Origin of the sequence: Candidatus Poriferisodalis sp. (genome assembly GCF_965204195.1) — a bacterium.
GTDB lineage: Bacteria > Actinomycetota > Acidimicrobiia > Acidimicrobiales > Poriferisodalaceae > Poriferisodalis.
Genome location: NZ_OZ241975.1, coordinates 1,971,701 through 2,029,186, shown reverse-complemented (window position 1 = coordinate 2,029,186; position 57,486 = coordinate 1,971,701). Strand labels below are relative to the sequence as shown.

55 protein-coding genes (2 of these 55 only partly in view) are annotated in these 57,486 nt (G+C 65.6%); 17 read left to right on the top strand and 38 right to left on the bottom strand.

The window, feature by feature from the left end:
• The 3 genes from ACOGI8_RS08965 to ACOGI8_RS08955 form a co-directional block, all read left to right on the top strand.
• A protein-coding gene (locus ACOGI8_RS08965) for a hypothetical protein (protein ID WP_419853458.1) crosses the window boundary here: on the top strand, window positions 1-535 show its 3' portion. The gene continues 239 nt to the left of window position 1, outside the view; the window shows 535 of its 774 coding nt (coding positions 240-774); its start codon lies off the left edge, out of view; its stop codon occupies window positions 533-535.
• A gap of 371 nt (window positions 536-906) precedes the next feature.
• Window positions 907-2,001 (top strand): hypothetical protein, encoded by a 1,095-nt coding sequence (locus ACOGI8_RS08960; protein ID WP_419853457.1) that lies wholly within the window; start codon window positions 907-909, stop codon window positions 1,999-2,001.
• Between the two features lie 9 nt (window positions 2,002-2,010).
• Entirely contained in the window at window positions 2,011-2,310 is a 300-nt protein-coding gene (locus ACOGI8_RS08955; protein WP_419853456.1) for a hypothetical protein, read from the top strand.
• A gap of 852 nt (window positions 2,311-3,162) precedes the next feature.
• Here ACOGI8_RS08955 and ACOGI8_RS08950 read toward each other — a convergent pair.
• Entirely contained in the window at window positions 3,163-3,897 is a 735-nt protein-coding gene (locus ACOGI8_RS08950) for an HAD family hydrolase (protein ID WP_419853455.1), read from the bottom strand.
• 799 nt (window positions 3,898-4,696) lie between these two features.
• Between ACOGI8_RS08950 and ACOGI8_RS08945 the strand changes: the two genes are divergently transcribed.
• Entirely contained in the window at window positions 4,697-5,890 is a 1,194-nt protein-coding gene (locus tag ACOGI8_RS08945) for a DNA cytosine methyltransferase (RefSeq protein WP_419853454.1), read from the top strand.
• Here the strand turns inward: ACOGI8_RS08945 and ACOGI8_RS08940 are convergent.
• Both ACOGI8_RS08940 and ACOGI8_RS08935 read right to left on the bottom strand, forming a co-directional pair.
• The gene (locus ACOGI8_RS08940) at window positions 5,887-6,837 is read right to left on the bottom strand and encodes a hypothetical protein (RefSeq protein WP_419853453.1); all 951 of its coding nucleotides are present in this window, start codon (window positions 6,835-6,837) and stop codon (window positions 5,887-5,889) included. The two genes, ACOGI8_RS08945 and ACOGI8_RS08940, sit on opposite strands and share 4 nt — an antisense overlap.
• A gap of 3 nt (window positions 6,838-6,840) precedes the next feature.
• Window positions 6,841-7,947, bottom strand: a complete 1,107-nt coding sequence (locus ACOGI8_RS08935; RefSeq protein WP_419853452.1) for a hypothetical protein — start codon at window positions 7,945-7,947, stop codon at window positions 6,841-6,843.
• Window positions 7,948-8,091: 144 nt separating this feature from the next.
• Here ACOGI8_RS08935 and ACOGI8_RS08930 point away from each other — a divergent pair, with 144 nt between their 5' ends.
• The 4 genes from ACOGI8_RS08930 (at window position 8,092) to ACOGI8_RS08915 (ending at window position 10,224) form a co-directional block, all read left to right on the top strand.
• On the top strand, window positions 8,092-8,391 hold the full coding sequence (locus tag ACOGI8_RS08930) for a transposase (RefSeq protein ID WP_419853451.1): 300 nt from the start codon (window positions 8,092-8,094) through the stop codon (window positions 8,389-8,391).
• Window positions 8,388-9,044 carry an IS3 family transposase gene (locus ACOGI8_RS08925; RefSeq protein WP_419853450.1) on the top strand — a complete coding sequence of 219 codons (657 nt, stop codon included), beginning with the start codon at window positions 8,388-8,390 and terminating at the stop codon, window positions 9,042-9,044. Before ACOGI8_RS08930 ends, ACOGI8_RS08925 begins: the two co-directional genes overlap by 4 nt.
• A gap of 290 nt (window positions 9,045-9,334) precedes the next feature.
• Complete coding sequence (locus ACOGI8_RS08920) at window positions 9,335-9,481, top strand: hypothetical protein (RefSeq protein ID WP_419853449.1); 147 nt, start codon at window positions 9,335-9,337, stop codon at window positions 9,479-9,481.
• On the top strand, window positions 9,478-10,224 hold the full coding sequence (locus ACOGI8_RS08915; protein ID WP_419853448.1) for a hypothetical protein: 747 nt from the start codon (window positions 9,478-9,480) through the stop codon (window positions 10,222-10,224). Before ACOGI8_RS08920 ends, ACOGI8_RS08915 begins: the two co-directional genes overlap by 4 nt.
• Window positions 10,225-10,430: 206 nt before the next feature.
• Here the strand turns inward: ACOGI8_RS08915 and ACOGI8_RS08910 are convergent, their stop codons facing one another.
• The 4 genes from ACOGI8_RS08910 to ACOGI8_RS08895 all read right to left on the bottom strand — a co-directional run bounded on the left by ACOGI8_RS08910 (window position 10,431) and on the right by ACOGI8_RS08895 (window position 17,473).
• The gene (locus ACOGI8_RS08910; protein ID WP_419853447.1) at window positions 10,431-11,363 is read right to left on the bottom strand and encodes a hypothetical protein; all 933 of its coding nucleotides are present in this window, start codon (window positions 11,361-11,363) and stop codon (window positions 10,431-10,433) included.
• A gap of 61 nt (window positions 11,364-11,424) precedes the next feature.
• On the bottom strand, window positions 11,425-15,438 hold the full coding sequence (locus ACOGI8_RS08905) for a helicase-related protein (protein WP_419856388.1): 4,014 nt from the start codon (window positions 15,436-15,438) through the stop codon (window positions 11,425-11,427).
• Window positions 15,439-15,479: 41 nt separating this feature from the next.
• The gene (locus tag ACOGI8_RS08900) at window positions 15,480-16,517 is read right to left on the bottom strand and encodes a DEAD/DEAH box helicase family protein (RefSeq protein ID WP_419853446.1); all 1,038 of its coding nucleotides are present in this window, start codon (window positions 16,515-16,517) and stop codon (window positions 15,480-15,482) included.
• A 164-nt stretch (window positions 16,518-16,681) separates the two neighbouring features.
• Window positions 16,682-17,473, bottom strand: coding sequence for a hypothetical protein (locus ACOGI8_RS08895; RefSeq protein WP_419853445.1), 792 nt, complete (start codon window positions 17,471-17,473; stop codon window positions 16,682-16,684).
• Between the two features lie 316 nt (window positions 17,474-17,789).
• On the opposite strand from ACOGI8_RS08895, the gene ACOGI8_RS08890 reads away from it, so the two are divergent.
• The 3 genes from ACOGI8_RS08890 to ACOGI8_RS08880 all read left to right on the top strand — a co-directional run bounded on the left by ACOGI8_RS08890 (window position 17,790) and on the right by ACOGI8_RS08880 (window position 20,113).
• The gene (locus ACOGI8_RS08890; protein ID WP_419853444.1) at window positions 17,790-18,131 is read left to right on the top strand and encodes a hypothetical protein; all 342 of its coding nucleotides are present in this window, start codon (window positions 17,790-17,792) and stop codon (window positions 18,129-18,131) included.
• Window positions 18,132-18,528: 397 nt separating this feature from the next.
• Window positions 18,529-18,819, top strand: a complete 291-nt coding sequence (locus ACOGI8_RS08885) for a helix-turn-helix transcriptional regulator (protein ID WP_419853443.1) — start codon at window positions 18,529-18,531, stop codon at window positions 18,817-18,819.
• Entirely contained in the window at window positions 18,812-20,113 is a 1,302-nt protein-coding gene (locus tag ACOGI8_RS08880) for a HipA domain-containing protein (RefSeq protein ID WP_419853442.1), read from the top strand. The genes ACOGI8_RS08885 and ACOGI8_RS08880 overlap by 8 nt, the downstream gene beginning before the upstream one ends.
• A gap of 72 nt (window positions 20,114-20,185) precedes the next feature.
• On the opposite strand, the gene ACOGI8_RS08875 is transcribed toward ACOGI8_RS08880, so the two are convergent.
• Together ACOGI8_RS08875 and ACOGI8_RS08870 are read right to left on the bottom strand one after the other, a co-directional pair.
• Entirely contained in the window at window positions 20,186-22,222 is a 2,037-nt protein-coding gene (locus ACOGI8_RS08875) for a DNA gyrase/topoisomerase IV subunit B (RefSeq protein WP_419853441.1), read from the bottom strand.
• A 47-nt stretch (window positions 22,223-22,269) separates the two neighbouring features.
• Window positions 22,270-24,717: a DNA gyrase/topoisomerase IV subunit A gene (locus ACOGI8_RS08870; RefSeq protein WP_419853440.1), complete on the bottom strand. Its 2,448-nt coding sequence runs from the start codon at window positions 24,715-24,717 to the stop codon at window positions 22,270-22,272.
• Between the two features lie 299 nt (window positions 24,718-25,016).
• Between ACOGI8_RS08870 and ACOGI8_RS08865 the strand changes: the two genes are divergently transcribed.
• Complete coding sequence (locus ACOGI8_RS08865; RefSeq protein ID WP_419853439.1) at window positions 25,017-26,612, top strand: hypothetical protein; 1,596 nt, start codon at window positions 25,017-25,019, stop codon at window positions 26,610-26,612.
• Here the strand turns inward: ACOGI8_RS08865 and ACOGI8_RS08860 are convergent.
• The 8 genes from ACOGI8_RS08860 to ACOGI8_RS08825 form a co-directional block, all read right to left on the bottom strand.
• A complete protein-coding gene (locus tag ACOGI8_RS08860) occupies window positions 26,565-26,972 on the bottom strand; it encodes an NUDIX hydrolase (protein WP_419853438.1) in 408 nt (135 codons plus the stop codon). The genes ACOGI8_RS08865 and ACOGI8_RS08860 overlap by 48 nt on opposite strands.
• Window positions 26,969-27,481 (bottom strand): N-acetyltransferase family protein, encoded by a 513-nt coding sequence (locus ACOGI8_RS08855; protein WP_419853437.1) that lies wholly within the window; start codon window positions 27,479-27,481, stop codon window positions 26,969-26,971. Before ACOGI8_RS08855 ends, ACOGI8_RS08860 begins: the two co-directional genes overlap by 4 nt.
• A 40-nt stretch (window positions 27,482-27,521) precedes the next feature.
• Window positions 27,522-29,174, bottom strand: coding sequence for an FAD-dependent thymidylate synthase (locus ACOGI8_RS08850; RefSeq protein ID WP_419853436.1), 1,653 nt, complete (start codon window positions 29,172-29,174; stop codon window positions 27,522-27,524).
• Between the two features lie 83 nt (window positions 29,175-29,257).
• On the bottom strand, window positions 29,258-29,887 hold the full coding sequence (locus ACOGI8_RS08845) for a hypothetical protein (protein WP_419853435.1): 630 nt from the start codon (window positions 29,885-29,887) through the stop codon (window positions 29,258-29,260).
• Window positions 29,884-32,259, bottom strand: a complete 2,376-nt coding sequence (locus ACOGI8_RS08840) for a DEAD/DEAH box helicase (protein WP_419853434.1) — start codon at window positions 32,257-32,259, stop codon at window positions 29,884-29,886. The genes ACOGI8_RS08845 and ACOGI8_RS08840 overlap by 4 nt, the downstream gene beginning before the upstream one ends.
• 17 nt (window positions 32,260-32,276) lie before the next feature.
• A complete protein-coding gene (gene tatC / locus ACOGI8_RS08835) occupies window positions 32,277-33,122 on the bottom strand; it encodes a twin-arginine translocase subunit TatC (protein ID WP_419853433.1) in 846 nt (281 codons plus the stop codon).
• Complete coding sequence (locus tag ACOGI8_RS08830) at window positions 33,119-33,481, bottom strand: twin-arginine translocase TatA/TatE family subunit (protein ID WP_419853432.1); 363 nt, start codon at window positions 33,479-33,481, stop codon at window positions 33,119-33,121. The genes tatC and ACOGI8_RS08830 overlap by 4 nt, the downstream gene beginning before the upstream one ends.
• Before the next feature lie 85 nt (window positions 33,482-33,566).
• Window positions 33,567-33,836 carry a hypothetical protein gene (locus ACOGI8_RS08825; RefSeq protein WP_419853431.1) on the bottom strand — a complete coding sequence of 90 codons (270 nt, stop codon included), beginning with the start codon at window positions 33,834-33,836 and terminating at the stop codon, window positions 33,567-33,569.
• Window positions 33,837-33,854: 18 nt separating this feature from the next.
• On the opposite strand from ACOGI8_RS08825, the gene ACOGI8_RS08820 reads away from it, so the two are divergent.
• A complete protein-coding gene (locus ACOGI8_RS08820) occupies window positions 33,855-34,616 on the top strand; it encodes a glycerophosphodiester phosphodiesterase (RefSeq protein ID WP_419853430.1) in 762 nt (253 codons plus the stop codon).
• Between the two features lie 32 nt (window positions 34,617-34,648).
• Here the strand turns inward: ACOGI8_RS08820 and lepB are convergent, their stop codons facing one another.
• The 8 genes from lepB to arc all read right to left on the bottom strand — a co-directional run bounded on the left by lepB (window position 34,649) and on the right by arc (window position 43,213).
• Entirely contained in the window at window positions 34,649-35,176 is a 528-nt protein-coding gene (gene lepB, locus ACOGI8_RS08815; protein ID WP_419853429.1) for a signal peptidase I, read from the bottom strand.
• 179 nt (window positions 35,177-35,355) lie between these two features.
• Window positions 35,356-36,453, bottom strand: a complete 1,098-nt coding sequence (locus tag ACOGI8_RS08810) for a DUF3866 family protein (RefSeq protein WP_419853428.1) — start codon at window positions 36,451-36,453, stop codon at window positions 35,356-35,358.
• Window positions 36,454-36,502: 49 nt separating this feature from the next.
• The gene (pafA, locus tag ACOGI8_RS08805; RefSeq protein WP_419853427.1) at window positions 36,503-37,861 is read right to left on the bottom strand and encodes a Pup--protein ligase; all 1,359 of its coding nucleotides are present in this window, start codon (window positions 37,859-37,861) and stop codon (window positions 36,503-36,505) included.
• A 122-nt stretch (window positions 37,862-37,983) separates the two neighbouring features.
• Window positions 37,984-38,706, bottom strand: a complete 723-nt coding sequence (prcA, locus tag ACOGI8_RS08800; protein WP_419853426.1) for a proteasome subunit alpha — start codon at window positions 38,704-38,706, stop codon at window positions 37,984-37,986.
• Complete coding sequence (prcB, locus tag ACOGI8_RS08795) at window positions 38,703-39,584, bottom strand: proteasome subunit beta (RefSeq protein ID WP_419856387.1); 882 nt, start codon at window positions 39,582-39,584, stop codon at window positions 38,703-38,705. Before prcB ends, prcA begins: the two co-directional genes overlap by 4 nt.
• A 5-nt stretch (window positions 39,585-39,589) precedes the next feature.
• Window positions 39,590-39,781, bottom strand: a complete 192-nt coding sequence (locus ACOGI8_RS08790) for a ubiquitin-like protein Pup (protein WP_419853425.1) — start codon at window positions 39,779-39,781, stop codon at window positions 39,590-39,592.
• 86 nt (window positions 39,782-39,867) lie between these two features.
• A complete protein-coding gene (dop, locus tag ACOGI8_RS08785) occupies window positions 39,868-41,376 on the bottom strand; it encodes a depupylase/deamidase Dop (protein WP_419853424.1) in 1,509 nt (502 codons plus the stop codon).
• Between the two features lie 73 nt (window positions 41,377-41,449).
• Complete coding sequence (arc, locus tag ACOGI8_RS08780) at window positions 41,450-43,213, bottom strand: proteasome ATPase (RefSeq protein ID WP_419853423.1); 1,764 nt, start codon at window positions 43,211-43,213, stop codon at window positions 41,450-41,452.
• A 174-nt stretch (window positions 43,214-43,387) separates the two neighbouring features.
• Here arc and ACOGI8_RS08775 point away from each other — a divergent pair, with 174 nt between their 5' ends.
• Window positions 43,388-43,621: a ferredoxin gene (locus tag ACOGI8_RS08775; protein WP_419853422.1), complete on the top strand. Its 234-nt coding sequence runs from the start codon at window positions 43,388-43,390 to the stop codon at window positions 43,619-43,621.
• Between the two features lie 159 nt (window positions 43,622-43,780).
• Here ACOGI8_RS08775 and ACOGI8_RS08770 read toward each other — a convergent pair whose 3' ends face one another.
• The 10 genes from ACOGI8_RS08770 to thrH form a co-directional block, all read right to left on the bottom strand.
• Window positions 43,781-44,440, bottom strand: a complete 660-nt coding sequence (locus ACOGI8_RS08770) for a S1 family peptidase (RefSeq protein ID WP_419853421.1) — start codon at window positions 44,438-44,440, stop codon at window positions 43,781-43,783.
• A 230-nt stretch (window positions 44,441-44,670) separates the two neighbouring features.
• Entirely contained in the window at window positions 44,671-45,531 is an 861-nt protein-coding gene (locus ACOGI8_RS08765; RefSeq protein WP_419853420.1) for a tRNA (adenine-N1)-methyltransferase, read from the bottom strand.
• The gene (locus tag ACOGI8_RS08760) at window positions 45,528-45,773 is read right to left on the bottom strand and encodes a hypothetical protein (protein WP_419853419.1); all 246 of its coding nucleotides are present in this window, start codon (window positions 45,771-45,773) and stop codon (window positions 45,528-45,530) included. The genes ACOGI8_RS08765 and ACOGI8_RS08760 overlap by 4 nt, the downstream gene beginning before the upstream one ends.
• Window positions 45,774-45,901: 128 nt before the next feature.
• Window positions 45,902-46,147 (bottom strand): hypothetical protein, encoded by a 246-nt coding sequence (locus tag ACOGI8_RS08755; protein ID WP_419853418.1) that lies wholly within the window; start codon window positions 46,145-46,147, stop codon window positions 45,902-45,904.
• The gene (locus ACOGI8_RS08750) at window positions 46,140-46,520 is read right to left on the bottom strand and encodes a hypothetical protein (RefSeq protein ID WP_419853417.1); all 381 of its coding nucleotides are present in this window, start codon (window positions 46,518-46,520) and stop codon (window positions 46,140-46,142) included. Before ACOGI8_RS08750 ends, ACOGI8_RS08755 begins: the two co-directional genes overlap by 8 nt.
• Before the next feature lie 7 nt (window positions 46,521-46,527).
• The gene (locus ACOGI8_RS08745; RefSeq protein ID WP_419853416.1) at window positions 46,528-47,211 is read right to left on the bottom strand and encodes an LON peptidase substrate-binding domain-containing protein; all 684 of its coding nucleotides are present in this window, start codon (window positions 47,209-47,211) and stop codon (window positions 46,528-46,530) included.
• Window positions 47,198-48,670 (bottom strand): D-alanyl-D-alanine carboxypeptidase/D-alanyl-D-alanine-endopeptidase, encoded by a 1,473-nt coding sequence (dacB, locus tag ACOGI8_RS08740; protein WP_419853415.1) that lies wholly within the window; start codon window positions 48,668-48,670, stop codon window positions 47,198-47,200. The genes ACOGI8_RS08745 and dacB overlap by 14 nt, the downstream gene beginning before the upstream one ends.
• Window positions 48,667-49,674 (bottom strand): ROK family protein, encoded by a 1,008-nt coding sequence (locus ACOGI8_RS08735; RefSeq protein WP_419853414.1) that lies wholly within the window; start codon window positions 49,672-49,674, stop codon window positions 48,667-48,669. The genes dacB and ACOGI8_RS08735 overlap by 4 nt, the downstream gene beginning before the upstream one ends.
• 122 nt (window positions 49,675-49,796) lie before the next feature.
• Window positions 49,797-50,279, bottom strand: coding sequence for a peroxiredoxin (locus ACOGI8_RS08730; protein ID WP_419853413.1), 483 nt, complete (start codon window positions 50,277-50,279; stop codon window positions 49,797-49,799).
• A 74-nt stretch (window positions 50,280-50,353) separates the two neighbouring features.
• Window positions 50,354-50,986, bottom strand: coding sequence for a bifunctional phosphoserine phosphatase/homoserine phosphotransferase ThrH (thrH, locus tag ACOGI8_RS08725; protein WP_419853412.1), 633 nt, complete (start codon window positions 50,984-50,986; stop codon window positions 50,354-50,356).
• A gap of 155 nt (window positions 50,987-51,141) precedes the next feature.
• Here thrH and ACOGI8_RS08720 point away from each other — a divergent pair, with 155 nt between their 5' ends.
• From ACOGI8_RS08720 to ACOGI8_RS08710, 3 genes are all read left to right on the top strand, one after another.
• Window positions 51,142-51,699, top strand: coding sequence for a VOC family protein (locus tag ACOGI8_RS08720; RefSeq protein WP_419853411.1), 558 nt, complete (start codon window positions 51,142-51,144; stop codon window positions 51,697-51,699).
• Window positions 51,700-51,730: 31 nt separating this feature from the next.
• On the top strand, window positions 51,731-52,894 hold the full coding sequence (locus tag ACOGI8_RS08715) for an acyl-CoA dehydrogenase family protein (RefSeq protein ID WP_419853410.1): 1,164 nt from the start codon (window positions 51,731-51,733) through the stop codon (window positions 52,892-52,894).
• Between the two features lie 505 nt (window positions 52,895-53,399).
• Complete coding sequence (locus tag ACOGI8_RS08710; RefSeq protein WP_419853409.1) at window positions 53,400-54,389, top strand: hypothetical protein; 990 nt, start codon at window positions 53,400-53,402, stop codon at window positions 54,387-54,389.
• Between the two features lie 17 nt (window positions 54,390-54,406).
• Here ACOGI8_RS08710 and ACOGI8_RS08705 read toward each other — a convergent pair whose 3' ends face one another.
• The 3 genes in view from ACOGI8_RS08705 to ACOGI8_RS08695 are tightly spaced (at most 52 nt apart) and all read right to left on the bottom strand, a layout consistent with a single transcriptional unit that may run on beyond the window.
• Window positions 54,407-56,014 carry a 2-oxo acid dehydrogenase subunit E2 gene (locus tag ACOGI8_RS08705; protein ID WP_419853408.1) on the bottom strand — a complete coding sequence of 536 codons (1,608 nt, stop codon included), beginning with the start codon at window positions 56,012-56,014 and terminating at the stop codon, window positions 54,407-54,409.
• Between the two features lie 14 nt (window positions 56,015-56,028).
• Entirely contained in the window at window positions 56,029-57,084 is a 1,056-nt protein-coding gene (locus ACOGI8_RS08700) for an NAD(+)/NADH kinase (RefSeq protein ID WP_419853407.1), read from the bottom strand.
• Window positions 57,085-57,136: 52 nt separating this feature from the next.
• Window positions 57,137-57,486: the 3' portion of an alpha-ketoacid dehydrogenase subunit beta gene (locus tag ACOGI8_RS08695; protein ID WP_419853406.1), read on the bottom strand. The gene runs 652 nt beyond the window's last position; 350 of the gene's 1,002 nt are visible here — the last part of the coding sequence; the start codon falls outside the window, past its right edge; the stop codon is at window positions 57,137-57,139.

Genomic DNA, 57,486 nt, shown 5'->3' with positions numbered 1-57,486 from the left:
TGAACTCGTCGAACCGAGTCAGCAGTTCCGCCGCACGGTCGCGCCAGGAGTGTCGTTGGCATGTGACCGCTACCGATCTCAGGTTCAAGAGATGGGGGATTGGGACCCCGACGTAGTCCTCGCCTTGATGTGGCGAGAATCGCGCTGCACCGAACGTTTGGTCTCCGTCACCAACGACTGGGGCCTCCTCCAGCTCAACGCAACGTGCTGGGCCGGCAAAGGCATCGATCGACTTCCCAACGTTGCGCACCTGCCCGACGACATCACCGCACCAGAACTGCGCTGTGACGGCATCACCACGGCTACACCGGCCGCGCAGTGGTGCTTCCATGCCAAGGAGGAAGGGCGACGTACAGGTCGTCGACCATCTTCTCCATGCGATCCATGGCTACAACCGGAGATCAACCTGCAGGTTGCGTACGACATGTGGGTTATCCGGGGATGGCAACCCTGGTGCTTTGACGACAGCAGCCGGGCCTCACCAGCCTGCGAAGCCGCCGCAGACTCACCGGGCCCGCCGCAAACCAGGGGCTAGCAGCCGCTGCCGCGCAACACGTTCGAGCCAAGCCCTTGCCACAGAGGGTTCGAGACCGAATTCGGGGCTGGCGCGAATAGGCAAAACCCCTGGTCAGAAGGGTGCCTCACAGCAGTGTGGAACGCGTTCTCGCCGAATCTGGAACGCGCTTGATCCGGATCTGGAAGGCGCCTCCATGAGGCTGCCGGATGTACCGCAGCGAATCCACAGATCAGAGGCTGTTTCCGAAGCCTGTGTCTGGGCGTCATGTGCGACGTAACGGCCACGTGAAACAGCGGCTTCAGGTGCGTCGTTCCGACTGGTAACGGTGCATCCGGCCATCGACTACGTGACGCCGTTACCCTCCCGCGCCCCAGGGAAGGCAGAACTGCATGAGCGGTCAGGATCAGCACTACATCAGTCGGTGCCTGATCAAGCAGTGGGCCGACCACGTCGGCGACGTCGGCGTGATCTGCTTGCACCACCGCGGCAGTGCCACGGTGCCCTACAAGGGTTTGCACAAGGTGAAGTCAGGGTGGTCGTTGGACCAGGAGGAGCGCTGGAACAGGATTGAGAATCCAGCAAGCTCTTTAGTCGAGGCGCTGGTGGCGGAGCTCCAAGCCCACACCGACGACGCGGAGGCCGCTCAACAGGCCGCCGAGCGACTCCTCGGCGAAGGAACGAACTTCACGGCACTGATTGATTTTGCGGCACTCCATCACGCTCGTTCGCTGTGGGTACCTCTGCAGCAGTATCGGGCAGGGCGAACGACGCTCGACACGGCCGAAGCCGAAGCCACGATCGAAGCAAGATGGGAGTACGCGCAGGAGACGTACCACAAGTGCGGCATCGACTTTTCCGTGCTGGCTAAACCCACCACGTTGGGTGCTGTGCCTGTGTTCGACGCACAGACGTGGGGTGGCCCGATGCCTGGGGCTCCGATGCAGTACATGATGCCGCTGGCACCAAATGTGATGATGTTCGGCGTACCTGAGCCTGATCGGTCTGTAGGGGAGATCAGAGTTGCCGTCGAGGAAAACGCCTTGGAGACCGCGTTCACGTTGCAGGTGCGAGGGGAGTCCGGATTCTTCAGCTCGCCCTACTTGATCTGTCCACCGGCGGCGTTGGGCGAGACAGCACTCGGAGCGTTGGACTACACCACGGGTTTCGGCGCTCATTGGCACGGGCAGCAGACTCGCATGCAGCGGCACCAGATGACCTACGCCAACCCTCACCGGCGAGCTGACTTCGAAGAGCGCATGCAGAAACGTGACGACCTCCTGAAGCGGTACAAGACGGCGCAGGATGTCGAGATCGAACAGATCGAAGATGAGATGCGCGACATGGCAATCGCGCTGCAGACCGAACTGGACAAGATCGAAATGCCGATCTGTGGGTGTGGGTACTTCCGCAACGATCACGAGGCCGGGGCGATGTGGCGGCTCATCATGCCGCAGATCATCTGCGATGCGATGAACGGCAGGTAGCGAGTCGCCGTGAGCCAAGAATCGTGGTGGGACCGCCACCGCTGGGAATTCGAAGGCCAACGGGCCGCTCAGATCGAGGACTTCGCTAACAGGTACGACAACCCGACCGAACGCAAGCGGCGGGTAGGCCGGTACGTCCTCTGGTGCCTCACCAACGGCCACGAACCCGCCGAACGCAACCCCGAACGCGTCGAGGCGTATCTGCGCGAAGTCAGAACACTCCGTGGACGACGACCGTTCGCGTCACGCACCAAGGAGGAGGTACGGGCCTGCATCCGCGACTGGCATACATGGCTGGCGATTCGCTAGTTGGCTAACTGCCGCTTGGTGAGGTTGTGTGCGTGATGCTGGCGATCTGCCGACGTCGTTCCGGCGCAGCGGGCAAACGAATAGAGCATCCTCTCGACAAGGATCGCCTAGCGGCGCAGCGAACGCCTCGGTGACCCGACCGGGCTACGTTCCCTTGCTGCTTACTGTCGTCTCGAAGATCATGGTTCGCCCGGCGATACCTTTGATCAGAGCGTCGCGAGGCGACTCGCCACAATTGCGCGGGTTTCGCGGTAGCGCTCGTTCATCGTGTCTGATTCGTGAGTGCCTGGCGATGCATCCAAGATGTCCAAGCATCTCTTGAGCCATTCTCGATTCCCTACGTTTCGGACAAGATCGGCGACAGCGCTAGAGGCAGGGTGGTAGTAGTGGACACATCGGATGCATAGCGATGACCAACCCATGTCGGACTCCACTGACAGCATCGTCTCGTTCGTGCACCACCCAGATTCATCGGCCATCGGAGCCAAGACACTCTTCTTGTGCGCCCGTTCGACGCATCGTGCCTCGAAGACGGATGCATTTCGCTGCTGGCAATGAGGAGTGTCCTTTGACTTGACTGCTGGGAGCCTTGCTCCTGGCGAGCCGGTCACGGTGGTTCCCTTCGGCTTCGTTCCCGGGGGTACGTCTCGTGGAAGGCCGCGGGGTATCCGATCCGAGACGCAACCAGCGATGCTTCGGTGGCTTGTTTGCGGGTTAGGGATTCTTGAGCACTGGTCCGGGTTTCCGCGCCTGTCAGAGGACCCCAATCTAGGTGTCGGGTATTGCGTTGCTGCTCTCGGCCCTTCATCAGAACTTTCTCTCGGCACAAACGCCGACTGTCAATAGCATCCGTCAGTGTTGGAACTCGCTGTTCGCAAGTGCGCTGAGGACTTGCGATGCGTCTGTTGCTATGGAATGGGCTCCAGCAGCTACGAGACGATCTGGCAGGGCAGCCGAGCAGTGCCCGCCTGCAACGAAGCCGATGCATTTCATTCCCGCCGCCACGGCGGCTGCTACGCCGTGGGGGCTGTCCTCGACGACGATGCACTGACTCGGATCCGTGCCGAGTTGCTTGGCGGCGTGAAGAAACAGATCCGGTGCTGGTTTTCCATTCGGGACCATCTCGGCGGAGAAGACGTGTTCCGGTTCAAAGTGGTGTGAGAGCCCCGTCACGCTGAGCGAGAATCGGACGCGCGATAGGGCACTGCTCGAAGCGACGCAGCGTGGGCCGCTGAACTCATCGAGGAGTTCAGGAATTCCCTGCACCGGCTTGAGGCGATCGGGAAAGTGCGCCAGCGCCGTCTGTTGGACTTCATCGAAGTACCCGGGAGGCAGGGCCGCGCCGAACTCGGCTTCGACTTTCTGGGCGACATCCTTGTAGCTCAGCCCGACGTAGTTGTCGACGATGTATGCGACCGACACGGGGAACCCAGCACGATTGAGTGCTTCTTCTTCGAATTCGACCAACAGAACCTCGCTGTCCACGAGTACTCCGTCACAGTCGAAGATGGCGAGCATCAGTGCACCTCCCGTTCGCTTGCCGGAGTTGCCGATGGCCGCGCGAAGATCGATCCCGAAGGAGTTCAAGGCTGACGCTATTGCGTTGGTGCTAGACGAGGGCCACAGTATTGCGTCGGAGACTCGGAGCTTAGGGATCGGCGAGTCGAATCTGGAGAACCGGTGCGTCAAGCGCGCATCGACCGTCGCGAGCACGAGGGTCTCACTACCGGTGAGCGGGCCGAACTGGCGCGGCTGCGCGTGGAGCGTGACCTACTCAAACGAGCGACGGCTTTCTGGGTGAAGGAATCGCGACAGTGACCCGCTACAGGCGGACGGGGTCATCCCGACGTCGTGCTCGGCGAGTACAGCGTAGATCGGCTCGACACCGACACCAACCGGCAGCATGAATCCAGCATCACGCCTCCACCAAAGTCAGGGACTCCCAGAGCCTGCGCAATGGCCGGTGAGGTTCAGTGATTCCATAGAGCGGAGCAGTATGGATCGCCCCCATGACAGTTCCTCCCGCCACCCGCCGGCCAGGAGCGGCGGAACATGTGCTGGCCAGCCGAAATGAAATCTCAGAAAACCCGCGGACGCCAGCCGCCAACTGACCTTACAGGTCGCTGCGAGTCGGCCCCGGCGGCGCCGCATCTTCCAAGAAGCGGGCCGGAGCGACCTGATTGCAAGGTTCCCATGGCTGAGGGCTCAGCGGTACCCGTTGCGCTGGTTCGTGCTGTCGGGGTGGCCGAATCGGGCGTTCGGCCGCTGGTTACGTGCGTTTGCCGCCGCCTCTGAGGTCGGGCGTTCCCGCGACGGGCCTCTCAGTCGAAGGCGGCTTCCCGGGGGGAACGGCGAGTCGGGTCGGTCCACATGGCAGACTCCGCTGGTGGCACTCGTGAAGCTGACCGTTTTGTCGAGCTTTTCCGGCATGGGGGGCATGGACCTTGGGCTCGAGCAAGCTGGATTCGAAGCCGTCGGATGCGTTGAGTCAGACCCGGTAGCCCAGCGAACACTAAAGGCGAACCGAAGTTCCTGGCGCATCTTTGAACCCGGATCGATCGAGGAAGTTGCCGCGGAGACAAGCCCACAGGATCTCGGGCTACAGACCGGCGAACTCGACCTCCTCGTCGGAGGGCCTCCTTGCCAGCCCTACTCGAAGGCCGCGATGTGGAACCGGAAGAGCTGGAACGGGTTCGAGGACGAACGGGCGAAACCAATCCTCCCCCTGGTGGAACTCGTCGGACGGTTCCAACCTCGGGCCGTCTTACTCGAGAACGTCGCCGGCTTCATGAGCGGTCCGCACTCGGTACGAGATCTGCTTGAGGAACGCTTCCAAGCGATCAACGCCCGCATGGGCAGCGAGTACACGCTGGAATGGCGCACTCTCGACGCTGCTCACTTCGGAGTCGCCCAGCACCGCAAGCGCGCCATAGTCGTGGCGCTACGCGATGGAGCGGCAATGAGGTGGCCTGAGCCGTCTCATAAGACCGAGCCAACCCGAGCGTGGGATGCACTGGCCGACATCCAGGAGGACGGGCCGCTGCCCACCGCGTCAGGGAAGTGGGCTGCGCTGTTGCCGTCGATTCCTGAAGGTCAGAACTACCTCTTCCACACGGCCCGTGGAGGCGGTGAACCGATGTTCGGCTATCGAACGCGCTACTGGTCGTTCCTTCTGAAGCTCTCGAAGCAACGCCCTTCGTGGACACTTCCAGCGCAGCCCGGACCGTCGACTGGACCCTTCCACTGGGACAGCCGACCCCTCTCGGTCAAGGAGATGCTTCGGCTACAGAGCTTCCCTGCGGATTGGGTGGTTGAGGGTTCGCGCCGGGAACAGGTCCGCCAGATCGGCAACGCCACTCCTCCACTGCTTGCCGAGATTCTTGGCAGGTCGCTGAGGGCGATCTTGTTTGGCGATTCATTCACGGAAGCGCCAGCGCTCGCCATCCCGAGGCTCGCCAGCGTCCCCCCAGCCCGGCCGAGGGCGTCGGTGCCTAGGCAGTACGCCCATCTGATCTCTGAGTGGCCAGATCATCCTGGTGAGGGAATGGGCCCGCGTCCGCGCCAGGGTCCGAGTGACTAAGCCGGCGCTCCCGCGGAGTGGTGCTTACGAAGCCAACCGGCGCGCGTCTTGGTCCAGGCCTCTATGCGAGAGCGGAGGGCGTCGCTGAGCCAGGCCGACTCAGGCTCAGGAGGCAAGAGGCGGAGCCGATCCATCACCAAGCCCTGGTATTGGCTTCGGCGTATTGGGTAGTCGTTTTCATTGAGCCGAAATGGAAAGCTGAAGGCGCGAAGCGGGGTGTGCGTGAAAGTCAGCAGGCGTTTCCATCTGGATGCGTTCGGGGTCTGAAGCTTATTGGGCCAGTTCTCACCGCTTGCGCACTGGCCGAAGATCACGGGGAGCGCCGGCCGCCCGTCTCCGAACGGTCGTGCGGCCGCGATGTCGAGACCGAGATCCTTCTCTTCGGCTCCGACGAACTGCGTGGCCTCGGCCGTCACCGACTCTCGGGTGATCTCTGCGATGTCATCGAGCAAGTCGGTGAGGGGGGTGCCGTGGCCACCGCTCCACCCGGTGCGTATGACCTCCCAGCCGGGGAGTGAGTGGGCCATGGCTTCTTTAGTCAAGAGTTCAAAAAGCTCGCCTTGCTCGGCATAGTTTCCGTTAACCCACGCTGTGTAGCCCGAGTAGTACGGCAGGATCGATAGCAACAAGCAGAAGGAAAGCGCAACCGCATCCCCCCCTTGCAGGCGCCCGTAGTTGTCTATCGAAACCGGGTACCTCCCATCGCCACACCTCATACGGGCCCGGATCTCGGCGAAGATCGACTCAACGAACTCAGCGCAGTGATCTTGATCCTCGTAGATGTGCTGCTCAATGAGGTAGTCGACAACCTCGGGCCGAGTTAGCCCTTCGGTGTGTGGGTCGAAGCTCAAAACACTTGCCTCGAGCCAGTCCGCGGCGAGCATCAGCTCGCAGTTGTGCGCATTGATTGATCGCTGGAATTTCGACGTCGGGTGCGAAATGAGCAACCGTCAATCCTCTTCCGAGTCGCAAAGGGACCGACGATGCTCCGGAAACGAACGGAGCAACGCGCTGAAGCTCCTCGTGAGCCGATCAACTGCCGCCTCCACGGCTGGCACGTCTACGTAGAGGTGCACAGTGCTGAGGGCCTGCTCCAGCTCGTCAGTTGCTGACAGCAGCAGCTCAACCAGCTCGTCGGTCTCGGCGCCGGCGCGTGACGCAGCGGCAGCCAGCGAAGGGTTCCGTGAGGTTTTGAGATACTCGATGGCGTCCGCACTCTCAAGGATCCTTGAGAACTTGCTCACGAACCTTGAGTCGCTGAACAACGGTGGCACTTCTTTCGTGCCGAAGACCCACTTCACGAAGTACTCGAGATTCGCGGTGTATCGGTCGCCAACAACGGGCGTTTTGGCCGCTTCCGGTTCGGCGTCGATGTCAACACCCAGAAACTGCTGGATGCCGTGCTCTCGGAGGGAGAGGAAGAGGACGGAAAACCTCTGTTCGACCGGCTCGACGTCGACCTCTTCTAGATCCTCGATCTGCTTCAGCATGTTGAAGGAGATGTAGTTGCGCCTGACGGTCGGTGTCTTGCTGCCAATCGCTCGCATGACCTCCACGTACGTCATGCCAGAGTCGACGAGTTCCGCGATGTATTGCGCCTTTTCAGCGGGGGCCCACTCCTTGATGCCGGTGACATGTCGAAAGCCCAGGAACTTCCTTACGTCCTCCCGGCTGTCCGCGCGTAGAACCGGGATCCGTTCAAACAGCTCCGTATCCGTGAGAGCCCCTGCAAGTTCTTCCCACTTGCGCGTTCGCGGTTCGCCCTCACTCGCTGCGTGGAGCAGGCGAAGCGCCGCGAGCCGGCGATTGCCCTCGACAACCACCAGCTTGCTCATGTCCACTTCAGGATCTCGGACGACAACGAGAGCCTCCTGGGGCCAAAAGCCGCTCTCAATGAAGGACACCGCTAGCTCCTCCGGCTCCCAGACGCGGATGACGTCTAGGATCTCCGGCTGCGGTAAGCCTCGTTCGAGGTTTCGACGGCCAAGGCGCGGGTTCTTGGGGTCGAGCAGAAGTTCGTCCAAGGACACATACTCGATCTCGTTCGCAACGGCCATCGGTCCTCCCCAGGCCATACTAGGTGGGCTCCTATGTCGATTTTGGGGTGGTTTGGAGGGTGGTGTAGAAGCGGTCTGGAGCTGACCCGGTTTGGTTGACACCTCGATCCTGGGATCCTTGGAGGGTCCAGAGGGGAGTCAGCCGTGGCAGGACGCACTCGTTCGCCGTATCCGTCTGAGTACAAGGCCGAGTTGGTTCGGTTGGTCCGTGAGGAGGGCCGGTCGCCGTCGGAGTTGGCTCGTGAGTTCGAGCCGTCGGCGCAGTCGATCGCGAACTGGATAGCGCAGGCCGAGATCGATGACGGCAAGCGCGGTGGCCTCACGACTGATGAGAAGGCCCAGCTTCGCCGGTGGCGCGCGGAGAATCGAGTGCTGCGCATGGAGAAGGACCTGCTGGAGAAAGTAGCGGCCTTCTTCGCGGCGAAGAGCGTCCCCACGCGGTGAGCGTATTCGGCTTCATCGAGGCGGAGAAGGCCAATTTTTCGATCAAGTTCATGTGCGAGCGGCTCGGCGTGACCCGCCAAGGCTCCTACGCGTGGCGGCGACGGCCGCCGTGTGGGCGCCGCACCGCCGACGCGGCCTATACCGCTGTCATCAGGAAGATCCACGCCGACTCGCGAGGCAACTACGGGGCGCCTCGGATCTGCGGCCAGCTCGCCGATGAATACGGCATCCGCTGCGGCCGCAAACGGGTCGCCAGGCTGATGCGCCAAGCCGGCTTCGTCGGCTGTCTCCGCCGCAAGCGGGCCTGGACCACCAGACGCGGCGACTCGGCCTCGCCGGCACCGCATCGAGTGAACCGCCGCTTCGCCGCAGCGGGCCCCAACGAGCCGTGGGTAGCTGACATCACCTACGTGCCGACCTGGGCCGGGTTCGGCTACCTCGCCACAGTGCTCGACGTGTTCATCCGCCGCATCGTCGGCGGGTCCTACGCCACCCGCATGCGAACCGAGATGATCGTCGACGCCATCGACATGGCCATCGAGACCCGCCGGCCGCCCCGAGGCCTCATCCATCACTCAGATCAGGGATCCCAAGCCGGATTCAAGGGATGGTCGCAACAGTTTGCTGTTGGGGGGATTGTGGGAGCTGGTTGAGAGCTTCAGTTGGTGTCCGCCATCCGAGTGTCTTGCGTGGTCTGGTGTTGAGTGCGAGCGCGACGACGTCGATACGTGCCTGACGGCGCCACGTATAGATCGACTGGCCGCTGATCCCCAGCTCAGCCGCGATCGTCGCCGCCGGCCGGCCGGGACTCGACCAGATCGATCACACGCCGCCGGAACTCCGCCGGATATTCCCTCGGTGCCATAGAGCCTCCTCACAGCTCATGACAGCAGAATCCAACAACACCCCCGCGCGAAACCCAGGGAACACCAACAGACTCTCGATGCAGATTGAGGGCCGACGCGTCGTGACTGCTCTTGGCGATTTCGAGCTGACGATTGGGTCTCCCGAGACCGTGATCTCGGACTGCGGCATCTCGGCGGTTGACGTGTACACAGTGGACGAGCTCGGTTTGGGGGTCCGGTTGTGAGCGATCAGACAGCACCGACGGCGTCCGACTTTGCGGCATTGCCCCCGAAGCGCGTGCGGCACATGTTGACCAAACATCGCAAACAATCGCACAGCCTGATCGGCGAGTACGTGGACGTCTACGGCTGCCTGCTGTTCCGCATCGCGGCCTTGGTGGAGTTACAGCAAAACCCCGGCAAAGAGCGTGTCGATGCGGTTCAAGAGATGGTCAACAGCAAGCCTGACGACTTCCGCAAGGCGTTCCGCCACGCGTGCCGGCACCCAGCGAACAACGCAGGTGAAACGGTGGACGTTGATGCGATCATCAAGATGTTGCGCCACTTCAGCGACTTGCGCAACGCTCTGGCGCACTTGCAAGCCGAGCGTGGGATGGATTGGCTGCCAGAAGTGTCGCCCGATCCGTTCTGGCGGTGCAGGATCGCCAAGTCAGACAAGGAGTGGTTCGTCACCAATGCGCTGATCCGTGATTGCAGCCGCCAGATGCGCGGGATGGGCAAGCCGCTAGCGATGGTGGCTCGCGCATTGGGACTTGAGGCAGATGAGGCGCTGGACAACACGCGGCCGATGACCGAGAAGGAAACCAAGGCCACGAGTCGCGTGGTGGGCGTGGTTCACGGGACATTCATGTGCGTCGCGGACGACATCGAGCCAACGTTTGGGATGGACGGTCTGGTGTACGAGGATCTAGCTGCAGAACTGCAGGCGTTGGCCAAGAAGTTCTTGGATGAGGGACAGACGGGGTGACCGTGGTGCTAGGCAGTCAGCGACTGCCACCGCGCCTATGAGCCGTGCCTGCCGAACCTGCGCGGCGGAGCGCTCAACTGCGGCGGCCTCCCTGCTGCCCAGCAATCCGTTCGCATCAAGCAAATCGGCGTCGACCCGCACAAGCTCGACGGTGACGGAGGCAGCGTGGGCTGTACTAGCTGATCCGCCTCGGCACGATCTGCGACTTACGGCTGGCCCAGCAGTTCTTGCAGGTGCTGGATGTATCCCATGATGTCCTCTCGCGGCCAGGGCAGACGTGCCACATCCCCTAGATGGTCCATCATCAGGCTGTGTGTGATGTGTTCGGACGTTGCGACAGGGTCGGCGGCGGGTTCCCAACCTGCCCATCCACATATGCGGAGGTGCAGCCATCGCCAACACCGCAGTGACGCCTGAATCTTGAGAGCTGCGGAGTAAGTGGACGCCACCGGCGATAAGCCCCCGAGAGCATGTTCGACCGTGAGGGGATCGGAGTGCACGCTGTCGCTGCCGAGCGCGTAGAAGAGGCCTCCAGCTCTCGCGCTGTCCTGCCCGTCGCTCTCCGCTAACTCCTGCATAAGGTGGGTGTAGGAAGGCTTTCCCACATATTCCAATCCCATCTGCTCGCACCACTCGTCCATCTCGCTGACATTCGTGCGCAGCTGGCCGAGAGCCTGTCGGTTGGGGGATGTCTCGAATAGGTCAACCTGCAGTTGCCCCTGCTTCACCCTCCGATGCAACGCATGACGTTGGAGACCACTGCACCGCGCAAGGCGATCACGCCATCCGATCCCGGGATCCGCCAGCCAGAACGCCGTCGCAGACGCTTCACATGAGATCCGTCCGAGCGCAGCGATGGACAGCAGGGGCGGTTCCGCTCTTGACCGGTCGAGCATGATCACAGACGCGCGCAGATGCTCCAAAGCGGCTCGTGCATGGGCATCGAGCATCGCTCGAATTGAGAGCATCGATGTCGGCGAGCCGTCATCGACGCCGTTTGCGACCATGTCGCATTCTTCCTCGTGCGCTACCGTCCCCGACTCGAACGGACGCACGAACAACTGCCCCAAGCCCGAATCAGCCACCACGGCGTGCGCCAACTGCGCCAACTGAGACACGGCTTGATCGTTGTAAGGCACGCTGCAACGGTATGCGAAGGCGGATCGGGAACCTTCGCGTCAAGGCGGTGGGTGATTCAGGTCAGGCTTTCCATTGCCCGTATGCAACGCCTCTGACTCGAGGCTCGCGTGAAAGTAACTCGCCCATCTGCGTGACGTCGTCGCTGGCCCAGCCCAAGGTGTTGCACACGGCAGCGTCCCAGCGGCGGCGCACATCTGTGTAACCGTCGCTGTTCGGCGGGACTGTTTCGCTGCGGGTTTCCTCCCAGCATTCGGCCAGGGATGTTGATATTCCGTCATCTGTGATGTCAGGTACAGGTAGACGGTTTACGGCTTCCACCTTGTAGCTGGGATAGTGGAGGAACTGTCCTCCCATTCGCATCAGCAGCAGCCGTCCGACTGTGGAGTTGATGAACACGGCCAGTGCCTTCGCCTGCTGTCGGGTTGCTCCTGTGACCGGCATCCAACCTCGGCCGACGAGAGCCTCTGCAGTGGCAAGTGCTGTCAAGCGTGCAGATGACATGTATTGCCCGAGAGTGACGAACAAGTGCCCTGACTTGGACAGGATCGGAGGGGTACCGTCGCCTTGCCAAACCCAGTGTTGGTCGGCGCTGCCCGATATCGACTGCTGGACATCTACGCTCTTGCTGTCGAGTATTGGGAACGCTCCAGGAGCCCCGACAGTCGAGCATGCGTAGCCGTTGCTCAACTGTCGGCCTGTCGAGTGCCCCGACAGGCCCATGCCGGCAAGCTGATATAGCGAGTCGTAGCTAGTAATCCGTGCAGCTGTGTCCGCGAGCACCGGAGATCGCCACATCGCTGCGGTCCAGTCGCCCGCGACGATCCGGTGAGCCGGCCATGACGACACCTCGCCCCAGCCGTCAGGCAGAGTCCTTGGCCCGCCTTCGTTCAGACCAGCAAACATCTGGTCGACCTCGGTCTCGTCGGCGGGCAGCCGGTCGAGAGCAACAACACGCGTCGGCGGATCAGGTAGCCCATTTCGACGGCGCAAAACAACGATGCTCTCGCTGATCTCGCTGTGTTGGCTCAGTCCGACGTCGCGGGCTTGGTGGCAGGTGAGGATGGTGTGCACATGGAATCGTCTCGCAAGTTCGAGACGCTTAGGCAGCGACGAAATTGCTGTGAGTGCTGTCGTTGGGATCACAAGTGCGAAAACGCCATCGTCGCGGTTCAAGCACAGGTCACCTAGGGCTGTGAAACGCGGCTCCAGATAGTTGGGGTCCATGATCTCAGCTAGCGGGCGGTCGGCGTCCGCCAGGAACCCGTCCAGGGTGTCCATTCTGCGTCGGAGTGCCTTCTGCGTTTCCTTGTCGAACTTCTCGCCCATCTTCTTGCGGTTCGTGAATGGCGGGTTCATGATCATGATGCGGGCGTCGCGAGCGGCAGATGCGGCGTCATCCATCTCGGGGCCTTCAAGCGTGCCGCCGGGCCGCCCGGCGCCAGTCTTGACAGATGTTGAGGTAGCGGTGTCGTCGAAGAGACGGCCCGCGTTCACGATGTCCTGACGGCCGAACAGTTCCGGCGTCCCGGCTGCCACGGTTCCGTCCGGCTGCGGACCGTACGGCATCAAATGCAAACCCATCCTGCGGTACTTGATATCGATGTTGCCGGACATGAGTTGCGTGGCGGCGAGCTGGAGCGACACGGGGTTGATGTCGAGCCCTTTCAGCGTTTCCTCGACGGCAATCTTCTGCAGCTCCGCGAGCCGAGCGCTGTCCGCGCCGTGGCCGGCGGCGCGGCGTTTCATCTCGGTCATCACAGCGGTGAGCAGCGTGCCCGACCCGCATGCCAGATCGACGGTCTTGTGTCGCCGCCACACGTCAGGATCGGACCAGTCGAGCGAGCTGTCGGGGTCAACGGCATCGAGTGTGAATCGCGCTGTTATGTCTGCTGCGACCGGGCGAGTGAAGAATGCCCCGTCGGACGACTGGTCACCCATCACCTTGTTGAACAGCGCCCCGGCGTGGTCGGTGCCCATGTCGGCATACGTCTCAGCAATCAGCTCGGCCTCAGCGGCGAGATGCCGCAAGGCACGGCGCAGCCCGCCGAGACGGCCGGAGCGTCTGGCTGCGGTGAGCGCTCGGGTGGCCGGCTCGATGACGGGCAGGAAGTCCTGCCGAGCGATGGCACCCCACGAGTCACGGAACAGCTCTTCGGGCTCGGCTGACGCCTTGATGTCCGAGAGCGAATCGAGGTCGGTGCGGCTGAGCCAGCCGCCTGCGTAGATGCGCTGCTGCAGCATGGCGGCATTCATCCACAGCAGCGCCGCGATTGTCGCTCCGTCTGCACGGGGTTTGCCCTGCTTCGGCGGAGCGAGGTTGCCTTGCTCAAAGTGATCGTCGAGTGCTGCTGCGAGGCCTGCTTCGTCGTGGATATGCCGTGACGCTTCACCAACAGCGTCGGCAAGCAGATTCAGATCGCGCTGCACCTTGTTGCCTGTCAGGCCGGACTTTTCCAGCAGGTTCATGGCTATGACGCCACCCATCTGCTCGGACAGGTCCACCAGCACTCCTTGGATGTGAGCTTCGAACTCGGCACTTCTCTGGGCGTCCCGTTCTCGACGTTTCCGTTCTCGCTCAGCTGGGTCGGGCAGCGGTCGGCCGCGTTCGCCGTTCGCGACCTGGCCAGCGCGCCGTTTGGTTTGCCGCTCGTTGACGTCGCCGCTTTCCTGGCTGGCTCTCGGCTTATGGCGGACCACCGTGTCTTCGCGTGTCTCGGTGCTGCCGTCTGGGCGCTCGACATGAACGATCATCCCGGTCGGCTGATCTTTGAGTTCCGACCAGAGGGTCTCGTCGAACTTCTCGGTGTTGCCGAAGTCCAGCAGCGGACGGTCCTGCTTCACGGCAGCGCGGGCGACATCCTCTGCGTCGTCTCGGCTGCCTGTCACCACCGCGTACTCGAGGTTCTTCTGGTCAGGCCTTCCCACCGCGATAACGGTCTTCAACTCGAGCAGCGGCGGCCCAGCAGCAGGTAGCTGGACCGTCAATATGTCGGGCAAAGCGTCCTCGATGCGTTGATCGTGGGCGCGTAAGGCTTGAAGAATGTCGCCGAGTTCCCGCCAACCCTCGTGCTTGTCGCTGACTGCGAGATGCCGTTCGGCGTCCACTCCTGGAGGAATCACGACAGGCACGACGATGTAGCCGAGGCTCTTGCCTTGAGCGCGGCGCATTGCCCGTCCGACTGCTTGCACTACGTCGATCGGCGATTTGCGTGGCTCGAGGAAAGCGACAGCGGACAGCGACGGCGAGTCAGTGCCTTCACCGAAGATGCCGACATTCAGGATGCCGTGCGGCGCGTCGGCGTCTGCGATGGCGAGCCGGCGTTTTGCTTCGTCCCGTTTGGCGACGGACGAGGAGGCATCGAGGTGCTCGAGCTCGTAGTCCGACGCGGTGCTTCCTGTCTGCACAGCGATCCAATCCTTGACTGCCTTGGACTGCAGCACGGCGGTCATCGTCTTGCTTCGAGCGATGGTGTTCAGGAACCCGATGCACGACTTGAGCGGGACGCTGCTGCCGTCGTGAGTGAGTGCCCCGCCGCCCATCGCGAGAGCGAATGCCATGCCTTTGAGGTAGTCGCCTGTCGTGGGCAGTCTCTCGCCGCGTTTGGAGCGAGAACGGCGCTCTTTGCCTTGCTCGGCTGTGTCCGCGTCCTGCGCCGCTTTCTCGTCGGCTTCTCGTACCAGCAGGTTGGCGAGGTCTATAGCGGTCTGGTCGCCCACGCCCATCGCGATGATCCGATAGTCCGATAACCAGCCGTTGCGGACGGCATCTGCGTAAGACCGGCGATACAGCTCGACCCCAAAGACTGCTTGGTCGTCCATCTGTCGGATAACGAAATCGGAGCGGTCGGCACGGCCAGTGGCGTCCGCCAAGGCGTTGTCGCCGTAGATGCGCGGCGTAGCGGTCTGGTAGATGCGATACGTGGCGGGGAACGCTTCGCGGTCGTGGCACAGCGTGAATTCTCGGAGCCTCTCGTCAGCGGCACTGGTGCGCTTGCGGCGGCGCACTCCGGCGGTGCGATGCGCTTCGTCACATATCAGAACCTTGAACGCGTCGGCGGCTTCGGATTTCTTGATGCCTTCAGAGACACGTTGCGCCGACTGGTAGGTGCCGAAGATTACGCTGACCCCCCCCCCCCCCCCTTTTCGAACGCGCCTTCGCGCCGGTGCCGTATCCAGTCGGCGATCTCCTCAGGGTCGGTGCTGACGGGGCATCCCTTGATTTCTTCGGTTGTCACCATGCCGCGGTCGAGGGTCGCGTCGTCGTCGTTAGCGACTTTTTCCTCGTCAGCGGCCACACCCTTGTCGGAACACACTGCCATCGCTCGTATCGGCACATGGGCGTTCTGCAGGAACTCGCGCCGAATCTGTGCCACGAGGGCGATCGACGGGCACAGCACCACCGACAGCTCACCCGGATATGTGAGTTCCTCGATGATCCTTAGAGCGATGCGAGTCTTGCCGGTCCCGCACGGCAGAACGAGCCGCCCGCGAGCTTCCCCGCGAGGGATGCCGTCTTCGTCGGTTTGCTCGTTGGCACGCAAGCGATCTACTGCTTCACGGACCGCTTCACGTTGCATGTGTGAACGAGTCTGAGCTGGAGACTCGCCGTCGCTATGCGGGAGAGGCTCGGAGTCGTCGTCGGTGGCATGTGCGGCCGTCCGCTGCGACTCGACGGCCTGGGCGACGTTCACCACCTTGACCTCGGCACCGGACATCTTGGCTTTCCCTGGGGAATACCCAGCCAGGCGCACCGCACCGTTGACGACCAGCCAGCGTTCGCACCAAATCTCAGCGTTCGCTGCCGCGGACAGAAACTTGTTCAACTCGCCTGACGGCACAGGCTCGCCCTCGCCGAGCTCGTTGAGCTTGCGGGACTTTGCCTGGATCGCGATCCAGCCACCATCGTCACGGCGGCGTGCCACGAGATCTATGCCGACATCGCGCTCCGGTGTGCCGTCGGGCATCACATCAACACGGTCAGGCCACTCTTCCCATCGCCAACAACCGCTCAGATTCCATTCCCGCAGATGCGGCGCCACCCTCTCGGTGAGATCTTCCAGCCACACGCCATCTGTCTGCTGAGGGGCGTTCGCTTCAAGCTCTGCCGCCGCTTCGTCCAGCAGGCCGGTCTGTGGTTCGGCGAATTCGGTCACGGCAGGCAGGTTAGGACGGCGGCACCTGACGGTCTTCTGTCCTCAGTCAGCGGCACGACCGCTTTCCGACACCCGGTGCGCTTGAACGGGCCGCTCAGAAGATTGCATTCCGACCAGATGAAGCTCGCCAGCTCGCCATGTGTCTGCGCGTTCACAACGGCCTCCTAGGCCTGGTCATCTGCGAGGCCACTTCCAGCCCCGAAGCGTCGACCCCAAGGCGGCCTTCTGGCACGTCCCTTGCTGCGCTCCACGAGCGCATCTATCTGTTCAGTGAAGAGCGGCTTTGCAACATCAAGCAAGAACTCTTGTGAGGGATTGGTGCTATCTGGGCTGATTTCACCGACAACTTTCTCGTCGGTCATGTTCTGCGCAAATCGGCCTAATGCTATGAATGCCAATGCTTGGTGCCTGAATATCAGTGCAGCGACCCGGTGTTGTTCCCCCTGATCAGATGCGTACTTGGACATCCAGATGAGAATTGCGACTCCCGCGCCGGCAGGGCTACGGAATGCCCACTCCCATCCCTCAGCGGGCGAGACAACGTTCAGCACCGTTGTGGCTGTCGCGGCTGCGAATGCAGCCCAGCGGTACCTGACCGACCTCTCGTGCCACCGAGCAGCGAGCATGCCCTCGGAGTGCGCGGTGTCGCTATGGGAACCGCCAAGGGCCGTCTCGGTCGATACTCGATGGACCTCTTCCAAGCTCTCGAGGAGCTCCTGTGATCGATTCCGGTCGGCCTCGGATGCTGACAGGGCAGCGTCGATCTCGGAGGCCAGTGAGGAAAGGTCAGAGCGAGTCTCTGTGACCATCGTCTCCAGCGCTTGCTTGGCCTCGAGCCCCATTCCCTTCCTGATATCGCCGGCTTCTCTCTCGACGGATCGAGCAGCTCGATACATGCGTTCTTTGGAGTTGCGCTCGGCTATCCCAAACCTGTCGTCAGGCATCGGTTCCTCCATAGACGAAACCCAATGATCCGTGGGGCTCGGTTCCACAGATCAGCATGCAGATGGCGCGGCATCGGAGGGTGCCGATTGCCAGGTAACGCATCGAAACGACAACCTAACGCTGGGGAATGCGGGGGCGAGGAACCGGGTTGACTTGAGGTACGTGAAACGTCCGGGCATTCTGGCCTTAAGACGGGGGAGGGGGGTGGCCTCAGCACCGAGACCAAAACGGCAGATCCTGACAAGCACCGCCGTCGAAGGCGACCCGCTCAGATGGGAATGCTGGGGACACACATGGCATCTGGGGCTCACTGCGTGAGCTGCCGACATGGCAGATCAAGCCGAAGAGCAGGAGGGCTCCGGAGAACTAGATCTGTGTGATCTGCTCATGAGCTTGGAGCGGCGCATGATCGAATTCATGCTCCACGAGCCGCCGGCCGATTGGCCGCGACGCTTGGACTGGTACGTCCCGATCGCGCATCAGCAGCGCATCCTCCGGTTCTACGAAGGGCTCCATCTACTGCCCTACGTAGTGATCCTCGACGCTTGCGAAATGCTGCGACCATTGGGGTGGGCATTACGCCGTTCCACAGGGATACCGCCGAGCCGACCGAAGGATCCACTGGCGAAGGGCACCCCTGATGCGTACGCGCTACTTGTGCACAGCTGATTCAAGGCGCCGAACTGAACAGCATCAGCATCGGCGGTGTCTTGCTGTTCGACGTGTGCCTCGTCAACTTCGATGAGCCGCCGAAGACTTCGCTGCGAGGTCCATCCCCGTAGGTTCCCGATGATCTGCAGTCCGAAGCCGTCCGGGCATCGCTCTAGGGGACGACTGCGAGCAGGGTCCTTCTGACCGGCATCTGGGCAACTCCGTGTGCGACTTCTGGCCGATTAGGGGGCTGGCACGAATGGGTAGAACGCCTAGTCAGAGAGGTGCGCTTTGGTCGAATCCGGAAGGCGCTTCTCTAAGGTCCCTGCCAGGTTCTCTCGGCAGATTCCGTTCTTGACCCATCTTGATCTGGAGCGTTTTTGACTGATATATTTGTCATTGCTATTCTATGTTCATGAGAGGTGAGCAAGACGTACTGACGCCCGAGGCTCTCGGACTGGCGCTGCGCGACGCCCGGCGCAGCGCGAGCCTGAGCCAAACCGACGCTGCACGGTTAGCCGGCATCACCCGTGCAACGATCAGTTCCGCTGAGAGAGGCCAGGGCGGCCTCACCAGCCGTGCCCTGCTCGAGCTCGCTCGCACCTATAGATGCGCCGTCCGGATAGCGCCCCAGCATCAGGATCCGCTGATCGCTCAAGTCATCGCCGAGTCGGTCGATCACCCTCGGGGGGCCGAGGATGCCTAGCCAAGAGCTTGCAGTGCTGCTGCATGGCGAGCACGTCGCCGATCTGGTGCGCGGCACCGGTCGACTCGGCGCGCGGCTCCGCTATGTGGACACATCGGTGCGTCGAATATCGCTGTCTCTGCCCCCGATACGCCGCCCCTATCCTGCCGAACGAGTCACGCCATGGCTCCAAGGGCTGCTGCCTGACGACGCTCGCGTTCTGCAGCGATGGGGGAGCGAGTTCGACCTGCCGGACTCGACGCCGTTCTCCATACTGTCGTCGCCGGTCGGGCAGGACTGCGCAGGGGCGGTGCAGTTCTGCCGGTACGAAGACATCGACGAACTCAACGATCGTCCCGAAGTTCTCGATCCGCTGAGTACGACCGACGTCGAGTCGGTGATCGCGGCACTGAACAACGACAGCCTGGCATGGCTGGGTGATCCAGCCTCGCTGCAGTTCAGCCTCAGCGGGGGAGAAACGAAGACGGCGTTGAGAGGCATCGGACATCAGTGGTACAAGCCGTCAGGCTCAGCCCCGTCCACTCACATACTCAAGCCGGAAATCAAGGCTCGCCGGTTCGACGACCTTCCCCTGAACGAGCATCTTTGCCAGACAGCGGCGCGCTACCTGGGATTCCCTGCTGCGCGCACCGAAATCGCTCACTTCGGCGGAATCCAGACGGTCATCATCGAACGCTACGACCGAAGGAACACCGGTTCGGGGCTGGTGCGGCTCCATCAGGAGGACGTCTGCCAAACCCTCGGATTACCGCCAAGCAAGAAGTACGAGAAACAGGGAGGACCGACGATCGCAGCCGTGGGTGGTTTGATCCGGATCTACTCGTCGAGCGCCCACGAAGACATCAACAGATATCTCGATGCCCTGATCTTCAACTGGCTGATCGCAGGCTCAGACGCACACGCCAAGAACTACAGCTTCTTCCTGGATGACGACAATGTCCGTCTGACTCCGTTGTACGACTTGGCCAGCGCACTTCTGTACTGCGACGACTACACCGAAATCCAGGACATCAAACTCGCACATAAGATTGGGCGTGGCTACTCGATCAGGCGCGCTGACCGCAGATCTGCATGGGAGAGCCTCGCGGCGGCGCTGAAGCTGTCCGCCGACGCCGTCATAGATAGGGCCGAGGAACTGGCAGACCTCACCTACGGCGCCTTCGAGGCAGCGGTTTCAGCACTCCCGCACGAGCTCCAAGACCGCGCCACCGTCAACACGCTGCTGCGTCACCTCAATCGCAGAACCCGACACTGCCGATCAGTAGGCCAACTCTCCGGACATGCAGCTACTTGACATAATGTCCATTATCGGCGTTCTGGAAACTTCGCAGAGGCAGCCAGCAGCCCCGTAGTGGCTCACGCCGCGTTAGACGTCGAGGGCTTGGCCGTAGTCGCTGCTGTGCTTCACGATGAATTCGCGGCGGGGCTCGACAGCGGCGCCCATCATCACCGAGAACGCTCTTTTGGCCTGTTCCTGGGATGCGCGCGCCTCGCCGAGGGTGATCTTGCGCAGCACTCGTGTCTCGGGGTTGAGCGTGGTCTCGTACAACTCGCCGTCGTCCATTTCGCCCAAGCCCTTGAACCGGGTGAGCCGGTAGCGGCGGCTGGCGGCGTCAAGTTCGGCCACGAGCGCAGCCCGCTCGGCTTCGGAGTACACGAAGCGCTTCTCGGCACCGATCGTGAACGCATGCGTGGGTGGTTGGGCTGCGTACACGCGCCCCGCTTCCAGCAATGGGCGCATGTAGTGGTACATGAGAGTGAGCACCAGGCAGCGAATGTGGCTGCCGTCGACGTCCGCATCGGCCAGCAGCACCACGCGCTCGTAGCGGCAGCCATCGGCGTCGAAATCCGACCCTGAGCCAGCTCCCAGCGCGGTGAACAGCGCCGTCGCTTCTGCGTTGTCGAGCACAGCGCGTAGCGTGCCCTTGCCGGCATTCACTACCTTGCCCCGCAGCGGCAGCACCGCCTGCCAGGCGCTGTCGCGGGCACGCTTCGCCGGTCCGGCCGCGGAGTCGCCCTCCACGATCAGCAGTTCCCCATCGGGATGCAACCGGCAGTCGGCCAGCTTGTCCGGCATGCCGTTGCTGCCCAGCGCGGCTGCCTTGCGCCGCTGGTCGAGCGCTCGCCGCGACTCCACCCGGTTCAGCACGGCATCGGCCAGCTTGTCGACCAGTGCACGCACGTGCACCTTGCGCGAACCGGGTGCGCTGCCATCGAACCAGGCCCGCAAGCCCTCCCGCACCACGTTGGCCACGATCCGCTGCACCTGTGGGGTGCCCAATTCTCGCTTGGTCTGGCCACGGAACTGCGGCTCGGCAAAGGTGGCCCGCACCACCGCGACCAGGCCCTCCTGGGCATCTTCTCGCTGCGCTCGGGCGTCGTCCTTGAGGCGTCGCAGCTTGCGGGGATCGGCCTCGGCGAGCGCCGTGTTCACTGCGCCGGTGAGCGCCCGCTCGAAACCGGCGATGTGCGTGCCGCCCTCGGGGGTCGGGATCGTGTTGACGAAGCCGACGATGCGAGTGTCGTAGGAGCGAGTCCAGCGCATGGCGATCTCGACGTCGCACTGACGTTCGACGTCGCTGAGCTTGCCGTCCACGGGAACCCGCTCGGTGAACGACTCCGAGCCGGTTAGGCGGATCAGCCCGGTCACCGGTTCGTTGTCCCCTGACAGCTTGTCGACGAAGTCGCCCAGACCCCCGCTGGACACAATCTGTTCGACGACGGCTGGGTCTCGGCGGCGATCGGCGATGCTGATCTTGACCTTGGGCACCAAGAAGCAGACCTGTTCGATGCGTTCGCGTACATCTTCGAAGTCCACCGTGGCGGCGGGGTCGAAGATCCCCGTGTCGGGCCAGAACCGCACCCGGGTTCCCGTGCGCCCAGCCGACACCCGGCCGACCCGCTTGAGCTTGTGGCTGGGTCGGAAACGGCCGGCGCTGTCTGTGTGGCCAGCGATGCGGTCTTTGAACTCCAGGCGGTGCGTGGCGCCCTTGCGATTCACATCCACTTCCATGCGGCTGGACAGCGCGTTCACCACCGAGGCGCCCACGCCGTGCAGCCCGCCGGAGGCTCCGTAGGCCCCGTTGCCGAACTTGCCGCCGGCGTGCAGCTCGGTGAACACCACCTCGACGGCGGTGATGTTGTCGTGCTTGACGTCGATCGGGATGCCGCGGCCACGGTCGATGACCTCGTAGGAACCGTCGTCATGCAGCGTGATCTCGATCAGCTTGCCGTGGCCTGCAGCGGCCTCGTCGACGGCGTTGTCGATCATCTCCCACAGCAGGTGTGTCAACCCGCCCGAGCCGGTGCCGCCGATGTACATGCCGGGACGTTTGCGGACGGCTTCGAGTCCTTCGAGCACCTCGATGGCACTCGCGTCGTAGTCGGGCATCTTTTCGGACATCTTCGGTGTGCGGGCCCTGCTGGTGGTCGGTGGAGACGATGGTGCCATCAGAACCGGTACTCCCCCAGCGTCAGAATGCGCTCGGCGATGCGCTGGGCCGGCCCGTTGCGCCGGGTCGGTTCGAGCTCGGGCCTGTGCGGTGCCGGGTCTGGTGACCCGATGTCGTCATGAGGTGCCACGATCGCGGCGACCTGCCGATTGAGGCCCACCCACCCGTAGGCGACCTGCGTCTCGAAGCCAGCCAGCTTCACGGTCGGCGAACCGGCGGTCCCGCGCCCTCGCGAGGGAATGTCGGAGAGCTCGGTGACTTTCACCGATCCTTCATCGGTTACCAGCACCACCAGGGCGCCGAACGAAACCGCTCCAGCCGCCACGACAGCGCTGCCAGGTCGCAGCTTGATGCCGGTGACGCCTGCGGCGCCATGGCCTCGCACGGTGAGCGCATCTGCCCCGAAACGCAGCACATGGCCCGTCGTGGACACCAGCGCTACCTCCGAACCGCCTGGAGCGTCGAAGGCGGCAACTACCCGATCGCCGTCGCCGAGCGAGATCACGGCATTCCCGCTGCGCACCGTCGCAAGCGACCCAGCATCGAGACGCTTCGCAACGCCCGCTCGCGTCACCAGAGCGATGGGGGCGCCAGCGTGGCCGAAGAGGGCCACCGGCTGCTCGCCGCGCGCCAGCGAGAACATCTCCCGCACCGGTGCACCACGACTCCCCCGCAGCATTTCGGGCACCGAGCGCACTTCGGTTCGCAGCACCCGGCCCCGATCGGTCACCAGGTGCACCACATCGAAGTCCGAAGCGGTTGCCGTCGCCAGGAGTACGTCGTGGCGGCCTGGCTTGGCACTCAGTGGATCCTCTTCGTGGCGGCGGCCCAGCAGGCCTGAGGTGGACAGCGTCACGAGGCTGGTTCGCTCGTCACCGGCAATGTCGCTCTTCAGATCGAGGGCTCCTTCCGCGCCCCCCTCCCCCACCGCTGGCGCAGTGCTCACCATCTCATCGCGATCGATCGGTTCAGTGCGGCGCGGCACCGCGAACTGCTCCACCAATTCGTCTAGCTCACGCTCGACGATCGTTCTGCGCCGGGCATCCGATGCCAAGATCTTGCGGTAGCCATCAATGGCCTCGCGGACTTCGGCGAGCTCATCGCGCAGGCGCTGCGTCTCGAGGGCAGTCAACCGCCGCAGTTGCATGTCCAAGATGTGGTTGGCCTGAATCTCGGTGAGGTTCAGGCGCGTCATGAGCTCAGCCCGTGCGGCCGCCACGTCGGCTGCTCCCCGGATAATCGCGATGACCTCATCGATGTTGTCGAGCGCAACCAGCAGGCCCGCCAGGATGTGCTCCCGCTCAGTCGCCCGGTCCAGCCGGTACTGGGTGCGCCGGACGATCACCTCGAGCCGGTGGGCGATGTAGTGCTCGCACAATGCCAGCAGCCCGAGCTGGCGGGGCACCCCGTCCACCAAGGCCACGTTGTTGATGCCGAACGTGTCCTCGAGCGGCGTCAGGTTCCACAGGCGCTCCCGCACGGCGTGGGCATTCACGCCCGGCTTGCACTCGATCACCAGCCGCAGCCCGTGGTTGCGATCTGACAGATCGTTCACAGCGGCCACGCCCTCGAGCCGCCCGTTTGCCACGAGTTCACGGACTTTGGCTTGCACCCGCTCGGGGCCAACCATGTAGGGCAGCTCAGTCACCACGATGCCGTCGCGGCGGGCGGTCAACGGCTCAATGTGGGCCTTGGCGCGGATGCGAACAGTGCCGCGGCCGGTCTCGTAGGCCTCGGCGAGCGCATCGTCGACGATGACGACCCCACCGGAAGGGAAGTCGGGCCCGAGCACGTGGGCCATGAGCTCGGCAATGGTGGGCTTGGGACGCCGCTGGCGCAGCACTAGCCGCAGGGCTGCGCAGATCTCAGACAGATTGTGCGGCGCCATATTGGTGGCCATGCCCACCGCTATGCCGCTCGCTCCGTTGACCAGCAGGTTCGGCAGCAGCGCCGGCAGGCACGCCGGCTCGGTCCGTTCGCCGTCGAAGTTCGGCACGAGGTCCACGGTGTCCTCGTCGATGCCGGTCACCATGGTCATGGCCGCGGGGCTCAGCCGAGCCTCGGTGTACCGGTAAGCAGCAGGCGGGTCGTCAAGGCTGCCGAAGTTGCCCTTCGGCTCCACCAGCGGCACCGACATGGCGAAGTCCTGGCCCATGCGCACCATCGCCTCATAGATCGCGCTGTCACCGTGAGGGTGGTATTTGCCCATCACCTCGCCCACGACCCCAGCCGATTTGCGGAACGGCGTGCCCGGTCGCAGACCCAGGTCGTCCATCACGTAGAGGATCCGGCGCTGCACCGGCTTGAGACCGTCACGGACATCGGGAATCGCCCGGGCCGTCGTGACCGAGAGCGCGTACGGCATGAACGAGTCACGCATCTCGTCGGCGACATCGACTTCGTGGATCTCGCGTGCGATCGTCGTCGGTGCGGTCGGTCCGGCCATCGTCGGAGGCCCTTTCAGGGACTGGTGGTGTTGCAGAACATGAGCGGGCGTGCGCGCCGCGAAGGCCGGATTGCGCCGTTCGGCAGGCGCACTCCGGCGGTTGCTGTCGAGAGTACGGCGCTGGCAGCGCCACGCCGAGTCATTTGCCGGGCAGGCCTGTACCGAGCGAGGCAGCTTCGACGGGAATCGGCAGCCGGATTCACCGCCGGGCCTGCGTCGACCACCAGATCCGGACGGCTGTCCAATGCGGTTGCCCTCGCGCCAAGCACTACCCTGCCGCGAGTGTTGGAGAAGGCGCCGTGAGCCGTCGCCTCGAAGTCGAGTTGACCAGCCGGCGTGACGACGGCTCGTGGACGTGGCGCGCTGCGGGCGCTAAGCAGCCCAAAGGCGTGCTCGATGGCGAACTGCTGCCGAAGGGCGCTGCTGCGGGCGATGTTCTGCGGGTCGACGCCGACTTCGAAGTCGACGGCATCTTCGTCACCGAGGTGCTCCCGCCCAAGTCCCGCAGCGGCAAGCCCCCCGCGGAGCGCATCGAGCTGATCGGCCCGCCGGATCGAGGTGCGGGAACGACCACGGCCAGGGTGAGTCGCGGTCGTGACGGCCGCAGGGGCAGCGGCGGCGGCGAGCGAGGACGCCGCCGAAGCGGCGAACGAGACTCGCGAGGCTCCCAGCGCAAGCGCCAAGGAGAACGCCGGGGCCGCGACGGCGCCGCAGGCTCGAGCGGGGACAAGCCCCAGCAGCGCAAGCGACGCGAGGGCGACGGTCGTCGCAGGCGTGACGGCGACGGCAAGCGGCAGGCGCGAGATGCCGAGGCCCAGAAGAAGCCCGATACCCCCGAACGCCCCCCGCGCCCCAAAGCGCGCAAGCTCCGCCCGGGTCGCAAGCACCGTGATGCCCTCGTCGCCTCGCTGCCGGCCGAACAGCAGGTGGTGGCGGAACAGGTGGTGCGCGGCGGCCTGGCTGCGGTGCGAGCCGAGATCACCGAACAGAATCGCAAGGCGGCTGCCGACGGTGCGCCCGAAGTGCCGGCCGAGGGTGTGCTGCAGCTCGCGGAATCACTAATCGGGCCAGTGCAGATCGCCGAGTGGCGCGACCGAGCCGACGCTGCCATCGCCGGCATCGAACGGGTCGATCTGCGCGACCTTCGCTCCGTGCTGGTGGCTGCCGAGGACTTCGCTCGTGACGCAGAGGCCCGGGAACTGGCCGACAAGATCCGGGAAGGGCTCAACGAACGCGTCGAGCGCAGCCAGCATGAATGGCACGACGAGCTGCGGACCACGCTGACAGAAGGGCGCGTTGTGCGAGCGCTGCGCCTCAGCTCCCGCCCTCCCAAAGCCGGGGCACCGCTTCCCCCCGAGATCGCTCAGGAACTGACGTCACAGGCCAATGCCGCGCTGGGCACCGGAGCTTCCCAGCACCGGATCGCCGTCGTGCTCGAAGCGGTGGCCTACTCGCCGGTGCGGCCCTACGTGGTGCTGCCTGCCATTCCGGCCGAGCCGACCCCCGAGCTGCTCGAAGCGGTGCGCAAGGTGGCATCTCGCTTGCCCGAGGTGGCAACGGCCCTGGGTATCGACCCAACCGAGGCAAGCCAGCGCAAACAGCCGCGGCGCGGCCGCGGGCGCCGACCGAAATCCGAAGCGGCTGATTCGGCCAAACAGATCGAGCCGACAGAGCAGCCCGAGGAATCCGAATCCGCCGTCGACGCTGAAGTGCCTGCGACGGAAGCCGCCAGCGAGAGCGAGACCGAAGCGCCAGCCGAAGCCATCGCCGATGGAGAGTCAGCCGACGATGCCAGCGCCGCAGTCGAGCCGCAGCAAGCAGGTGGGAGCGACGCGGCCGACGGCGACTCAGTCGCCGAAGACGTGGCGGTCGAGGAAGTCACGCATCCCGCGTGAGAGCGGGAGCGCACCCGCCCTGATCTCGTCGAATTCCACGAAGCGGGCGTCGGCAGCGTCGTCGCCGGCGACCGGCGTCGCATCAGCAGGACACTCCACGGCGTAGTCCAGGATCACGAAGTGCAACTGCTCGCTGATGTGCTCGGTGACGCCTACCAGTTCGCCGCACCGCACCACGAGCCCGGTCTCCTCGGCCAGCTCGCGCTCAACAGCGTCGCTCAGACGCTCCCCGGGCTCCACACGCCCCCCTGGGAACGCCCACAGTCCTTCCGCCGGCGGGCGGCCACGACGCACCAGCAGCACGGAGCTGCCGCGTACCGCAACGCCACCGACACAAACTTCAGGAACCGGCTCGCTCACGGCGAGGGGGGAGTCGGCTCGCTTGGAGACTCAGCGTCAGGCGCCAGCTTGCGGTGCAGCACCAGCAAACGTGCAGTGAATCCGAACGTCTCGAAGAAGTTCTTCGTGGCACGGTTGCCCGGCAGCGCCAGCGAATCGATGCCCACGCAGCCCCGCTCAGTGCACCACTGCAGCACCTCGCCAATGAGCGCTTCCCCGACGCTGACCTCGCGGGCGCCGGGAGCGACATACAGGTCGGCCACGCGCCCCAGCATCTCTCCGGTCTGCAACGGCTCGACGGCGGCAACTGCGTAGCCAACCGGCGTGCCGTCGATCTCTCCGATCCACACGGCGCTGTCAGGGTGCTCGAGGGCCTCGGCGAGGCTCTCCTCGAACGGCCTCGTTCGCACCTCCCGGCGCGACCAGACCCAGCCGCCCCGCGCATCCACCTGCTCAGCCACGGCGTCTGCCGCCATCTGCGCGAGCACTCCCACGTGCTCACGGTCGGCAGGGCGGGCCACTACGTCCATGCGGAGCATTCCATCAGGCGAGATCCCCGGGGCTCGACCGTCAGGCAGGTTCGGCAGATTGCCGTCGCGCCGTGGCTTCCTCGGCGCCCAAGCGCCCCAGAATGCCCTCAGACAGATCTACGTGCGTCAACATCGCAGCCACCGCCCGGTGCCCTGCGGTCTCGGCAATCTGGCGATACATCTCGGTCACGACCCGCCGGTAGTCCTCGTGGCCCTGAGGTTGTGATCGCAGCTCGATCATGTGCATGGCCTCACGGACGTTGAACTGCATGCTGTAGCGCACGCGGTAGGCCATCGACACGGCGTAGGACGCCTCGAGAGTTCCGACTGCTTCTGCGAGCGTGTCGTACAACTCGGCTGACAGCTCCATCACCTCGTCGTAGGCCTCTCCCCCGCCGGCCGCATCCACGAGCGTCGGCACGGAGTACCCGTGCTGTGGGCTCAGCGGCTGCCATTCGATAGTGAGCAGGCGGTGGCGCTGCAGGTCGCGGAAGCTGCCGTAGTCGGCGAGCACGTCGAAGCGGTAGTCGATGCGCTCCAGCGCCCGGCCCGGTCGGTGGCGCCGGTTCGTCCGCTCGCCGCAGTATCGCTGCACCAGTTCCATGCGCTCGGCCTCAGTCATCTGGGCCACTCGAGCAGCGATCTGCGGTTCTCCCAGCGACGTGTAGGGGTACAGCATGGCCGCCAGCATCTTGTCCTCGCCGGTGGGATCCCAATCGGTCAGCTGGACCTCGGGCACCGGCTCGGGCTCGTCCTCGGCAAACAGGTCCGCGGCGAATTCGGACATCGCAACCCGGTTGGCCTCGAGGTAGTCCGACCACACGATGCCCCGGTCGGGCTGGTCCACGCGCCGCAGGAACGAGGGGATGACTTTGCGCAACTCGGTCAGCATCATCTGGGCGTAGCTGCGTGCCTCGGGCAGCGGGTGCGCCCGCATCCGCAGCAGGAGCGCTTCATAGGCCTGCCCGCTGCCGAAGATGCCGACATTGGACAGGCTGGCCGCCGGCAACAGCCCCCGGGAGGCGTCGAATGCCTGCGCCCGGATGGCACGCCGCCGGGCCAGGTCACTGCCCTTGGCAGTACTGACCGCCGCATCGGGATGCTCGGTCAGCCACGTCGTCATCCGGCGGACCATGTCACCGTAGGCGTCGAACATGCGGTCCACGTCGCCGACGAATCGCGTCCCCGCTTGCGAGCCCATCACCTCTGGTGGCCGGTGGTACCGGTAGCGGCCCTGAACGCGCTCGTCGTAGGCGAGATAGCGGGTGGACTGCTCGAGGTACGACATCAGCCGCCCTCGTTCAAGAACCTTGGTAAGCAGGTTGGATGCCTGCTCGCAGGCCAAGTGCACGGCCCCGAGCTGCGCCACCGAGTCGTCGCCGTACTCCACGAACACGCGCTGGTAGAGCTGCTCGGCCCGGGCGACGCCGACCGTGGCGTCGATGCTCTCATCGCCGGAGATGTCGAGATCGTCCACGAATTCGTCCAGCAGCAGCCTGCGCAGGCTCTTGTGCGTCCGGGAGTAGCGGGCGAACAGTGCCCCCTTCACCACTTCAGGCAGATTCACGAGCGCGAACACGGGCTGGCGCAGGTTCGTGACATAGCGCCGCAGGATGTCCTGCTCGGCAGGCGTGAACGTTTCGGCGGCGTAGTGGATCACCGGATCACCGGCAGGTCGGGTCGGCGGAGACACTGCGCCGATGGTATGGCCCACACGGCGACATCTTGGGGACCGGCAGCAAGCAGATGTCAGAAGCTGAGCAGAGCACCGGCAGATCAGAACACGATCAGCGCGGCGTCGGGCTGGATGGCGATGATCAGCTCGCGGCATCTGCCGACCCGTTCGCCGTCGAGCCAGAGGCCGAGCGGCCGATCGAACCGATGCTCCCAGCGCTCCACGCGCCGCACGGCGATGGCCGGATGCGGCACATGAGCTCCCGACCGCAGCCGCCGGCGGGCCAGCGCCCGCTGGGTCACGCTGAGCGCCGGCTGATCCAGGCCAGTGCTGAGCACGTGCAGTCGCCCGTCGTTGGGATGGGCTGCGGGCGCCAAGCGCCAGGCCCCGAGCGATTCGGCGCTCATGGCGGCCACAACGGAGCCGCTCCACCACGAGTTGCGCGCGACAGCCCCGACGCAGGCCCAGTGCGTCTCGCCATCAGCCGTCACCTCGATGAGGTCGATCGAGGCTGTTCGCGCGCGCTCGGAACGCAAGCGATCCGCACCGCCTGCTGGCCGGCCCACCACCTCCCACAGGTCGCCGCCGACCACGCCGATCCGCGACGCTGGTGCGTCGCCGGAGCGCTGGCAGGTGATCAACCGGCGCAATTCGGCATTGCTGTCGGCGACGGGTGCCCCATCGGGCAGCATTGCGGCGGTCCCCCACGGCTGGTTGCGCCGAACGGTCACGAGAGCCTGCGGGTACGCGTCACCACCGGCAGCGACACGAAACCGTCTCCCGGCGCCGCGGCGACGGATGCTCCCACCCGGCCGTCGGAGACCCGGGCTGCCGCAGCGACGACGCCGCGGTCAAGTGCCACGCAGGCGTCGGCCGCAGTGCGCCGCGTGCTCTCCAAAGGGGCCACGCCTGCAATCCGGTCGACGAGATCGATGAGCTGGCGCATCTGGCGAACGAAGTCGCCTCCGGAGGGCGTCTGGTCGCCTCCTGCGTCGCCGCGCCACAGGTCGGTGTATGCCGTCCCTCCGGCCCAGGCATAGGCAACCGCGAAGAACGATGCGTCGGGTGGGCGCGACGGCACCACGCTGTGCTGTCGCTCAGCGCTGTTGATCTGCGATGCCAGTTCGAACATGTGCGCTGCCCGCTCATGCGAGTCTTTGTCGGGATAGCGAGGCACCGGCGGCGGCTGGCTGCTGCGATGTTCGTAGGTCAGCACCGACACCAAGCCGGCGAGTTGAGCGGGCGCCACACCGTCGAAAACGCCGTCGCGCAAGCACAGCACCGTCAGCAGGTCGCACTCATGGAACACCGACTTCAGGCAGTCACCGGTCGCGGTCAGTGACCAACCGTCGGCGCAGCCGAAGGTGTTCAGCACCTCGTTGGTGGCGTCGAGCTGGCGGGCCAGCCCTCCCTTGGCGAGCTTGATCCGATCCTTCAGACGGCTCACCCGTGCTCCCACACGCTCGGCGTGACGCTCCGCATCGAGGAGCGCCCGGTCCGTGCGGCGGTCGGCGGGCCGGCCGCGCCGGTGCCGGCCCGAGCGCGATGACCTCCCGCGCGCCGGTGCGTGCGACTGCGAGCGGCCGCGGCCCCCGCCCATCGACCGCAGCCGTGCCCGGGCCTCGCGCAGCGCCTTGCGCTCCGCCTCAAGCTCTCCAGTCCACTGGCCGACGCGGCGATCAGCCCGCCACTGGGCGAACGACCGCTGCAACAGCTCGACTGCCTCGTCGTGCGTGCGGCTGGCGATGAGGTTCGCAACCATGTTGTACGTCGGCCGGAACGAGGACTCCAGCTCGAAGTCGCCGCTCGCGACCAGGCGGGCCGTCTCGTCAAACGCCGTCTGCGGATGCCACAGCGTGTATGCATAGCCCGTCTCGTCGATGCCGCGGCGGCCCGCGCGGCCGGTGAGCTGGGTGTACTCGCCTGGTGTCAGCAACGCGAAGCCCTCCCCACGGAATCGGCTGAGCTGCTCGATCACCACCGAGCGAGCAGGCATGTTCACGCCCACCGCCAGCGTCTCCGTTGCGAACACCACCGCCAGCAGCCCCGCGGAGAAGCACTCTTCGATGGCCTCCTTGAAGGCCGGTATCAGGCCTGCGTGGTGAGCCGCAACACCCGCCGTGAGCTGCTCCAGCCACTCGTCGTAGCCCAGAGCGTCCAGATCACCCTCTTCGAGATCCGCCGTGTGTGCCGCCGCGATCTGCCGTACCCGGTGCTGCTGTGCGGCATCCAGGAACGCCGCCCCCTCAGCGACGAGCGTCCGGGCAGCGTCGTCGCAACCCTGACGGGAGAACACGAACACGATCGCCGGCAGCCTGGCGCTGGCGGCCAGATGCTCGACGATCTCCGAGCGGCGCGGACGAGCCGGTCGCGCACCCGCCCGGCGATGCCGGCGCTGGCCGCCGGATCGGGAACGTGCCCCCTCGACCATCCGTTCGATCTCAGGATTCGGGCGGCCGTCTCGCAGTGTCGGCAGATCCACCAAGCGGCGGCTGTGCCGCTCATAGAGCAGGAAGCGATCCTCCAGGGGCACCGGCCGCTGCGAGCACACCACCGCTGTGCACCCGCCTGCAGTGGCTTCGACCCATGACGCGAGCTCGTGGGTATTGCTGACCGTGGCCGACAAGCACACCAGCCGCATATGCCGCGGCGTGCTGATGATGACTTCTTCCCAAACCGCTCCCCGGTAGGGATCCTGCAGGTAGTGGACCTCATCCAGCACGGCCATGCCGAACTGGGCGATGTGCGGTGAACCGGCGTACATCATGTTGCGCAGCACTTCGGTGGTCATGACCACCACGTCGGCATCAGGGCAGATGACGTTGTCGCCGGTGAGCAGGCCTACCCGTTCGGATCCCAGCCAGGAGCGCAGCTCGCGCAGCTTCTGGTTCGACAGCGCCTTGGTTGGCGCCGTGTAGGCCGCTCGCTTGCCGGCTTCGAGTGTCGCCGCGATCCCGTACCCCGCAACGAGCGTCTTGCCCGACGATGTCGGCGCAGCGACGAGCACCGAGTCGCCCCGATCCAGCGCCGCGAACGCCTCAGCTTGAAAGCCGTCTGGCGAGATGCCCCGCGCAGTCAGGAGATCCGCGAACAGCGGTGGCACTAGGGGCCCGCTCGAGGTCACGACGTGGGTCCGGACGCAGCGGCACCCTGGTCGCTTTCCTCCGGCGACCGGCGGAATCGGCGCCGCAGCGGGAGTTCGCCGCTGCGGCGGCGGAGTATCAGGTAGCCGACCAGGATCGACAGCTCGTAGAACACGTACAGCGGCACCGACAGCGCCGCCAGCGTGATCGGGTCCCCAGACGGCGTGATGATCGCCGCGCCGGCGACGATGCCGACGATGGCATAGCGGCGGGCTCGATTCAGCTGCCGCGGCTCGACGATGCCGGCGAGCTGGGCGAAGATCAGCACGATCGGGAACTCGAACCCGATGCCGAAGGCCAGCATCATGAACGTCACCAGGCCGAGGTAGGCACCGGGTCCGAGCAGCGGGTCGACGGCGTCGCCGCTGACGGCGATCAGGAAGTCCAGCGCCCGTTCGAAGGTGAAGTACGCCAGGAGCGCTCCGGCTGAGAACAGCACGAACCCCGCGATTACGAACGGGATCGCCCACCGCTTCTCCCGGCGATCCAGCGCCGGTGTGATGAACCTCCACAGGTGCCACAGCAGCACCGGCATGGCCAGCACCACGCCCAGGTACGCCGACACCTTGATGCGGGTACGGAAACCCTCCAGCGGTGCGGTGATAACCAAGCTGCACGGGCGATCGATCTCCTGAGCTTCAAGCACATTGCAGTACGGCGGCAGGAACACCTCGCTGAGCAGCCAGTCGTAGACGATCAGGCCGACGACCATGCCGAGCCCGATGGCCACGATGCTCCAGATGAGCCGGTTCCGCAGCTCGGCGACGTGGTCCCAGAACCCCATCACCTCCGGCCGTGGCCGGCGGCGCCATCGGAGTCTCACGCAGCGCCGTCTCGGGTCACGTCATCGCCGGCTGGTCCCGCAGCATCAGGCTGCTTGATCTCGGCTTGGTCACCCTCCGGCTGTTCCGCTGCAACGTTCGGCTGCTTGGTCTGGGTGTCGGCGCCTTCCAGCTCAGCCTCCGAATCAGCTGACGCGGGCGGGCGGGCGGGCGGCGATGCGGGTTCGACTATCGGCGGCGAGATCGTGGCATCCATTTCCTGGCGGACGGTGGTCGAGAAGTCGCGCACCTGCCGGAAGGCGCGGCCGATGCCCCGGATGGCGCCCGGCAGCCGCTTGGGGCCGAGCACGATCAGCGCCACGAGCACGATGATCAGCACCTCGTTGGGCTGCAGGCTCACGGCTCGATGGTAGAACCCCGGCCCCGCGCAGCGGTTCTGCGCCGCGAGCGCACCGGTAAACTTGTGTGCAGCGCTCGCTGGCCTCTCAGAAGGGCAGCACCCGGCGAGCAGCCCACCGGACGGCCAGGCCGAGCGCCCGCTCGGCGGTGGCTTGGCGTAGCGACGGCACGTCCAGGCTGTCGATTGCGGCACGCGCCCGCACCACGTCGGCACGCACCGCCGCTGCTGCTTCCGCGATGGACGCCAGGCTCTGTGCCGTCGCCCGCAGCTCGATCGCGAGCCGTCGGATCATGACGATGCTGACCACGGCGAGCACGCCGAAGGCAACGATGGGCAGCAGCCATATCGCTGGCACAAGTGGCACGATAGAGGTGTGCCCCCGCAGCCATTGCCGTCACTGCGCACGCCTCCGATCGCGTTCGCTCACCGTGGCGGGCGAGCCCACGGCCCCGACAATTCCCTCGACACGTTCACCCTGGCCCTGGATATGGGAGCAACCGGCCTCGAGACCGACGTCTGGCTGAGCCAGGACGGCCATCCCATGCTGGATCATGACGGCGTCGTCTGGCACCGCGGCGTTCGGCGGCCCTTCAGCTCGTTGCAGCGTGAACGAATCGGCGACGGCATTCCCACGCTCGCCGACATGTACCAAGCGTGCGGCACCGACTTCGAGCTGTCAGTCGATCTCAAAGATCCTGCGGCGGCAGACTCCGTGATCTCCGCTGCCCGTGCCGCCGGTGCGGAGGATCGCCTGTGGCTATGCCAAGGCGACTGGGATTTCCTGGTCGACCTGCGCGGCCGCACTTCTGCCCACATCGTCGATTCGACCCGGGTACGACGCATGAAGGAGGGCCCCGAGCGTCGCGCTGCCGCTATGGCCAGCGCCGGCATCGACGCAGTCAACCTCCCCGCCAAGGACTGGACAGGCGGTCTCGCGGCTCTTTTCCACCGATTCGAGCGGCTCTGCTTCGGGTGGGACGTGCAGCACACCCGCCTCACGACGGCATTGCGTGACATGGGCCTCGACGGTCTGTACGGCGATCACGTGGACCGCTTGCTTGCTGGCCTCGCATCATCGAAGACACCGGAGGGATCAGCCCCTGCAGGCGACATCTGCGAAACGCAGCCCGCCTGACCGCGACCGGCACCGATCACGGCGCTGGCGATCTACAAGCCGCCGAGCCGCGTGGGCGGCCAGAAGCGCGCAAACGCCCTTCCGACGATCTCGCTCTCCGGGATGGCACCGAAGACACGGCTGTCCTGGCTCGAGCGGCGGTTGTCGCCCATGACGAATACGTGCCCGGCAGGCACTAGCACTGGGCCAAAGTCACGGGTGTACACCTCGGTCGACAGGTACTCCTCGTCCACCGGCGTCCCATCGATGATGAGCCGGCCGTTCGCCGCTTCAACCTGCTGGCCGCCGACGGCGACGACTCGCTTGATGAGTTCTGCGGTTTGAGCCGGCTGCATCGAGGGCGGGGTTCGGAACACGACGACGTCGCCGGGTTCGGGATCCCCGATGCGGTAGCTGAGCTTGGAGACCAGCAGTCGATCCCCGACCTCGAGCACGGGCTCCATCGACTCGGACGGGATGTAGAAGGCAGCGATGAGAAACGTCCGCATCAGCAGAGCCAGCGTCACTGCGGCCAGCAGCACCCACGCCCACGACAGCAGGCTGCGAGTGCGCCGGCTCATGGCCTGTCGGACACGCGGCGGGCGGCGGCCTAGCGGCCGGTTGTCGGAACGGTTCCCGTCGGCAGGCCCCTGGATGCCCCCGTTCACTGGCTGTTCGCCGCCCGAATCGGTCTCCCCGGCTCCGGCTGGTGAACACTCGAGAGCGGGATCGGATTCGTGCCCGTTGTCTCCGGGAATGGTCATGCCGACGCCGCCAGCCAAGCCGCCGCTGCTCCCAGCCAAGCGCATGCACGCCGGTCTTCTGCCAGCGGACGGCCCATGGACGTAAGGCTCAAGCCGCAGCGCGCGAGTGCATCAGCGACCGCAAGCGGCGTCATGCCGACTGCCTGCTTGCCTAGGGCCTCGATCCAGGCAGCCTCGCCAGTCGCTGGTCCCACCGGGACTGGCACGACCGTTCGGGCGGGGCCCAGCGCTGCCATCGCCCGAGTGTGATGGCTCACGCCGCGGTGCCGTGCGCGCTCGTCGACCGACGATGCGCGTGCAGCCAGCGCTGTCGCTGCTCCAAGCGCGTCCAGCACGGCCGCGTGGCCGACGAGATCCAGTGCTGAGAAGCCCAACGGGCTCGCGGTGCCGACGTGTCCCGGCCCTGGTGCGATGACGACCTGCTCAATGTCCCGCTGGGCCAGTGCGGTCACGCCGGAAGCGACGGTGACCGCCTCGATGGGAGCCCCAAAAGCCTGCCCAGTACTGACCGCCGTCGCGATCACCCCCCGCTCCAAGCACACTGCAGCGAGATCGCTGAGCACGAACGGCAACGCTCCGCCGTCAGTCATGACGTAACCCGGCGCCGTGCCGGTGGCATCGCGGACCGCTGCGGCAAGTGCCAGCGCGTGGCTGTGCAGCACGCACAACACCACCCGCATGCCCGCCAGCGACGGCAGCGCCATTGCGGGGTCCTCCAGCGCGGCCTCATGAAGTTCAGCGTCGCTGGGCGCGGTCTCTGCGAGGGCGGGGCGATCTGCTCCAGCCTCGTCGAGCGCTTCCTCGAACGCATCGACGGGCACCTGCTCAGCGAGATAGCGAGCCTTCATCACGCGCCCTGACCCCCCGATGCCCCCGAATGGCGAAGAGAGGTTCGTGTGCACCACATGTGCCCCGCCGGTGCCAAGGCCGAGTTCCACTGCGGCCGCGTTCACGAGCAGCTCGTCGCCGGCTTTGACCGGGCCGCACAGACCCGTGAGCGCGTACGCCTCGCTGCCGTCGGACAGGGTCATGCGAGCCAGCCCGGGCCGCACATCACGCACCTCGGTGGCTCGCAGGCGCGCAAAGCGCGGCATCTGCCGCCTCAGCCAGCTGAGCGCCGGCGCAAACGGACCGCCGTGCGCATCACAGCGACTCGATCAACTTGTCGACACGCTCGTCGTGAGAGCGGAACGGGTCCTTGCACAGCACCGTTCGCTGAGCTTGGTCGTTGAGCTTCAGATGCACCCAGTCCACGGTGTAGTCGCGGCGCCGTGCCTTGGCCTCGCGAACGAATGCCCCGCGCAGCCGTGCTCTCGTCGTCTGGGGCGCCTCCTCGGTAGCGCGACGCACATCGGCGTCGTCCAAGACGCGCTCGACCAAGCCGCGCCGCTGCATCACATAGAACACACCCCGTGTCGAATGAACGTGGTGGTACTGCAGATCCAGCAGTGCAATGTGAGGGTCGTCGAATCCGACCCCGGCGCGGTCGGCATAGCTTCTGAGCAGCTTGTGCTTGATGACCCAGTCCACTTCGCGGTCGAGCTGCAGAGGGTCGTCACCGATCGCCGTCATGACGTGCTCCCACATCTGCAGAGCGCGCGTCTCCTCATCGGTGAGATCGTTCGTCTCCGCAAATCGCAGGGCTCTTTCCAGGTACTCCGACTGGATGTCGAACGCGCTCACTTCACGCCCGTTGGCCAGGCGCACCTTGCGTCTGCAGGTGATGTCGTGGCTGATCTCGCGGATCGCCCGGATCGGGTTCTCCAGCGTCATGTCCCGCAGCACCACGGCGGGATCCTCGAGCATGCGCAGCATCAGCGCAGCCGCACCGATCTTGAGGAATGACGTGTACTCGCTCATGTTCGAGTCGCCGACGATGACGTGCAGGCGCCGGAAGCGCTCGGCATCGGCGTGCGGCTCGTCGCGGGTGTTGATGATCGGACGGCTGCGGGTGGTTGCACTCGACACGCTCTCCCAGATGTGCTCCGCTCGCTGAGTGATGCAATACCGGGCACCCTTGGCCGTGTTCAGCACCTTGCCCGCGCCGGCGTAGATCTGCCGGGTCACGAGAAACGGGATCAGCACCTCGGCATAGTTCGAGAAGTCGTCGGCGCGGCTGGTCAGGTAGTTCTCGTGGCACCCGTAACTGTTGCCGGCCGAGTCGGTGTTGTTCTTGAACAGGAAGATCGTGCCGTTGAACGCCTCCTCCGCCAGTCGTTCGGTGGCGCTGGCGACGAGCTGTTCGAGGATGCGCTCGCCTGCACGGTCGTGGCACACCACGTCATAGACGGAATCGCACTCAGGCGTGGCGTACTCGGGATGGCTGCCGACATCGAGATACAGGCGCGCCCCGTTTGCCAAGAACACATTGCTGGATCGGCCCCACGAGACCACCCGGCGGAACAGGTAGCGCGCCACCTCGTCGGGGCTGAGGCGCCGTTGTCCCCGCAGCGTGCACGTGACGCCGTACTCGTTCTCGACACCCATGATGCGCCGCTGCACGGCGCTCACCTTATGACGTGCGCCGATGAAGGAACCCTCGCAATGGCGAACCCCTTGTTTCCCGCTCTTGTTCGCTGCGCTCACGGGCCGCTCGGGCCACGGCTTCGCCTCTGACTTCCGATCTAGGAATCTTCCTGATCGGAGCCGTCGTCGCCGAGGGCGACCGCCACCTCTTCATCCTCGAGACGCCGGAAGCAGCGGCGGCGGTGGGTCGCATCTTCGAAGTTCGACTCGAGCAAGGCCACCTCGAGATCCGGTGCAGCGATCTCACGCTCAGGTCCTGCGAGCGCTGCACGAGCCAGCCGGATGGCGGCGCCGGCATCGAGCTCAGGGTCGTAGCCCTCGGCCACCCGCTCGCGCACCGCGTCGGCATCGCCGCCGATGCAGCAGTACGCCTCCTCGTCCATGACGGTCCCGTCGTACTGGATCCGGTAGAGCTGGTTGGCGTCGTCGCCGATTCCCACCTCCACCACCACAATCTCGACTTCCAGCGGCTTGAGCTCATGGGTGAAGAACTGCCCGAGCATCTGCGCGTACTGGTTGGCGAGGCTGCGAGCTTCCACGTCTGAACGCGAGTACTGGTAGCCCTTCAGCTCGGCGTGGCGGACACCAGCGATGCGCAGCTGGTCGAACTCGATGTAACGGCCGACGCCGCCGAAGGCGATCCGGTCGTAGATCTCCGACACCTTGCGCAGCGTTGCGCTGGCATTTTCTGCCACCAAGGCAATGCCGCCGCCGTATTCCAGTGTCACCAGCGAGCGGCCCCGTGCGATTCCCTTGCGGGCATAGTCCGCCCGGTCTTGCATGAGCTGTTCGGGACTGACGTACATCCCGGGCATGCTCATCGCGGCACCTCGCTGCGGCTGCCTCCGGTGGAACTGGGATCGCCGCTGGCTGAATCGGACCGGGCCGCTCCCCCGCTGCTGCCGCCCGAGAGTTCAGCTTGCAGCGCAGCGAAAACTTCCCCTGACTCGATGTCGCTGAGCTGCCGGAAGCCGTCGCTGCCAATGGCTGCGAGCACCGGGTAGATGCCTCGTACTGGATCGGGACCGCCGGTGGCGCTGTCCTCGTCGGCCGCATGCCACAGCGCCTGCACGCTGAGCGCCAGTGCCTCCGGCTCGCTCAAGTCGCCGCGGAAGCCGAGCTTCAGGACCGTGCCCGCGTGCAGGCTGCCCGAGCCGGCCGTGGCGTAGTCCTGCTCTTCGTAGCGGCCACCGGTCACGTCGTACTGGAAGAGCCTGCCTCGCCCGTCGGCGGGGTCGAATCCGGCGAAGATGGGCACCACCGGGAGGCCGCGCATCGCCTGGGGCAGGTGCGCGCGCAGCATTTCGGCCAGCTGATTCGCCTTGCCCTCCAGGCTCAGCGGCTTGCCTTCGATCTTCTCGTAGTACTCGAGCTGCAGCTGGAAGAGGCGAACCATCTGAACGGCCGGGCCGGCGGCACCGGCAATGGCCACCGCCGAATAGGAATCGGCTGGGAAGACCTTGCGCATGTCGCGGTGACTGATGAGGTTGCCGCTGGTTGCCCGCCGGTCGCCGGCCACGACTACCCCGCCGGAGCTGCGCACGGCCAGCACGGTGGTGGCGTGAGAACTCTCAAGGGAGCCGAAGCCCCCCTCAGCGGCAGGAACCTGCGCGAACCCAGCAAATGGCTCGCTGCCCGTGCGCCGCAGCAGTTCGAGGAAGCTCGCCCCCGGGTCGTCGCCTGGGGCGAAGAAGGGCATGGGGGTCACTCGCCGCCCTTCTGCACGTAGTTCTTCACGAACTCCTCGGCATTGGTTTCGAGCACATCGTCGATCTCGTCGAGCAGGTCGTCGAGTTCGGCTTTCAGTTCGGTCGCCCCCTCAGACGAGGTGTCCTGCGGTGCGGGACTCTCGGTTTCCCTCGGAGCCGACCGTCGCATCTGCTCGCGTTCTGCCATCTCGGGCCTCCTCCGGTGTCGATTGCTTGGGTCTCGAATGCGTGAGAGTTCCGATTGCCGCCTGCGTTCGAGTCTGAACCTGGCGGCTAATTGCCCAGCCGGCGCAGCAACTCGGCTGCGTCCCGGCACTCGTCCAACAAGCTACCCACGTGCGCGCGGGTTCCTCGCAGCGGTTCGAGCATCGGCACGCGACGCAGCGGATCGGTTCCGATGTCGAACACCATCGAATCCCAGTTGGCGGCCACGATCTCGTCCCCGAACTTGTCGAGGCAACGACCCCGGAAGTAGGCACGTGTCGTCGGCGGCGGCACCGAGACCGCCTCGTCCACTTCTTCGTCGGTGGTGACCCGTTCAAGTCCGACGCGTCGGGCCAGCGATTTGGACGGCCGCAGGTCGTGGTACTGCAGGTCGAGAGCGGCGAGCTTCGGATCATCCCAGTCGAGGCTGTGCCGCTCGGCGAAAGCCTCGTACAGGCGCAGCTTCGCCACCCAGTCCAACTGCGAGGCGAGGCTCATCGGATCCGCTTCCAGCCCAGTGAGCATGGCTTCCCAGCGGTCCAGGATGTCATTGCCGATGTCGTCGCCGCCCACGGGGTCCAGACCATGGCTCTGCGCATACTTCCGGGCCATGTCCAGGTACTCCCACTGGAGCTCGATGGCTCGCATGCGACGGCCGTCGACCAGTTCGATCAGCCCCGACAGGGCGGTGTCGAAACTCACCTGGCGCAGCGCCGCCACCGGCACGAGAGGCGTCAGGGGCTCAGGCACGAAGTCGTCGTCGATCATCGCCAGGACCAGCGAGGTCGTGCCCACCTTGAGATACGTCTGGAGCTCGCTCATGTTGGCGTCGCCGATGATGACGTGCAGGCGCCGGTACTTGCGCGTGTCGGCGTGCGGCTCGTCGCGGGTGTTGACGATCGGCCGCTTGAGCGTGGTCTCTAGCCCGACTTCCTCCTCGAAGAAGTCGGCTCGCTGGCTGATCTGGAACGGCCGGTCCCCGAACGGTGCCGGAGAGCGGTCGTCCATGGGGACTTCGACGCCCAGCTTGCCGGCGCCGCAGAAGATCTGGCGGGTCACGAAGAACGGCAGGATGTGCGTCACCACCCTGCCAAAGGGCACATCGCGGTCCAGCAGGTAGTTCTCGTGGCAGCCGTAGCTGTTGCCCTTGCCGTCGCTGTTGTTCTTGTGGATGACCAGTTCTTCGTCGTCCGGCAGGAGATTGTTTGCGGCCTGCATCGACCGGATCAGGATCTCCTCCGCTGCCCGGTCGTACACGACGCATTGGCGCGCGTCCGAGCACTCGGGAGTCGACAGCTCAGGGTGCGCGTGGTCGACGTAGTAGCGGGCGCCGTTGGTCAGCACGGCGTTGACCAGGTGCGTTTCGATCTCGGGCGCTAGCGCGTCGAACTCGTTGAATCCCCTCGCGTCAGCCCCGGGTTGCTCGTCTTCGAAGTCCCAGCTGACGCGCTGGCACAGGAAGCCGTTGACGTAGGCGTTGATGATCATCGACGACGCCGCCACGGGATTGGAGTCGCCGCTGCAGCGATGGATGATGCCGAACTCAGTCTCGATGCCAACGACCTTGTGAACCGCCACCGCGCGAGACCCTAGCCCTCAGGGCCGCGAACCCCGCAGAGCAGCACCTGGTGCCCGTTGGCCGTGCAGTGCTCTACAGGTACTGGCTGGTCTGCACCCGTTCGATGGCTCTGCCGCCGAGCGCATCGCTCTCGTCGGGATCGACGAGCGTCCGGATGAACACGATCCGCTCGCCCTTCTTGCCGGAAATCTTCGCCCAGTCGTCGGGATTCGTCGTGTTGGGCAGGTCTTCGTGCTCACGGAACTCTTGGCGAATCGAGCCCATGAGGTCGTCCAACCGGATGCCGTTGCTGCCGGTGGCAAGCGACCGCTTGATGGCGTTCTTCTTGGCCCGGCGCACGATGTTCTCGATCATGGCCCCCGACGCGAAGTCCTTGAAGTACATGACTTCTTTGTCGCCGTTCTGGTAGGTGACCTCGAGGAAGCGGTTGAGGTCGTCGGGGCGGTACATCTCGTCGACGGTCCGCTCGATCATGATCCGGACGGCCTTGTGGGGATCGCCGCCGCCCAGGTCGGCGACTTCCATCGGGTCGATCGGCAGCGTCGGCGTGAGGTAGGTGCTGAAGATCGACAGGGCCGCCTGCTCGTCGGGCCGGTTGATCTTGATCTTCACGTCGAGGCGGCCGGGACGCAGGATCGCCGGGTCGATGAGATCTTCCCGGTTGGAGGCACCGATCACGATCACGTTGCGCAGACCCTCGACGCCGTCGATCTCCGCGAGCAGCTGCGGCACGACCGTCGACTCCATGTCGGAGCTGATGCCGCTGCCACGCGTGCGGAACAGCGATTCCATCTCGTCGAAGAAGACGATCACCGGCCAGCCCTCGGATGCCTTCTCTCTGGCCCGCTCGAATATGCGCCGGATCTGACGCTCGGTCTCGCCCACGTACTTGTTGAGCAGCTCGGGACCCTTGATGTTGATGAAGAAGCTGCGTGCGCCCTGCTGGCCGGAAACCTCTCCCACCTTGGCTGCCAGCGAGTTGGCGACCGCCTTCGCGATCAGCGTCTTGCCGCACCCGGGCGGTCCGTAGAGCAGGATGCCTTTCGGGGCCGGAAGGTCGTAGGTGCGGAACAGGTCCTGATGCAGGTACGGCAGCTCTACTGCATCGGTGATGAGCTCGATCTGAGTGTCCAGCCCGCCGATGTCTTCATAGGTGACATCCGGCACTTCTTCGAGCAGCAGATCGTCCACTTCGGGTCGTGGCAGGCGCTCGAGCACGATGTTGGAGCGCACATCGAGCAGCAGGTTGTCACCCGACCGCAGCGGCTCGTCGCGCAGGTCGCCTGCGAGCTCCACGATGCGTTCCTCGTCGGCCCGACCCGTGACCAGCGCACGGAAGCCGTCGGCGAGCACCTCGTTCAGCGTCACCACCTCACCCGACGTCTCAGGCCCACGGGCGAGCACGATGTTGAACGACTCGTTCAGCACCACCTCGCTGCCCTCGACCAGCTCGGTCTCCGCCAAGTCGGGGTGCAGGGCCACGCGCATCTTGCGCCCGCTGGCGTGCACATCCGCCGTGCCGTCGTCATTGCGGGACAGGAACGTGCCGTAGGCCGACGGCGGCTGGGTCAGCTTGTCGACCTCTTCACGCAGAGCCGCGATGTGCTCTCGCGCCTCGCGCAGTGTGTAGGTCAGCTTCTCGTTCTGCGAGACCGCAGCCGACAGCTGACCCTTCGCCTCAAGCAGGCGTTCTTCGAGCGTGCTGATCCGCGCCGGCGTGTCGGCCAGCTTTCGACGGAGCAGCGCGACCTCTTCCTCGAGCGTGCGCATGCGGCTGCGGAGCACGCCCGCATCTGCTGCGCTGCTGCGCTGAGTCTCCTCGTCGCCCTGGTCCATGCGCGGCCGACACTACCCTGACACTGCTGGCAAGACGCGACGCCTACCCGCTTGCCAGTCCGGCCGCTAGGCCGGGGCCGATGAGTGCCGTGCAGGACGCGCGCCGACTCGGTAGATTTCATAGGTGGCTCGGTTCCCCCCTTCGGGCCGCCCCACAGGAAGGGTCGTTACACGATGAAGGTCTGGATCGATCAGGATCTGTGCACCGGTGACGGGCTCTGCGAAGAGATCGCACCCGATGTCTTCACGCTTCTCGACGACGGGCTTGCATACGTGAAGGAAGGCGACAAGATCTTCTCCGAACCGGGCGGTGTCGAGGGACTCGCAGAGTTTCCCGACTCGCAGCTCGACGCCGTGATCGAGTCCGCCGAAGAGTGCCCCGGGGAGTGCATCTTTATTGAAGCGTGAGCTTCAATAAAGCGACAGGCACAGATCGAGGCGTAGGCCGAGATGAAGCGACAAGCACAGATTGAAGCGTGAGCTTCAATAAAGCGACAAGCACAGATCGAGGCGTAAGCCTCGGTGAAGCGACAGGCACAGATCGAAGCGTGAGCTTCTGATCTCTCGTCATCCGAGGCGGCAGTCGCCGTTGGCAGTCACGCTGAGACTCGCCGGCTGTGCATGGACCGCTGCATCGCCGCGATAGTCAAACCCCACGTCGACTCCCGACGAGGCGAGGAAGCCCAGCAGTTCGCCGCGGCTGAGCGCATAGCCGACGTCGTCGGGTCCAGTCGCGGCAGCGAACGCCACACCGACAACGCCACCCCGGTCGACCAACGGTCCGCCGGACTGGCCCTTTTGGACATCGGCCGCAAGGAGATACACGTTTCGCCCGATTCCGTCGCCCCATAGCCCCGATGCCCGCACCAGATGCTCGATGCGCGCCGGCGACACTTCGAGTTGCTCTCCCTGCAGGTAGCCGAGCACTGCTCCGGTGCCGCCGAAACGCACGCGTTCGATTCGCAACGGCGACACAGCAGCATCGGAACGCAGCAAGACGAGGTCTCGTGCCGGGTCGAACCCGACAATGTCCGCCGGCGAGGTGACGAGCCCATCGCCGCCGCCTGCGTTCCATGCAATCTCGACACTCGATGATCCGGCAACCACATGGGCCGCGCCGACCAGCAGTCCCGGCGCGACGGCGAAGGCCGAGCCATGGGACACCGGTCCGCAGCCGAACGCATGCACCGCGACGACGCCGGCCAGCACTCCGTCATCAACCGCCACAGATACAGGCGGTGCACCCAACCAGACTGGACCGTCGGCGCTCGGGATCGAGACGACGCTGGCGACGGGCAACCTTCCCCTGCCGGAATCGTCGGGATCGGCTCCACAGGCGACCACCGCACCGACCAGCAACACAGCGCCGAGCAATCGTGCCGCCCGCAGCGCCGGCCATCGGACTGGTCGCGCTCGATGCCGCCGCAATGCGGCTGCGCGGGCTGCGCAAGCCCGTGTCACGCCTCGATCAAGCGGGCGTGCGTCAGGAAACCGGTGTGGGCAACCATGCGGTGATCGGGCCGCACGGATGCCCCCTTGACGTGCCAGCTCCGGTGCATGACCTCGATGGTCTCGATGAGGGCCCACGGTCCGTCGTCCAGCGTGCGGCGCAGTTGCTGCACCTGCGTCACCGAAGGGTTATACGCCACGAGGATCCCGCCGCGACGCAGCCGTTCGGGCAAATGCACCGCGACGCGCCAAGGCTCGGGGATGTCGAGTACGGCCCGGTCGTACCGGCACCCCGAAGAACTCATCCCACCGGCAGCCCCGGTTTCTGCATTGATCTGTGAGGGATTGCTGCGGGGCGGATCGACTGATTCGTAGGCATCGCGGAGCTGGACGTCATAGCGATGCAGCGCTTCGGCGCCGGCGATGCTCTCGACGTTCTGGACGGCTCGCTCGGCAAAGTCCTCCCGCAGTTCGTAGCCGGTCACAAAGGCGCCGCAGCGGAGCAGCGTTGCCGACAAGGCACCTGAGCCCACGCCGGTTTCGAAGACAGACATGCCGGCTCGAACGTCGGCCAGCATCCAGATCGCACCGAGATCCTTCGGATAGATCACTTGCGCGCCTCGCGGCATCTTGAGTACCTGATCAGCGAGCGTCGGGCGTACCGCCACGAAGCGGGCACCCGAACCACTGCGGAACTCCGAGCCTTCGGGCGAGCCGATGATCTGGTCGTGCGGCACGACTCCGGCATGGGTGTGAAACTCACCGCCAGCGCGCAGCGCCACGAGGTACCGACGCTGTCGACTGTCGACCATCAGCACTGTTTCGCCGGATTGCAACTCGCCGTCCTCCAGCTCGTCAGGTTGCCTCACGCCCCCTCCGCCGCCGAACTGCCGCCTTCGTCGTCCGGAGGCACGTGACGGATCATGAGCTGTTCGCCGGGTGCCAACTCGCCGCGGTAGACCACTTCGCGCTCGCGCTTGGACCATCGAACAAGCAACCGCAGCCCGCTCGCCATGATCGCCGCGGCCAGCCATATCCCATTGCCGGCCCGAGCCTGTCGCCACATTGCATCGGTAGCTCGGGCCGGCATGCGCCTCAGCCGCTTCGCCATCAGGCTCAGCCTCTCGGAGGCTGAGCCGATAGGCGAAGCCGTGGCCCGAGCGGCCCGTGAGCGGCAGCGAACAAGAGCGGGAGATAACAGGTACGACAACAAGAAGGCTCACACATCTGCGCGGCCTCCTATACCCGGACGATTTCGACGAGCGTGCTGCGTCGACGACCCCTGCGACGGCCGAACAGGAATGCGGCCAACACGAGGCCGGTACCGACAGCGGCAGCTACCGCCACAGCGGCGCTGGACACCTGCTCGGCTGCGTCACCCGCTCCGCCGATGAGCTGTCGCACGCGATCGGAGATGTCCGATGGTGTGATGCGCTGACCGTCTGTGCTCGATCCTGCCCCGGTACCCCAGTTGCTGTCAGCCATCGCCGTCCCCTGCCGCATTCTCGTCTGGCCGTAGTGCGGCCGGTTCCGGCGCAGCGGCATCCGTGTGTTTCGGCCGGATAGCGCGGACCAGCAGCGCAATCGCCATTAGCAGAAACACGGCGCCAGCCACATGAGGGACGAATGACCAGTTCGCATTGAAGAGGTCCGTCTCAGCCTGCAGGACGCGCACCACCCCCAGCGCCCCGAGAACCACTCCCAGGCTCACTCCGATGGCGCCGGTGAGCCCGAACAGCACATACCTGCCCAGCCCGCGCAGCGGGCCTACCGCCTCTTGGACGATGTAGGACCGCAGCATGCCGACCAATTCGGAAATCTCGGCGCGCAGGCCGGAGTCTCGTCGAGGCACAGTCATGGCGACGCTACCGTTCGCCTAGCAGTTCTTCCACGCCGTCGAGGATCTCCCCGATGACATCCATTCGGCTGGCGGGATCGGGGGCGCACAGCAGGCTGTGGCGGTCGAACGGGCCAGCCGGCACGAGCGACGCGAGCTGGAACGACCACGCTGATGCCTCAGCGGGCTCCGCGGCAAGTTTTGCGAGCTGATCGTCGATGGCAGCCGACTCGGCCGCTGTCACGCCCAGCGCTCCGATCTCAGACGCCCGAGCGCGCAGGCGGCGCAGTCGGGCCACGGTCGCCTTGCGCTCCTGGGCGGGCACCTCTGCAGGATCGTCGGGCCAATCGCAGGCCAGGGCCCGGGGGTAGGGGTCGTCGGCGAGCCACTCGAGAATCCTGATCCGCCGATCGCCGGTGGCCAGCATCACCCAACGTCCGTCGGGCAGTTCTTGGTGCTGCGCAATGTTGGCCAAGCAACCGACGTCTGCGCGCACATCGCCGCCGCCGACCTCGCTGCCGCGCTCAATCATCACGACGCCGAACGGGTCATCGTTGCTGGTGCACCGCCGGGCAAGCGCCCGGTAGCGAGGTTCGAAGATATGCAGTGGCAGCACAGCGCCAGGCAGCAGCGGCGATCCGAGAGGGAACATCGCACGCTCGCGTGCGACATCGGACCCAGCACGCTCGGGATCCTGATCAGGCAGGGGCACGGGTCAATCCTCGCAGGGCGGCGGCGTCTCCCACTGGGTACCGCAGGAGCTGTCCGGCCAAGGACTCCTGCAGTTCCAGGCCGACGCGGCCCTCAGGCGGCACGCCGTTCAGCATCTGTGCGAACGTCACCGTCCCGCTGTCGGTCTCAATGAACCCTGCGAGAGCGTTCACACCGGTGAGCAGGCCGGTCTTGGCATGGAGCCGGCCCGCTGCGGGATGTTCGGCGAACCGGTGTGAGAGCGTTCCCGTGCGGGCCGCTACCGGCAACCCTGCCGCGAACGCACTCTCAGGGCCGTAGTGATCCAGCAGCGCGGCGAGGAAGCTGCACGTCACCATGTTCTGGCGGTCCAGCCCCGAACCGTCCACTACTGCGGGCCGAGACTGATCGGGCAGCAGATCCGACACGATCCGCTCGGCGGCCCCGGCGCCAGCCGGCGTCGAGCCCTCGCCCGCACTGCGCAGACCGATCTCGCGCAGCATCATCTCCGCGGTGGTGTTGTTGCTCTCGCGCAGCATCTGCTGGATGATCTCCACCAGCGGGGGCGACGTGAGGCGGGCGAGTTCGCTCATGCCGCTCGGCGCCGCTGACACGTCGATCTCGACATCCACCGAAACGCCTCGGACTCGCAGCAGGTCCGCCAGTGTGGAAACGAACCAGCGCGCTGGGTGCTCAGCCGCTGACAGCGTTGTTGTGAAGCCCGTGATGCCGTCGTTGAGGTTCAGGGCCGACAGCGGGCCACTATTGAGCTGAGTGATGTATCGCTGCGGCCACGTCTCGGGAAATCGCGTCGTGTCATAGCGAGACTCGTCGGCAATGAGGTTGCCCCGCAGCGTTTCGATGCCGAGCCCGACGAGGTCATCAGCCAGGCTCTCCATCGGGGTGCGAAGCTGCGGCTGGCGTCGATGAGAATCTGCATAGGACTGGGTCATGATCAGCGGATCGCCGCCGCCGACAACCCAAACGGTGCCGTCGAGGACGCCGTCCGCGATCTCGCTGTCGGTCAGCACCTTGGTGACCAGTTCCTCACCGGGATCGACCACTGCCAGCGCTGCTGCAGCAGTGATGAGCTTCTGTACGGATGCGGGGATCACCGGATCGGGATTGCTGGAGAACACCTCGACGCCGTCGATCCAGATGGCGAGGCAGTGAGGCTGGGGCCAGTCGGAACTGAACGCGGTCATCTCGTTGCCGATGTGATGCTGCTGTGCTGCTCGCCACAGCGCCTCAGGTGCGCGCTCAGCCCGAAGCAACGGCAGCGTCGACATCGCTGCTCCGGTCCCGCCTGCGTCGTCCAGTACAGGCTCATCCAACGCGGAGACCAAGACGGGAGTACGGAGCGAGGCTGCATGCGCCGTCGCATCATCAGCCGACGAGTTCATGCGCACCGCCGCCACCGTGGGCAGCAGGCCAGCCGCTGCCGTCAACAACGCCAGCACGGCCGTGCGCAGCGGTCTCACGTCACTCGACTAAAGGCGCCGCCCAATGCGGCACTGTGACTCTGCGCGCCGCCCAATGCGGCGCTCTGACTCTGCGCGCCGCCCAATGCGGCGCCGAGCGCCGCAGAGAGCTCGCCTGCTTCGGAAGCCACGATCCTGGGGCGGGACTCGGCCGACCGGCCGATGAGCAGCGCTGTCACATGTTCGTCGGTGGATGGCGCCAACAGATCCCAGTCCTCGCTGAGCCCGCCGCCGATCACCACCATTTCGGGGTCGGTCAGGATGCACAGATTCGAGATGCCCAGCGCCAGCCAGTACGTGAACTCGTCCAGCACGTCGAGTGCTGCAGCATTCCCCTCACGTGCTGCTGCAGTGACCGCCCGGCTGCTGATGCCCTCGCCGAGTCGCTCGACGGCCATCCGATCCAGCGCGGAGCCCGATGCGTACATCTCCCAGCATCCCCGGCGCCCGCAGGCGCACAGGCGCCCTCCTGCCTCGACGATCATGTGCCCGGGCTCTCCCGCCAGCCCACCTGAGCCTCGCAGCACCTCGCCGTTCAGCATGAACGCTCCCCCGATGCCGGTGCCCAACGACACCATGACACCGTTGCGGACGCCACGCGCAGCACCTGCGGACATCTCCCACCGGGCGGCGCAGTTCACATCGTTGTCAAGGAACACCGACATATCGAGCCGATCGCTGAGCCCCGACCCGACATCCGCGCCGTCGACATCGACGAGGTTGGGCGAGACCGTCACACGACCGTCCAGCGTGATCAGACCAGCCATCCCGACGCCGACCGAAGCCGGGCGCGATCCGGCCCCGAGGCGTTCCGCCATGGCTGCCAGAGCATCCAGAAGCGGCGCCGCACCTGCGGGCGTGGGCTCGCGCAGGGTCCGCTGCACGGCACCGGCGTGGTCAGTGACCACGCCGAAGATCTTCGTGCCTCCCACATCGAAACCGATGTGCGCTGCCGATGTGGTCTCGCGCGCCACGTCGACAGTCCCCGGCGTGCCGGTTGTCATGAGCGCCGGGAAGAAACTGCCGGCGCGTCACCGGCTATCGCCCGCTCCTGTTCCCGAATTCGATGAGACACGGGCTCACGGGCCGCTCGGGCCACGGCTTCGCCATTCGGCTCAGCCTCTGGTCAGAGCTTGCCCAGGATCGAGGCGCAGCTCGACACGTCGACACCGCCTGCGGGCTCGACCTCGAGCACGGTCACCGTTCCGTCCTCGATGACCGCTGCGTAGCGCTGGGAGCGAGAACCCAGGCCGAAGCCGGAGCCGTCCATGACCAGGCCCATGGCCTCGGCGAACTCGCCGTTGCCGTCGGCAGCCATCTCAATGCCCTCTGCGCCCTGGGCCTGCGCCCAGGCGTTCATGGTCCACGCATCGTTCACCGACACGCAGACGACCTTGTCGACACCCTTGCCGGCAAGCTCGGACGCGCCTTCGATGTACCCCGGGAGGTGGATATGGCTGCACCCGGGGGTGAATGCGCCCGGTACTGCGAACAGCACCACCTTGCCGCTGCCCAGCATCTCGCTGGACTGCACCGGCGCGGGCATGCCGCCCTCGTCCAGTACTCGCAGTGTCACATCGGGAATCTGATCGCCGACCTCAATCGCCATTGCCTTGCTCCGTCCCTGCTCGTGGTGTGAGGAAGATGTGGCTCGCAGCGTATCCGGCCGCTCGGACCCGAGGCTCAGCGAGTGGTCGGCACCTGCACCCGCTCGATCCAGCGCAGCAGCTCGCCGTACGTGGACACCGACGGCAGGTCCGGGTTGGCTTCGGCCACCGCCTCCGGACATCGGAACAGGCTCGCCGCGTCGGCCGCCCTCAGCATCGTGAGGTCGTTGTAGGAGTCGCCGACGGCGGTCACGTGGTAATTCAGCGCGCGGTACGCCTCGACAGCGCGCCGCTTGGCGTCGTCAACACGGCGTCTCCACCCCGCCAGGCATCCGTCGGCCACGTCAAGACGGTGGCAGAGCAGGTGCGGGTAACCCATCAACTCCAGGAAATGGTCGTCGAATTGCTCGAACGTGTCCGACAGCAGCACCACAACCCAGCGCTGCCGGAGCTCGTCGAGGAACTCCCGGGCTCCCTCGAGCAGGGGCAGCCCAGCGATCACCTCGCGAATCTGCTCGAGCGACACGCTGTGAGTGTTGAGCACGTCGATCCGGTACCGCATCAGCGCGTCGTAGTCCGGCTCATCGCGGGTCGTGCGCCTCAGCTCGTCAATGCCGGTGCGCTCAGCCACCGCAATCCAGATCTCGGGTGTCAAGACGCCCTCCATATCCAATGCGATGACCCGCTGCACGAGCGCCGATTCTGTCACGCACACAGCACCGTGACTCATGGCTCCCCCCAGCGCAGCCCATCGCCCCGGAGCACATCGGGGCACGCCCGGTACTGTGGAGGCTGGGAGGTCGTCTTCGACGCTGACGGCCGTACCGGAGAGGTTGTCCCGGAGGGGTTGCCCGAGGAGTTGTCATGGCGCTGCAAGCCAACGTTCCCCAAGTCCGCCTGCCGACCAAGATGGCTCATTGCGTGTTCCGCACCGACGACATCGGGGCGGTGCGCGACTGGTGGTGCACCGTGCTGGGTGCGCAGGTCGTCCACGAGAACGAGTTCATCTGCTTCATCTCCTACGACGATGAGCACCACCGCATGGCCTTCGTCAACCGGGGCCAGCCCGGCCGCTACGAGTCGCGCAACGGCACGCTGGAGCACATCGCCTACACCATGGGCACCTTCGGCGACCTCATGGACCACTACGAGCGGCTGCGGGCGGAGGGCATCCTGCCGGTGCGCACCATCAACCACGGGCCGACCACCTCCATGTACTACGCCGATCCCGACGGCAACGGTGTGGAGTTCCAGGTGGAGAACTTCGCCACGATGGCCGAGTGCATCGAGTTCATGAACGGGCCGGTTTTCGCGGAGAATCCCATCGGGGTGCTGTTCGATGCCGATGTGCTGCTCGAACGGTTCCGCCGCGGCGACCCGCTGGCCGAGCTGGTGCAGCAAGGCTCAGCTCCGGCTGCTTAACCCCCCCCCCCCCCCTTCCCGGAGGCATCCAGTGAGCAACACCGTCCACCGCAACGTCTACATGACCGACGAGCTGCAGGCGATTTACGACCAGACGGTCATCTTCATCGCCAATGAGGTCACACCAGTCGGCGATGCCTGGGAAGAAGACGGCCAGGTGCCCCGCGAGATCTACAAGCGCATGGGCGAATTGGGGATGTTCTCGTTGCGCGTGCCCGAGCGGTGGGGCGGGCTCGGACTCGGCCCTCTTGCCTCAGCGACGTTCGCTGAAGCGCTCGGCACCTCCACCTACGCAGGCTTTGAGGCGAACATCCTGGTGCACACCGACATGGCGTTGCCGCACCTGCTCAATGCAGGCACTGACGAGCAGCTCGAACGCTGGCTGCCGTCGATCCAGTCCGGGGACACCATGATGTGCATCGGCGTCACCGAGCCTGACGCGGGGTCCGATGTGGCGGGATTGCGCACGACCGCGGTGCCCGACGGCGACGGGTGGCGTCTCAACGGCACCAAGACGTTCATTACCGGTGCCGTGTACGGCGACGTCGTCGCACTGGCAGCGCGCACGAACCCCGATGACCGCTACGGGATCTCCATGTTCCTGGTTCCGACCAGCGCGGACGGGTTCGAGGTGGCCAACAAGCTCGACAAGCACGGCTGGCGCTGTTCGGACACTGCCGAGCTCGTGCTGCACGACGTGTGGCTGGGCAGCGATCACCTGCTCGGCGAGGTGCACCGGGGCTTCTACGCCGCCATGCAGAACTTCCAGAACGAGCGCATGGTGATCGTGGGGATGGGCATCGGCGCAGCGCAGGTCGCTATCGATCTGACCAACGCGTACACCCAGCAGCGCAAGGCCTTCGACAGCACGCTGTACGATCTCGGGGCCATCCGCCAGCGCATGGCGATGAATCAGGCCAAGGTGGACGCTGCGCGAGCTTCGATGTATCACGCTGCATGGCTCAAGGAGCAGGGCATCGACGCGACGAAAGAGATGTCTGGGGTCAAGGCGTTCGGTGCCGAGGTCGTGAATCAGGTGATGTACGACTGCATGCAGTTCCATGGCGGCATCGGCTACATGCGTGAGTCGACCATCGAGCGGATGTGCCGCGACGCCCGCCTCCTGCCAATCGGCGGCGGCGCCACTGAGGTCATGCTCGAAGAAGTCGCCAAGCGCAGCTACGTCGACATCTGAGCCGGCCCGGGCGCTGAGGCCCGAAGACGCTGGCCGCCGAAGATCAAGCAGACTCTGCCGGGCGTGTGGTAGCATCCCGCCATGAGTTCCACCCCTCGGGGTGCCACAGGGGTTCATCGCAGAGGCTATCGTCGGGGGGTCGATCGCGGCCCCGCAGCGTGCCGCATTCAGCAGCGCTGCCTTCGTCGAGGAGGGCGATGGCAGACCGTCCCCCGGGGGGGGGGGGGGTAGCGGAATTCTCTGCCGGCTGGTACGACAGCGGCACGGTCGTGATCAACCGCGGCCCTGAGGAGAGACGCGGCTGCAAGGCGCCATTCAACGACCCGTGCTTCAACCCGTCCGGGTGGCTCGCGATAGAGCGAGCGTGCCAATGACCCGAGGTGCTCACTCTCACGGAGGCATCGGAGCGCTGCGCGTTGCCGCTCGTGCGGTTCTGGTGACCGCCGTTGTCGCAGCAAGCGTGATCGCGTTCGGTGATCTCGCAGGCGCTGACGAGGGTGAACCGGTGAGGGCGGGCACGGACCCGGGCGTGGGCAGCCCGCCGACGCAGCACTCCACCACCGCGGCCGGCGATCAGTGCCAGACTGGCGCCCCGTATTCGCGGCCCCCGGTCCGTGATGGCCGAGCCGACCCCGAGCCGGGAGCGAACCGCGACGCCGACGAGGTCATGTGCGCCCGCGTCGATCTCACCGACGCCATGCAGTCGGCCTACGAGCGTCGCCGAGAGCTCGGCATCAACCCGCGCAACGGCAGGCCAATATTCAAGACAGTCTCGTACACGGTCTACGTCGTGCTGTCCGACGGCATCCGCATCCACACGGACACCATCGCAGCGGGCAGTGGGCGGACGCACTCGGGCGTGAGTTGGGTGTGGTCCGGCGACGACAGCCACTTCGAGTGGGTGGACGGCGGCAAGACGTACACATTCGAGATCGATGTCAAGTTCACGTGCAGCAACGGACCAGACGGGGGATCAGCGATGGACTGCCGCAGCCCGAACGGTGACAGCGGCACGCCGCACCTGCATCGAGAACGCGTGCAGGTGTCCGCTGGACAACCGGTCAAGCCGGAGTCGGCTCCCGCTGACCCGCCTGCTGCCGAACAGCAGCCCTACGTGCCGCCCCCGCCCGCCGACGCGGACCCCGATCCGGTGACCCCGCCCGGACCCGAGCCGTCGCCGAACCCGCCTGCTGACGACCCGACGCCGGACGCTGAGCCCGACGATCCGCGGCAGCCCGAAGAGCACCAGCCGCCGACCGTCCCCGAGTCGCCCCCGCAGACGCAGCAGGCGGACCCCCCGCCGGGTGAGACGCCGTTCGAGCGGCGCGTGCGCGAGTACCGAGAGGCCGAGCCCGAGCGGCAGGCCAGAGGCGGTACCTGGGAGAACTGCGTCGCCGGTGGTCATGACATCGGCGGTTGCAATGTTCACTTCGGCGACCCGTGCCACAACCCGTCCGGGTGGCTCGCGATAGAGCAAGCGTGTAATGACTGGTGAGCGGTAGTCAGTGCCGGCTAGCGGGACTCGAGCCCGTCTCGTACGGCACCCGCGAAGCGCGCAGCCGGCGCGCCGTCGAAGGCTCGGTGATCCCACGTCAGCGAGAGGGTCAGGACGGGCCGAGGCTGAGGCCCGGCGTCTGCCCACACGGTTTCGTCGCGGATGCGGCCCACACCCAGGATCGCCGTGTTGGGCGGGTTGATGATCGGCGTGAAGGCGTCCACTCCGAACATGCCCAACGCCGTCACGGCGAATGTGGCGCCCTGGTAGTCGTCGTAGCCCAGTGTGCCGTCGCGGGCCCCAGCAGCCAGGCGCGTGGTCTCCGCAGCGATCTCATCGAGACTGAGGCGGTCGGCGTGGCGGACAACCGGAACGAGCAACCCGTCCTCGAGCGCGACCGCAAGCCCGACGTGAATGTCACCCAAGAGCGCAACCGCATCGTCGGTGACCTGCGAATTCACCCGCGGGTGCTCGCCGAGCGCAGCTGCCGCCGCAGCGATCACAAAATCGGTGTACCCCGGCACGACCGTCTCGGTGGTGTCTGAGTCCGTATCGCGGCCGCCAGCGTCGTCGTTGCGAGCAGCCTCGACGAGCGCTGCCCGTTCCGCCACAACTGCGCTCATGTCGACATCCATCGTGAGGGTGAGCTGGGCCATCCAGCGGAGGGACGCACTCATGCGCTCGGCGATCACGCCCCGTATCCCCCGCAGGGGAATCTGCTCGGTCGGGGTTTGCAACAGGGGCGGCGCTGCCGTGTGAGACCTCGCCGATGCGTCTGCAGCAGCAGCCGTCGCAGCGGCAGCGGCTTGAGCCGGTAGTGCTCTGGCGGGCGAAGCTGGACCTTCGTCCGCAGACCGCGAGCTGAGGTCAGCCAGCAACGTACGGACATACGCAGCCACATCGGCACGCGAGATGCGCCCATCCCCCGCGCTGGCAGGTACGCGGCGGAGATCGACGCCGAGCAGGTCGGCAAGTTGGCGCGCCGCAAGCGTCGCCGGGCGCGAGACAGACCCTGCCGGTGCGCTGCCGGCCGACGCCGGATCGATCCCTGGCCCATCCGCAGCAGTCGGCGCGCCTGGCGTCGCCTCAGATGAGGCCGCAGTGGCCGGGCGGCCGGTCGCAGCCGACTCAGAACCAGGCGCTTCGTTTGCCGCTCGCACATCGCGCTCGGTGACGCGGCCCTTGGGCCCGGTCCCGGCCACCACCGCCAGCTCAACGCCCAACTCGCGCGCCAGACGCTTGGCCGCTGGCGACGCCAGGATCCGCTCGCCGGGTGCGCGCACCGGCACGGCAGCGAGAGGTTGCGGGGAGGCCTGAGATGCCGGGACGGCCGCCGCCTGCACCTGCGCCGCTACCGGCGCTGCGTCGGCCGGCGCCGGAGGTTCCTCGCCGGCTTCCAGAAACCAGCCGATCCGCACCCCGCAGGGGTATTCCACGCCGGTCTCGCCGGTCTGAGCAAGCACACCACTGCCCGAGGCCTCGATCTCGGTCTCGACCTTGTCGGTCTCCACCAGCAGCACTGCCTGCCCTGCGGTGACCTCGGCGCCGTCAGGCACGAGCCAGCGCAGGATCGTCCCCGACTCCATCGTCAGGCCCAGCTTCGGCATTGCAAACTCGATGGCCATCGGCGTCCCTTTGCTCAGCGGCCCGCAACCGCAGGGCCGAAGGGGTAGCGCTGTCGCTGTGCTGCCGCAACCGCAGCACCCACGTCGATCACGTACGGACCATCCGGATTGACGGTGACATCCGCCCCCTCGCCCCGGCCCAGCACGATCTCGCGTTCCCCGTCCAGCGTCAACACGCCCGGACCCGACAGCGTGACCGGCCGGCCGAAGTGCAACTGCTCACAGTGCTCGATGTCGATGTCGGCATAGCTGCCGGGCATCACAGCCGCTCGGATGTGTCTGTCGCTCGGTACGTACCGTGCATTCGAGGACGCACACCCCAAGCGGACATGCACCCCACCGGCTTCGTTCCTGCCGACCGGTGCGACGGCCGCAGCGATGGCCGAGAGTCCGACCGAGTCCGGCTCGGCGATGGCAGCCACGATCTCGCTGACCGATGCCAGATCCCAAATGGCGCGTGCGCCCACGAACGCACCACGCACCAGGCACACGTCGACCAGCGCGACCTCGGCGCTGCGGCTCCCCTCCACCGTGACGTCGATGATCTTCGCCTGGGTGGTCACCTCGGCCGTATCGGCATGGCCGCTCGCCACGGCGCCTGCGGCGAAGCCAGCGACGGTGGCCTCCAGTTGGAACGGGAAGACGTTGTTGGTGCCGACTGCCAGCGGCACCAGTGGGGCTGCTCGCCAGCCCGTTGCGACATCACGCTGGGTGCCGTCGCCACCGAGCGCAACGATTGCCCCAGCACCCATGTCACGAAACTGCGCGGCAGCCAGCCGGGAGTCACGCCCGGTATGCCAGCCATGCGGCTCGGCGACTTCCACCGATCCCGCCAGTTCCAATCCCGCCAGCGCACGTTCCCCCAGCCGTGCCCGGTCGCCGCTGATCAGCACCCGTTCGGCACCGCCCTCGATCGCACCCACGACGGCACGCCGTATCGCGCCGATCTTGACGGCGTCTGAAATCGGGGTTGCCCCCGAGGTCAGCCGCCGGACATCCTTGCCCGCCATTGGGTTCGCGACGATGCCCACCGCCGGCAGGTCGACGTCCGGCCGGTCCGCGGCGTTCATGCTGCGGCAGGCGGCATGAAGCAGGCCGCCTGATCGCGCCCTGCCCAGTGCGTCACGCCGCCGCGAGTGCCCGGATCCGCTCGCCGATCATCTCGGCGTTGGGAACCCATTCCTTCTCGAGCACGGGGCTGAACGGCACCGGGCTGAATGGTGCGCCGACGCGCTCGATCGGGGCATCCAGGTAGTCGAAGGCTTCCTCGGCGATCTGGGAGGCGATCTCGCCGCCGAGGCCGCCGAAACGCACGGCTTCGTGCACCACGGCAACCCGGCTGGTCCGCTGCGCCGACTGGACCACGGTGTCCATGTCCAGCGGCTGGAGGGTGCGCAGATCGATGACGTCGCACTCGATGCCTTCCGCGGCCAGCGCATCTGCCGCCGACGTCGCCTCGTGCACCATGCGGC

Excerpts from the sequence above, each read along its gene's own strand:
- ACOGI8_RS08960 (WP_419853457.1), top strand. The coding sequence starts at position 907 with ATGAGCGGTCAGGATCAGCACTACATCAGTCGGTGCCTGATCAAGCAG.
- ACOGI8_RS08935 (WP_419853452.1), bottom strand. The coding sequence starts at position 7,947 with ATGGCCGTTGCGAACGAGATCGAGTATGTGTCCTTGGACGAACTTCTG.
- ACOGI8_RS08920 (WP_419853449.1), top strand. The coding sequence starts at position 9,335 with ATGCAGATTGAGGGCCGACGCGTCGTGACTGCTCTTGGCGATTTCGAG.
- ACOGI8_RS08895 (WP_419853445.1), bottom strand. The coding sequence starts at position 17,473 with ATGGAGGAACCGATGCCTGACGACAGGTTTGGGATAGCCGAGCGCAAC.
- ACOGI8_RS08890 (WP_419853444.1), top strand. The coding sequence starts at position 17,790 with ATGGCAGATCAAGCCGAAGAGCAGGAGGGCTCCGGAGAACTAGATCTG.
- ACOGI8_RS08885 (WP_419853443.1), top strand. The coding sequence starts at position 18,529 with ATGAGAGGTGAGCAAGACGTACTGACGCCCGAGGCTCTCGGACTGGCG.
- ACOGI8_RS08880 (WP_419853442.1), top strand. The coding sequence starts at position 18,812 with ATGCCTAGCCAAGAGCTTGCAGTGCTGCTGCATGGCGAGCACGTCGCC.
- ACOGI8_RS08875 (WP_419853441.1), bottom strand. The coding sequence starts at position 22,222 with ATGTCCGAAAAGATGCCCGACTACGACGCGAGTGCCATCGAGGTGCTC.
- ACOGI8_RS08870 (WP_419853440.1), bottom strand. The coding sequence starts at position 24,717 with ATGGCCGGACCGACCGCACCGACGACGATCGCACGCGAGATCCACGAA.
- ACOGI8_RS08855 (WP_419853437.1), bottom strand. The coding sequence starts at position 27,481 with ATGGACGTAGTGGCCCGCCCTGCCGACCGTGAGCACGTGGGAGTGCTC.
- lepB (WP_419853429.1), bottom strand. The coding sequence starts at position 35,176 with ATGAGCCGGCGCACTCGCAGCCTGCTGTCGTGGGCGTGGGTGCTGCTG.
- ACOGI8_RS08810 (WP_419853428.1), bottom strand. The coding sequence starts at position 36,453 with ATGCCGCGCTTTGCGCGCCTGCGAGCCACCGAGGTGCGTGATGTGCGG.
- prcA (WP_419853426.1), bottom strand. The coding sequence starts at position 38,706 with ATGAGCATGCCCGGGATGTACGTCAGTCCCGAACAGCTCATGCAAGAC.
- prcB (WP_419856387.1), bottom strand. The coding sequence starts at position 39,584 with ATGCCCTTCTTCGCCCCAGGCGACGACCCGGGGGCGAGCTTCCTCGAA.
- ACOGI8_RS08790 (WP_419853425.1), bottom strand. The coding sequence starts at position 39,781 with ATGGCAGAACGCGAGCAGATGCGACGGTCGGCTCCGAGGGAAACCGAG.
- arc (WP_419853423.1), bottom strand. The coding sequence starts at position 43,213 with ATGGACCAGGGCGACGAGGAGACTCAGCGCAGCAGCGCAGCAGATGCG.
- ACOGI8_RS08775 (WP_419853422.1), top strand. The coding sequence starts at position 43,388 with ATGAAGGTCTGGATCGATCAGGATCTGTGCACCGGTGACGGGCTCTGC.
- ACOGI8_RS08760 (WP_419853419.1), bottom strand. The coding sequence starts at position 45,773 with ATGGCGAAGCGGCTGAGGCGCATGCCGGCCCGAGCTACCGATGCAATG.
- ACOGI8_RS08755 (WP_419853418.1), bottom strand. The coding sequence starts at position 46,147 with ATGGCTGACAGCAACTGGGGTACCGGGGCAGGATCGAGCACAGACGGT.
- ACOGI8_RS08750 (WP_419853417.1), bottom strand. The coding sequence starts at position 46,520 with ATGACTGTGCCTCGACGAGACTCCGGCCTGCGCGCCGAGATTTCCGAA.
- ACOGI8_RS08735 (WP_419853414.1), bottom strand. The coding sequence starts at position 49,674 with ATGACAACCGGCACGCCGGGGACTGTCGACGTGGCGCGCGAGACCACA.
- ACOGI8_RS08730 (WP_419853413.1), bottom strand. The coding sequence starts at position 50,279 with ATGGCGATTGAGGTCGGCGATCAGATTCCCGATGTGACACTGCGAGTA.
- ACOGI8_RS08720 (WP_419853411.1), top strand. The coding sequence starts at position 51,142 with ATGGCGCTGCAAGCCAACGTTCCCCAAGTCCGCCTGCCGACCAAGATG.
- ACOGI8_RS08705 (WP_419853408.1), bottom strand. The coding sequence starts at position 56,014 with ATGGCCATCGAGTTTGCAATGCCGAAGCTGGGCCTGACGATGGAGTCG.
- ACOGI8_RS08700 (WP_419853407.1), bottom strand. The coding sequence starts at position 57,084 with ATGAACGCCGCGGACCGGCCGGACGTCGACCTGCCGGCGGTGGGCATC.